Source organism: Pseudomonas sp. P1_A1 (assembly GCF_056406935.1).
In genome coordinates this window covers 172304-228661 of the sequence record NZ_JBFTZE010000003.1, presented here as the reverse complement: position 1 = coordinate 228661, position 56358 = coordinate 172304, and the positions used below count along the sequence as shown (strand labels likewise).

At 55.6% G+C, this 56358-nt stretch carries 52 protein-coding genes and 3 pseudogenes (1 of these 55 running past the window's edge); 22 read left to right on the top strand and 33 right to left on the bottom strand.

Annotated elements, in window-relative coordinates; genetic code table 11:
* Positions 1 to 194: 194 nt before the first annotated feature.
* Both AC1D2Q_RS06225 and AC1D2Q_RS06220 read right to left on the bottom strand, forming a co-directional pair.
* Positions 195 to 317 (bottom strand): annotated as a pseudogene (locus AC1D2Q_RS06225) (sterol desaturase family protein); the annotation flags it as partial.
* 90 nt (positions 318 to 407) lie between these two features.
* On the bottom strand, positions 408 to 782 hold the full coding sequence (locus AC1D2Q_RS06220; RefSeq protein WP_477812607.1) for a winged helix-turn-helix transcriptional regulator: 375 nt from the start codon (positions 780 to 782) through the stop codon (positions 408 to 410).
* A 102-nt stretch (positions 783 to 884) separates the two neighbouring features.
* On the opposite strand from AC1D2Q_RS06220, the gene AC1D2Q_RS06215 reads away from it, so the two are divergent.
* Complete coding sequence (locus tag AC1D2Q_RS06215) at positions 885 to 2003, top strand: NADH:flavin oxidoreductase (protein WP_477812606.1); 1119 nt, start codon at positions 885 to 887, stop codon at positions 2001 to 2003.
* Positions 2004 to 2503: 500 nt separating this feature from the next.
* Here the strand turns inward: AC1D2Q_RS06215 and AC1D2Q_RS06210 are convergent, their stop codons facing one another.
* Positions 2504 to 3085: a helix-turn-helix domain-containing protein gene (locus AC1D2Q_RS06210; protein ID WP_477812605.1), complete on the bottom strand. Its 582-nt coding sequence runs from the start codon at positions 3083 to 3085 to the stop codon at positions 2504 to 2506.
* A gap of 154 nt (positions 3086 to 3239) precedes the next feature.
* Here AC1D2Q_RS06210 and AC1D2Q_RS06205 point away from each other — a divergent pair, with 154 nt between their 5' ends.
* The 4 genes and pseudogenes from AC1D2Q_RS06205 to AC1D2Q_RS06190 form a co-directional block, all read left to right on the top strand.
* Positions 3240 to 4133 carry a DMT family transporter gene (locus AC1D2Q_RS06205; RefSeq protein WP_477812713.1) on the top strand — a complete coding sequence of 298 codons (894 nt, stop codon included), beginning with the start codon at positions 3240 to 3242 and terminating at the stop codon, positions 4131 to 4133.
* 96 nt (positions 4134 to 4229) lie between these two features.
* On the top strand, positions 4230 to 4451 hold the full coding sequence (locus tag AC1D2Q_RS06200; RefSeq protein ID WP_477812604.1) for a hypothetical protein: 222 nt from the start codon (positions 4230 to 4232) through the stop codon (positions 4449 to 4451).
* A gap of 28 nt (positions 4452 to 4479) precedes the next feature.
* On the top strand, positions 4480 to 4620 hold the full coding sequence (locus AC1D2Q_RS06195) for a hypothetical protein (RefSeq protein ID WP_477812603.1): 141 nt from the start codon (positions 4480 to 4482) through the stop codon (positions 4618 to 4620).
* 168 nt (positions 4621 to 4788) lie between these two features.
* Positions 4789 to 5013, top strand: a pseudogene (locus AC1D2Q_RS06190) (MFS transporter); the annotation flags it as partial.
* Between the two features lie 109 nt (positions 5014 to 5122).
* On the opposite strand, the gene AC1D2Q_RS06185 reads toward AC1D2Q_RS06190, so the two are convergent.
* A complete protein-coding gene (locus AC1D2Q_RS06185) occupies positions 5123 to 5953 on the bottom strand; it encodes an oxidoreductase (RefSeq protein ID WP_477812602.1) in 831 nt (276 codons plus the stop codon).
* A gap of 537 nt (positions 5954 to 6490) precedes the next feature.
* Here AC1D2Q_RS06185 and AC1D2Q_RS06180 point away from each other — a divergent pair.
* The 4 genes from AC1D2Q_RS06180 to AC1D2Q_RS06165 all read left to right on the top strand — a co-directional run bounded on the left by AC1D2Q_RS06180 (position 6491) and on the right by AC1D2Q_RS06165 (position 10367).
* The gene (locus tag AC1D2Q_RS06180) at positions 6491 to 7660 is read left to right on the top strand and encodes an aldo/keto reductase (RefSeq protein WP_477812601.1); all 1170 of its coding nucleotides are present in this window, start codon (positions 6491 to 6493) and stop codon (positions 7658 to 7660) included.
* Positions 7661 to 7750: 90 nt separating this feature from the next.
* Positions 7751 to 8209 carry a DUF2255 family protein gene (locus AC1D2Q_RS06175; protein WP_477812600.1) on the top strand — a complete coding sequence of 153 codons (459 nt, stop codon included), beginning with the start codon at positions 7751 to 7753 and terminating at the stop codon, positions 8207 to 8209.
* 256 nt (positions 8210 to 8465) lie between these two features.
* Positions 8466 to 9434, top strand: coding sequence for an XdhC family protein (locus AC1D2Q_RS06170; protein ID WP_477812599.1), 969 nt, complete (start codon positions 8466 to 8468; stop codon positions 9432 to 9434).
* Positions 9435 to 9488: 54 nt separating this feature from the next.
* A complete protein-coding gene (locus AC1D2Q_RS06165; protein ID WP_477812598.1) occupies positions 9489 to 10367 on the top strand; it encodes an AraC family transcriptional regulator in 879 nt (292 codons plus the stop codon).
* Positions 10368 to 10535: 168 nt separating this feature from the next.
* Here AC1D2Q_RS06165 and AC1D2Q_RS06160 read toward each other — a convergent pair whose 3' ends face one another.
* The 3 genes from AC1D2Q_RS06160 to AC1D2Q_RS06150 form a co-directional block, all read right to left on the bottom strand.
* On the bottom strand, positions 10536 to 12776 hold the full coding sequence (locus tag AC1D2Q_RS06160; RefSeq protein ID WP_477812597.1) for a xanthine dehydrogenase family protein molybdopterin-binding subunit: 2241 nt from the start codon (positions 12774 to 12776) through the stop codon (positions 10536 to 10538).
* Positions 12777 to 12788: 12 nt separating this feature from the next.
* Positions 12789 to 13262, bottom strand: coding sequence for a (2Fe-2S)-binding protein (locus AC1D2Q_RS06155; RefSeq protein WP_064677641.1), 474 nt, complete (start codon positions 13260 to 13262; stop codon positions 12789 to 12791).
* A gap of 110 nt (positions 13263 to 13372) precedes the next feature.
* The gene (locus AC1D2Q_RS06150) at positions 13373 to 13756 is read right to left on the bottom strand and encodes a putative quinol monooxygenase (protein ID WP_477812596.1); all 384 of its coding nucleotides are present in this window, start codon (positions 13754 to 13756) and stop codon (positions 13373 to 13375) included.
* Positions 13757 to 14454: 698 nt separating this feature from the next.
* On the opposite strand from AC1D2Q_RS06150, the pseudogene AC1D2Q_RS06145 reads away from it, so the two are divergent.
* Together AC1D2Q_RS06145 and AC1D2Q_RS06140 are read left to right on the top strand one after the other, a co-directional pair.
* Positions 14455 to 14862, top strand: a pseudogene (locus AC1D2Q_RS06145) (TraB/TrbI/VirB10 family type IV secretion system protein); the annotation flags it as partial.
* Positions 14859 to 15080 (top strand): DUF2274 domain-containing protein, encoded by a 222-nt coding sequence (locus AC1D2Q_RS06140; RefSeq protein ID WP_477812595.1) that lies wholly within the window; start codon positions 14859 to 14861, stop codon positions 15078 to 15080. The pseudogene AC1D2Q_RS06145 and the gene AC1D2Q_RS06140, both read left to right, overlap by 4 nt.
* A gap of 122 nt (positions 15081 to 15202) precedes the next feature.
* Here AC1D2Q_RS06140 and AC1D2Q_RS06135 read toward each other — a convergent pair whose 3' ends face one another.
* From AC1D2Q_RS06135 to AC1D2Q_RS06115, 5 genes are all read right to left on the bottom strand, one after another.
* The gene (locus AC1D2Q_RS06135; protein ID WP_477812594.1) at positions 15203 to 15721 is read right to left on the bottom strand and encodes a hypothetical protein; all 519 of its coding nucleotides are present in this window, start codon (positions 15719 to 15721) and stop codon (positions 15203 to 15205) included.
* Positions 15722 to 15724: 3 nt separating this feature from the next.
* Positions 15725 to 16096, bottom strand: coding sequence for a GIY-YIG nuclease family protein (locus AC1D2Q_RS06130; protein WP_477812712.1), 372 nt, complete (start codon positions 16094 to 16096; stop codon positions 15725 to 15727).
* Between the two features lie 150 nt (positions 16097 to 16246).
* Positions 16247 to 17170, bottom strand: coding sequence for a phage exclusion protein Lit family protein (locus AC1D2Q_RS06125; protein WP_477812593.1), 924 nt, complete (start codon positions 17168 to 17170; stop codon positions 16247 to 16249).
* Complete coding sequence (locus tag AC1D2Q_RS06120) at positions 17160 to 18614, bottom strand: hypothetical protein (RefSeq protein ID WP_477812592.1); 1455 nt, start codon at positions 18612 to 18614, stop codon at positions 17160 to 17162. Before AC1D2Q_RS06120 ends, AC1D2Q_RS06125 begins: the two co-directional genes overlap by 11 nt.
* Positions 18615 to 18665: 51 nt before the next feature.
* A complete protein-coding gene (locus AC1D2Q_RS06115; protein ID WP_076954081.1) occupies positions 18666 to 19583 on the bottom strand; it encodes a hypothetical protein in 918 nt (305 codons plus the stop codon).
* 529 nt (positions 19584 to 20112) lie between these two features.
* Here AC1D2Q_RS06115 and AC1D2Q_RS06110 point away from each other — a divergent pair.
* The 3 genes from AC1D2Q_RS06110 (at position 20113) to AC1D2Q_RS06100 (ending at position 23049) form a co-directional block, all read left to right on the top strand.
* Positions 20113 to 20418, top strand: a complete 306-nt coding sequence (locus AC1D2Q_RS06110; protein ID WP_477812591.1) for a hypothetical protein — start codon at positions 20113 to 20115, stop codon at positions 20416 to 20418.
* 155 nt (positions 20419 to 20573) lie between these two features.
* A complete protein-coding gene (locus AC1D2Q_RS06105) occupies positions 20574 to 21671 on the top strand; it encodes a hypothetical protein (RefSeq protein WP_477812590.1) in 1098 nt (365 codons plus the stop codon).
* A 286-nt stretch (positions 21672 to 21957) separates the two neighbouring features.
* Positions 21958 to 23049, top strand: coding sequence for a DUF3800 domain-containing protein (locus tag AC1D2Q_RS06100; RefSeq protein ID WP_477812589.1), 1092 nt, complete (start codon positions 21958 to 21960; stop codon positions 23047 to 23049).
* Between the two features lie 72 nt (positions 23050 to 23121).
* On the opposite strand, the gene AC1D2Q_RS06095 is transcribed toward AC1D2Q_RS06100, so the two are convergent.
* Positions 23122 to 24723, bottom strand: a complete 1602-nt coding sequence (locus AC1D2Q_RS06095) for a hypothetical protein (RefSeq protein WP_477812588.1) — start codon at positions 24721 to 24723, stop codon at positions 23122 to 23124.
* A 274-nt stretch (positions 24724 to 24997) separates the two neighbouring features.
* Here AC1D2Q_RS06095 and AC1D2Q_RS06090 point away from each other — a divergent pair, with 274 nt between their 5' ends.
* Positions 24998 to 25552, top strand: coding sequence for a hypothetical protein (locus tag AC1D2Q_RS06090; protein WP_477812587.1), 555 nt, complete (start codon positions 24998 to 25000; stop codon positions 25550 to 25552).
* 281 nt (positions 25553 to 25833) lie between these two features.
* Here AC1D2Q_RS06090 and AC1D2Q_RS06085 read toward each other — a convergent pair whose 3' ends face one another.
* Positions 25834 to 29640 carry a hypothetical protein gene (locus AC1D2Q_RS06085; protein WP_477812586.1) on the bottom strand — a complete coding sequence of 1269 codons (3807 nt, stop codon included), beginning with the start codon at positions 29638 to 29640 and terminating at the stop codon, positions 25834 to 25836.
* A gap of 901 nt (positions 29641 to 30541) precedes the next feature.
* Here AC1D2Q_RS06085 and AC1D2Q_RS06080 point away from each other — a divergent pair.
* The 3 genes from AC1D2Q_RS06080 to AC1D2Q_RS06070 all read left to right on the top strand — a co-directional run bounded on the left by AC1D2Q_RS06080 (position 30542) and on the right by AC1D2Q_RS06070 (position 35702).
* Entirely contained in the window at positions 30542 to 32452 is a 1911-nt protein-coding gene (locus tag AC1D2Q_RS06080; protein WP_477812585.1) for an ATP-dependent nuclease, read from the top strand.
* Entirely contained in the window at positions 32445 to 34160 is a 1716-nt protein-coding gene (locus tag AC1D2Q_RS06075) for a UvrD-helicase domain-containing protein (RefSeq protein WP_477812584.1), read from the top strand. The genes AC1D2Q_RS06080 and AC1D2Q_RS06075 overlap by 8 nt, the downstream gene beginning before the upstream one ends.
* 249 nt (positions 34161 to 34409) lie before the next feature.
* On the top strand, positions 34410 to 35702 hold the full coding sequence (locus AC1D2Q_RS06070) for a HEPN/Toprim-associated domain-containing protein (RefSeq protein WP_477812583.1): 1293 nt from the start codon (positions 34410 to 34412) through the stop codon (positions 35700 to 35702).
* 17 nt (positions 35703 to 35719) lie between these two features.
* On the opposite strand, the gene mobH is transcribed toward AC1D2Q_RS06070, so the two are convergent.
* Positions 35720 to 37444, bottom strand: a complete 1725-nt coding sequence (gene mobH, locus AC1D2Q_RS06065; RefSeq protein ID WP_477812582.1) for a MobH family relaxase — start codon at positions 37442 to 37444, stop codon at positions 35720 to 35722.
* Positions 37445 to 37666: 222 nt separating this feature from the next.
* Here mobH and AC1D2Q_RS06060 point away from each other — a divergent pair, with 222 nt between their 5' ends.
* Entirely contained in the window at positions 37667 to 37864 is a 198-nt protein-coding gene (locus AC1D2Q_RS06060) for a DUF7740 domain-containing protein (RefSeq protein ID WP_477812581.1), read from the top strand.
* A 132-nt stretch (positions 37865 to 37996) separates the two neighbouring features.
* On the opposite strand, the gene AC1D2Q_RS06055 is transcribed toward AC1D2Q_RS06060, so the two are convergent.
* Positions 37997 to 38959 (bottom strand): ArdC family protein, encoded by a 963-nt coding sequence (locus AC1D2Q_RS06055; RefSeq protein ID WP_477812580.1) that lies wholly within the window; start codon positions 38957 to 38959, stop codon positions 37997 to 37999.
* A 126-nt stretch (positions 38960 to 39085) separates the two neighbouring features.
* Positions 39086 to 39424 (bottom strand): hypothetical protein, encoded by a 339-nt coding sequence (locus tag AC1D2Q_RS06050; RefSeq protein ID WP_477812579.1) that lies wholly within the window; start codon positions 39422 to 39424, stop codon positions 39086 to 39088.
* A gap of 455 nt (positions 39425 to 39879) precedes the next feature.
* Here AC1D2Q_RS06050 and AC1D2Q_RS06045 point away from each other — a divergent pair, with 455 nt between their 5' ends.
* Positions 39880 to 40278, top strand: a complete 399-nt coding sequence (locus tag AC1D2Q_RS06045) for a DUF3742 family protein (protein ID WP_046035948.1) — start codon at positions 39880 to 39882, stop codon at positions 40276 to 40278.
* On the opposite strand, the gene AC1D2Q_RS06040 is transcribed toward AC1D2Q_RS06045, so the two are convergent.
* From AC1D2Q_RS06040 to AC1D2Q_RS06020, 5 genes are all read right to left on the bottom strand, one after another.
* On the bottom strand, positions 40267 to 41808 hold the full coding sequence (locus AC1D2Q_RS06040; protein WP_046035949.1) for a conjugal transfer protein TraG N-terminal domain-containing protein: 1542 nt from the start codon (positions 41806 to 41808) through the stop codon (positions 40267 to 40269). The two genes, AC1D2Q_RS06045 and AC1D2Q_RS06040, sit on opposite strands and share 12 nt — an antisense overlap.
* 10 nt (positions 41809 to 41818) lie before the next feature.
* On the bottom strand, positions 41819 to 42127 hold the full coding sequence (locus tag AC1D2Q_RS06035) for a hypothetical protein (protein WP_477812578.1): 309 nt from the start codon (positions 42125 to 42127) through the stop codon (positions 41819 to 41821).
* 3 nt (positions 42128 to 42130) lie between these two features.
* Positions 42131 to 43513, bottom strand: a complete 1383-nt coding sequence (locus AC1D2Q_RS06030) for an integrating conjugative element protein (RefSeq protein WP_477812577.1) — start codon at positions 43511 to 43513, stop codon at positions 42131 to 42133.
* Positions 43510 to 44466, bottom strand: coding sequence for a TIGR03756 family integrating conjugative element protein (locus AC1D2Q_RS06025; RefSeq protein WP_477812576.1), 957 nt, complete (start codon positions 44464 to 44466; stop codon positions 43510 to 43512). Before AC1D2Q_RS06025 ends, AC1D2Q_RS06030 begins: the two co-directional genes overlap by 4 nt.
* Positions 44467 to 44571: 105 nt before the next feature.
* Positions 44572 to 44826 carry a helix-turn-helix domain-containing protein gene (locus tag AC1D2Q_RS06020; protein WP_046035953.1) on the bottom strand — a complete coding sequence of 85 codons (255 nt, stop codon included), beginning with the start codon at positions 44824 to 44826 and terminating at the stop codon, positions 44572 to 44574.
* Between the two features lie 157 nt (positions 44827 to 44983).
* Here AC1D2Q_RS06020 and AC1D2Q_RS06015 point away from each other — a divergent pair, with 157 nt between their 5' ends.
* On the top strand, positions 44984 to 45241 hold the full coding sequence (locus AC1D2Q_RS06015; RefSeq protein WP_082630499.1) for a LasR-specific antiactivator QslA: 258 nt from the start codon (positions 44984 to 44986) through the stop codon (positions 45239 to 45241).
* Between the two features lie 35 nt (positions 45242 to 45276).
* Here the strand turns inward: AC1D2Q_RS06015 and AC1D2Q_RS06010 are convergent, their stop codons facing one another.
* Genes AC1D2Q_RS06010 through AC1D2Q_RS05970 form a run of 9 tightly spaced genes read right to left on the bottom strand, consistent with a single transcriptional unit; the run spans position 45277 to position 52744 of the window.
* Entirely contained in the window at positions 45277 to 48030 is a 2754-nt protein-coding gene (locus tag AC1D2Q_RS06010) for a conjugative transfer ATPase (protein WP_477812575.1), read from the bottom strand.
* Positions 48030 to 48446 carry a TIGR03751 family conjugal transfer lipoprotein gene (locus AC1D2Q_RS06005; protein ID WP_122555014.1) on the bottom strand — a complete coding sequence of 139 codons (417 nt, stop codon included), beginning with the start codon at positions 48444 to 48446 and terminating at the stop codon, positions 48030 to 48032. The genes AC1D2Q_RS06010 and AC1D2Q_RS06005 overlap by 1 nt, the downstream gene beginning before the upstream one ends.
* Positions 48409 to 49926, bottom strand: coding sequence for a TIGR03752 family integrating conjugative element protein (locus tag AC1D2Q_RS06000; RefSeq protein WP_122555013.1), 1518 nt, complete (start codon positions 49924 to 49926; stop codon positions 48409 to 48411). Before AC1D2Q_RS06000 ends, AC1D2Q_RS06005 begins: the two co-directional genes overlap by 38 nt.
* The gene (locus tag AC1D2Q_RS05995) at positions 49916 to 50728 is read right to left on the bottom strand and encodes a TIGR03749 family integrating conjugative element protein (protein WP_122555012.1); all 813 of its coding nucleotides are present in this window, start codon (positions 50726 to 50728) and stop codon (positions 49916 to 49918) included. Before AC1D2Q_RS05995 ends, AC1D2Q_RS06000 begins: the two co-directional genes overlap by 11 nt.
* Complete coding sequence (locus AC1D2Q_RS05990; RefSeq protein ID WP_477812574.1) at positions 50725 to 51366, bottom strand: PFL_4703 family integrating conjugative element protein; 642 nt, start codon at positions 51364 to 51366, stop codon at positions 50725 to 50727. Before AC1D2Q_RS05990 ends, AC1D2Q_RS05995 begins: the two co-directional genes overlap by 4 nt.
* Complete coding sequence (locus AC1D2Q_RS05985) at positions 51363 to 51776, bottom strand: TIGR03750 family conjugal transfer protein (RefSeq protein WP_477812573.1); 414 nt, start codon at positions 51774 to 51776, stop codon at positions 51363 to 51365. The genes AC1D2Q_RS05990 and AC1D2Q_RS05985 overlap by 4 nt, the downstream gene beginning before the upstream one ends.
* A gap of 7 nt (positions 51777 to 51783) precedes the next feature.
* Positions 51784 to 52155 (bottom strand): TIGR03745 family integrating conjugative element membrane protein, encoded by a 372-nt coding sequence (locus AC1D2Q_RS05980; protein ID WP_477812572.1) that lies wholly within the window; start codon positions 52153 to 52155, stop codon positions 51784 to 51786.
* 17 nt (positions 52156 to 52172) lie between these two features.
* Positions 52173 to 52412 (bottom strand): TIGR03758 family integrating conjugative element protein, encoded by a 240-nt coding sequence (locus tag AC1D2Q_RS05975; protein WP_122765578.1) that lies wholly within the window; start codon positions 52410 to 52412, stop codon positions 52173 to 52175.
* The gene (locus tag AC1D2Q_RS05970; RefSeq protein ID WP_477812571.1) at positions 52409 to 52744 is read right to left on the bottom strand and encodes an integrative conjugative element protein, RAQPRD family; all 336 of its coding nucleotides are present in this window, start codon (positions 52742 to 52744) and stop codon (positions 52409 to 52411) included. Before AC1D2Q_RS05970 ends, AC1D2Q_RS05975 begins: the two co-directional genes overlap by 4 nt.
* Positions 52745 to 52997: 253 nt before the next feature.
* On the opposite strand from AC1D2Q_RS05970, the gene AC1D2Q_RS05965 reads away from it, so the two are divergent.
* Positions 52998 to 54986 (top strand): hypothetical protein, encoded by a 1989-nt coding sequence (locus tag AC1D2Q_RS05965; RefSeq protein ID WP_477812570.1) that lies wholly within the window; start codon positions 52998 to 53000, stop codon positions 54984 to 54986.
* Between the two features lie 134 nt (positions 54987 to 55120).
* On the opposite strand, the gene AC1D2Q_RS05960 is transcribed toward AC1D2Q_RS05965, so the two are convergent.
* Positions 55121 to 55852 carry a TIGR03747 family integrating conjugative element membrane protein gene (locus AC1D2Q_RS05960; RefSeq protein ID WP_122765581.1) on the bottom strand — a complete coding sequence of 244 codons (732 nt, stop codon included), beginning with the start codon at positions 55850 to 55852 and terminating at the stop codon, positions 55121 to 55123.
* Positions 55853 to 55939: 87 nt separating this feature from the next.
* Positions 55940 to 56358, bottom strand: partial view of a type IV conjugative transfer system coupling protein TraD gene (gene traD, locus AC1D2Q_RS05955; RefSeq protein WP_477812569.1) — the 3' end only. 1687 nt of this gene lie beyond the right edge of the window; the window shows 419 of its 2106 coding nt (coding positions 1688–2106); its start codon lies off the right edge, out of view; the stop codon is at positions 55940 to 55942.

Here is a 56358-nt window from a genome sequence, read left to right as displayed (position 1 = left end):
TCAGGCAGATACATCCGGCAATTCTTGTAACTCGACGCACGTAACTCGGCGATTGGGTACGCGCCTCCAAGCCCTGCCGAAACGCTGGAGTCGCACAGTTTCAGGTCCATCATTCGTTGGCGGCAGATACCGGGCGACTTTGGCCGATTGACTGTCTGATCGATTGGAGCCCGAGAGTGCAACGATGTGGCTGTTCATAGGGGCACCTTCTGCGGTGCGCTGACCTTGGGGGCGACACGGTGTGAGCGCACGACGGGCCAGAACAACTCTTCTTTCCAGCTGATCGGTGACAAGTGTTCGATTCCGTAGGCGGGTGGGAGTGAAACCTGGTGGATGACCTCGCCCGTGGAAGGGAAGAGACAGGTAAATGATCCAGTGGCGGCGAGTCGATAAAAAGAATCACACCGTCAGTTTACCTCCGCGGCCTCGTCAAATTTCAACCGGGCCGCTTCAACTTCAGGCAATTTGTCGAGCGTCCATTTATGCAATTCGCGAAATGGCTGCTGCAGTGTTCGACCAAGTGGGGTGATCTCATACTGCACTGCCACGGGCGAGAACGAGATGATCTGGCGCGAGACGAGACCATTTCGTTCCAGCCGCCGCAGGCATTGTGTCAGTGCCTTCTGAGTTACGCCCTCCAGGCGACGTCTGATGGCATTAAAACGATGCGGCCCGTCATCAAGCACCGCCAGAACCATCATTGACCACTTATCTGCGATTTGGTCGAACAGCRCCCGGCTTGGGCACTCTGACGAAAAACATTGCGGCTTTAATTCCAGCATCGAAGTTTCCTCATGTATACCTAGGCGACTCTAGGTGCCCAATTGACATTTGGTTTACAAAATATACTTATATGGCTTCCAAAAGCAAATGGAGTCCATCCAATGTCAAACCCTGATACCAGCATTTTATTTCGTTCTTTTTCCATCCGGTCGCTTGAACTGAAAAACCGGATTGTCATGGCGCCGATGACGAGGCAATTTTCGCCGCAGGGCATTCCCGGAGAAGGGAGCACTGCTTACTACCGGCGACGGGCAGAGGGTCAGGTCGGGTTGATCTTGTCGGAAGGTACCGTCGTTGATCGTCCCGCTTCACGTAATGGTTCCAGCATTCCTTTTTTCCACGGTGAGGCAGCGTTAGCCGGATGGAAGAACGTGATCGATTCTGTTCACAATGCGGGTGGCCGGATGGGGCCGCAACTCTGGCACACCGGTGCAGTGCGTGACGTCAGCGGCTGGGAGCCTGATGCGCCAGTTGAAAGCCCATCTGGCCTTGACTCGCCAAACGACCCTCGCGGTGTGGCGATGAGCGAAGAGGATATTGCAGACACAGTTGCTGCTTTCGCCAAGGCAGCGGCGGATGCGAAACGATTGGGTTTCGACACCGTTGAGATCCATGGGGCTCATGGCTATTTGATCGATCAGTTCTTCTGGGCCGGCACCAATCAGCGCACCGATCGTTATGGCGGACCGACGATCAAAGAGCGCTCCCGTTTTGCCGCTGAGATCGTGTCTGCAGTTCGTCATGCGGTCGGGTCCGAATTCCCTATCATCATGCGCGTTAGCCAGTGGAAGCAGCAGGACTTTGGCGTGCGCCTCGCCGAGACCCCTGCATTAATGGAAGACTGGCTGCTGCCGTTGGTTGAGGCTGGTGTTGATGTTCTGCATTGCTCGCAGCGACGCTTCTGGGAACCTGAGTTTCCCGAAATTGACGGGGAGAACGGACTGAACTGCGCGGGCTGGGCGAAGAAAGTCACTGGAGCCACAACCATTAGCGTCGGTTCGGTCGGGCTGGATAATGATGTTACTCACGCCTTCGCCGGAAAGGGATCAATCCCTGCGAGCCTGGATCGGCTCATTGAACGCATGGAGCGCGAAGAGTTTGATCTGATCGCCGTAGGGCGTGTTCTGCTGAGTGACAAGGATTGGGCCGCCAAAGTGGAAAAAGGCGACTACGCAGATCTGAAGGGATTCAATCCGGCATCTTTAGCCGAATTGGCTTGAACCTTACTGCGGAGTGGAGAGTGTGAGGCCACAAAGGTTTTAGTCTGAAGGAATCAGAGCTCTAGCCTCGGATTTTGCGAGGTCGAGATCGTAATCCGTTGTTGAGTGCGCCATGACTGTTTCAATTGAGCAAACATGTCAAGGCCACTCAACATCCGCGCAAACAGGATTGCGTTGCAGTGTGGCCCAGGCATTTACGCGCAGGCTACACAGTGTCGCCAGGTAATGTAGTTAGATTTTTCATGGCGCGGGAATCCACCGATTGAGCAGCAAGGCTGCGGCGAAGCGCGATAAAAAAACTGATGATACCCCCCCCACTTTTACCCCAAGTCGCTCGCGATACACGAGCGAACGAAAATGGCGAGTGCTGGCAGAATTCCATTAGGGTTCTAATGGTTACTGTTTAACTCCACATTGGAGTCAGGGGCATCGTGAGTCGCTGTCAGGGCGTCCAGAAAATTCAGGGCGATTCAACATTTGGCGTGTCCATGGCACCTACCTCAGGAATGCTCTATCACCATCACCGCAGTAGTGTCCGCCTCGAGTGCTTCGAACACGTGAGGCACATTCGCCAGGTAGCTGATGTAGTCGCCAGCGTTCAGCAACACAGGTCCGCTCGCCGGGCCAATATGGGCGCTGCCGCTGCACAACACCACGTGCTCTACGGTTCCCGGTGGGTGAGGCTGAGACAGCCGAACTTCGCCGGGCTGCACTTTGAGCCGGTAGATATCACGTTGTACTCCCGCCGGGCAATCGGCAAGCAGTGTCGCTGCATAATTGGCAGTCTCGGCATAGGTCGTCATACCCTCGTTGCCGCGAATCACCCGCAGGGTCTGCTGGGGTTGCTCGAAGAACCGGGTGACTTGCAAGCCCATTGCCATCGCCAGCGACCACAAGGTTTCGATGCTGGGGTTACCGATTCCAGACTCCAATTGAGACAAGGTCGACTTCGCCACCCCGGCGCGCTTCGCCAACTCGGTCAAGGAAAGCCCGGCGGCCAAGCGTTCGCGTTTGATTGAAAGCGCCAGCAGATCGATTCGGCTCGGATTATTTTTCAGTAGGGAGTTCGTTATATCGGTCATTTGTTTTATAAATCATCCTTAAATGGGTTGACGCTCTTGGGTGCCTTGTTCATTATAGTGGTCACTAGTTCATTATAAAGTTCGATTTTGCCGAACCAACCCGCGAACGGCGGCTTAGGTTACGGCAATGTCGACGGCAAGGAAGCAGTGAGTGATGAAGTCGCAAACCCGTGGGACGCTCGAAATGATTTCGGCCATGGTGATCTCCGGCACGGTGGGCTGGTTCGTCATCATGTCGGGGCAGAGCCCGGAGGCCGTGGTGTTCTGGCGTTGCTTGTTCGGCGCCATGGCGATGCTGGTCGCGTGCCTGGTGCTCGGGGTGCTGGGCCGCTCCCGGATCAACGCCCGGCAGTTCATTCTGGTGTGCCTGGGCGGGGTGGCGCTGATCCTCAACTGGGTGCTGCTGTTCAGTGCCTACAAACATTCCTCTATCGCCATTGCCACGGTGGTCTACCACGTTCAGCCGTTCATGCTGGTCGGTCTGGGTGTGCTGTTTTTCGCTGAGCGCCTCAGCGCCGCCAAGGTTGGCTGGCTGCTGTTGGCCTTCGCCGGGCTGATGCTGATCGTGTCCGCCAAGGGCAGCGGGCAGGCCACCGGCGCCGACTACTTGCTCGGCGTCTGCCTGGCCCTGGCTTCGGCCTTTTTCTACGCCGTGGCGGCGGCGATCACCAAGCGCCTCAAGGACCTGCCCGCGCACCTGATCGTGCTGATCCAGATGGTGGTAGGCGTGCTGGTCCTGGCACCGTTCGTGGATTTCAGCAGGGTCGATACGGTCGAGGGCGCCTGGACATACCTGATCATTATCGGCGTGGTCCATACCGGGCTCATGTCGACCCTGCTGTACAGCGCCATCCAGAAAATCCCCACGGCGCTGGTCGGCGCACTGTCGTTCATCTATCCGATCGTCGCCATCCTGGTCGACTGGGTTGCCTTCGCCCACCCGCTCGGCGCCCTGCAAGTGATTGGTGCGAGCGCGATCCTGCTGGCGGCGGCGGGCATGAATTTTGGTTGGTCGCTGGGCCGTGCCCCGCGTCAGGAAGTGACCTAAGGCCGGGCGCGACACCACACGCCATCTGAACCATCGTTAAATCAAGGGAGTTGATCGTGACTGTGATCTTGTGTGGCCTGGACGACATTGCCACCTATGACATCGCCTCTGCCTGCAGCGGCTACGTGTACGGGCTGGCCACCGCTTCCCGGGCTGATTGCCGCGGATATCGCCGACAGTGTCCTGCTGATCGGAGCGGAAGCCTTTACCACCTTCGTCAACCCGCAAGACCGTGCCACTCGGCCGATCTTCGGTGACGGTGCCGGCGCTGCTACGGCCCGTCGCACCATGGACGGTACGGATAATCGCCATGCTTGACCGCCGTGGATAGCCAGGATTGACCTGGGTGGCGTTCCAACTCAGCTACCTGTGGCTGTGGCTGGTGTGGCAGGTGCTGTCATATGACCTTGAAGGTTGGCGTACCCTGCTGGTCGCCACCCATTTGGCTCAGCAGCAGTGCCTGCGGCTCTTTTGTGGGCCGTTGTGAACGACCGGTCGCCAGCGATCAGGCGCTGCGCCGGTTTGATTCAAAGGCTCTCAGGGGCCCCAAAGAACATTTTGACTGGGCTCTAGGGCGGTGGTTTCAGGTTGTAAAAAACTAGTGATACCCCCATTTTTGCCCCCAATGAAACGGAAGGCCTGCGCGGCCCCGGGAAAAAGCTCGGCCCAGGGCCTGATTACCCTGGCCACCTACGGCGTTGGCATGCTGATCGGTTTCTGGGTCGCGGGCCATGTCTGCGACTACTACGCCACCCCTGCGGGTTATCAGTGGCAGAGCATCTGGTTGTTTCCGGCTTTCTTTTCCCTGGGCGTGGTGCTGGTGTTCATGTTTGCCTTTCGCGATGCGTCACGGTCAGAGTTGGCACCTGCCAAGGCTTGAGCGGCTGCGACTTGATAGCAACCCATCAGGAAATGGCGATGCGCGGGGCGGGCAAAAACTGGATGGCGAACCGAATGCCTTTCAGAGCCCCGCGTTGGACATTGCGATATCAGTCGTGAGCAAGTGACACCGAGAGATCACGCCACGCCGCCAGTTCCTCATGACGCTTCTGAAGTTCGTCTTCAAAATAGCCGATAGCGTCGCTGCCAGCGGTGAAGCGCAGTGGAGGCTTTTCCGTGTTGGCCAGGACAATCAGGGCCTGCGCCAGCTTCTTAGGATCATTGGCTTGCTTGCCATGTACCGCCAGGACCGCTTCACGCGAGCTGGCTGGATTCTTTGCGTAATCGTCAATGACCTGCTTCGCGAATCGTACCGAGTTCGTGCTGAGGAACTCGGTTCTGAAATACCCGGGCTCGACAACAGTCACGTGTAAACCCAAGGGTGCAACCTCAAGTGCCAGGCATTCAGTGATGCCCTCGACCGCATATTTAGTCGCACAATAGGCCGAGGCCCCCACACCACCGTGATAGCCAGCCACCGAGGAAATGTTGATCACGTGGCCTCGTCCCTGTGTGCGAAGCACGGGTAATGCCGCCCGGGTCACGTTGAGCAGTCCGAACACGTTCGTGTCGAACTGCTCACGAACCTCGACGTCGGAGAGTTCCTCCAGGGCACCCAGTACGGCGTAGCCCGCGTTATTGACAATAACGTCGACCCTGCCGAAACGTTCAACGGCAGTCCTGATCGCTGCCGCCGCCTGTCTTTCATCCGTCACATCCAGCGCGACTGCAAGCAATTTATCGTGGTGACCTACAGCCTGAATCACGGCGTGCGCATCTCTGCCTGTAGCCACGACCTTATCGCCTGCCGCAAGCGCTGCTTTAGCGATTTCGGTGCCCAGGCCGCGTGTTGTACCTGTGATAAACCATACTTTGCTCATCGGTGGTGCCTCTTTGAACGTGAGGTAGGGCGCAGCGCTCCGGCAATGAGCAGGACACCGTGCGATGTTCCTCATGTCTAACGGCCGAGGACAGTCGGACGTGCGTCTGCTTGCCTCCGGTATGAGGCCTCATTCTCTCTCTATGGTTGTCTGAGGGGTTGCAGACTTCGTTTGAAATACTGCCTAAAGCAACGAATTTAAACGGCTGGTCGACGCACGCCATCGTTGCCGAGGTGGGCCTCAGGCATCCTGTCGCTCGATGATGGTCTTGCCAACTGCGCGGCCGGCAGCTGTAGAGTCATGCTGCTCGTCAATCAGCGGCTTGATCACGCTACGGACTCCCCTCTGTAAACGATCGCGCGGTCCGCTGACTGTCTGAAATGCTCAGAAGAATCCTTGGAATAGGCAGTGATGCCGACAAAACGGGCAAATGATCCCGGCAGGTGCGCCGCATACTGAAACCAGGATTCACCCGGGGTATCGACGGGTTTAACCACCGTCTATCCCATGGCAGCAATTTACAGATAGGACCCGATCATGCAGCAGGATAATAGAGGCACATCAGAAAACGCATTCCAGGATCATCCAGGCTTCAGTCGCCGTACCGTTTTGATTGGCGGGGCGGTCGTTGGGGCCGGTTTGAGTGTTGCACCGCTGTCCTGGGCAGCCTCACCGGATAGCGCAAAAGGCGCTGGCGGCTCAGTGAGCGGAGTGCGAGTCACAAATAAGCGCAAGCTTGGTTCGCTGGAAGTCTCGGAACTCGGTGTCGGGTGCATGAACATCAGCGCCAATTATGGGGCGCCTGCAGACAAAGAGCAGGGCATCAAGGTCATCCGCACGGCCCATGAACAGGGCGTCACTTTTTTTGATACGGCCGAAGTGTATGGGCCGTACACCAATGAAGAATTGGTAGGTGAGGCGCTTTCCCCGTTTCGCAACGAGGTTGTCGTCGCGTCAAAATTCGGTTTCGACATGGATGCCGGCGGCGCACTCAATAGCCGCCCGGAACATATCAGGAAGGTGCTTGAGGGCTCGCTGAAGCGGCTGCGCACCGACCGTATCGATCTTTACTATCAACACCGAGTCGATCCAAACGTACCGATCGAGGATGTTGCGGGTACGGTCCAGGACCTTATAAAAGAGGGCAAGGTGTTGCACTTCGGTCTCTCGGAGGCAAGTGCAAGCACCATTCGCCGAGCGCATGCCGTTCAGCGTGTGACTGCGGTCCAAACCGAATACTCCGTCATGGAGAGAAGCGTCGAGCACAACGGAGTCCTTGATACCTGTGAACAACTGGGTATCGGTTTCGTGTGCTGGGGCCCGCTGGGCATGGGCTTTTTACCCGGCACACTGAATGGCAGTACACGGTTCGACGCCAACACCGATTTACGTTCCGGGTTTGAACGATTCACGCCTGAGAACCTGTCAGCAAACGAGCCGATCATTGCTTTGCTCAGGAAGTTCGCACAGGAAAAGCATGCCACTCCTGCCCAGATATCGCTGGCGTGGTTGCTCGCGCAGAAGCCCTGGATCGTCCCGATTCCAGGCACGCGCAAGCTCGATCACCTTCAAGAGAACCTGGCATCCGTCAAGGTGAAGCTGACGTCCGCCGAACTGGTGGAAATGAATACAGCTCTGGCAAAGCTAAAAGTGCACGGTGGTCGAATGAGCCCAATGCATATGCGTGCCGTCGACGTCACCCAGTGATCGTCAGAATGTGACGCCGCTGAAGGCATCATGATTCTGAAGGCGTCGAGCTTCAAATGGGCAGCAGCAATATTAGTGGCAACAGTGTCCGTGTCTGCGCCGCTTTGGGCCGCGAGTAAGGATGTGGGCGCACAGGCTCAGCGTACCTCGGAGCCCCCGGTCAGCACAGGCACGTGGTCAGCCCAGGACCTGCAGCGCATCATCAAGGCCGACGACCTCAAGGTTTCGCCGTTTCGTGAGGACGGCGTGACCTACGGTACCCCGACCTGGGTATGGTGTGTTGAAGTGGACGGCGCGCTGTATGTACGTGCCTACAGTGGAACCGCCTCACGCTGGTACCAGGCCGCCGTCCGCGAAAAGGCAGGACAGATTATCGCCGCGGGTATGACGCGCAAGGTCAACTTCGAAGTCGTCACCGGTGAAGTTAATCGACGTATCGATGACGCCTACCGTGCCAAGTACAGCGCCAGCCCTTATCTGGAACCCATGATCGGTGAACGGGCACGTGCCGCTACCGTGAGGATCACGCCTTTGGCTGGCGGTGCCTGATACTGACGGGCAGGGCATTTGCGGGTGGTTATTCGTGCACATCACCGAATGCGGCAATGCCCTTCATCAGTTTGAGCAGTTGAAATCGCTGAAACATAGGGTTACAAGCGCGCTACCTCCAAGTCTTTAATCAAAATAGGCAATATTGTCGTTTGATCAGGCAATTATCGCCAGATTCGAAGACCCATACTGAGGTCGATCTTCCGTCCGCCTAAAAGGCGTTGGTCCTCGTTGAAGTATCGGTTTGAGACCCACCATGCAAAATCTTGACGTGCAGGTCATTCAGCAAGCCCTCAAGTGGATCGAGCAAGGCCATCAAGTGTGGTTGTGTACGGTCCTGGCAACCTTTGGCTCTGCGCCGCGTGGCCCTGGGTCTATGTTGGTTTCGTTATCGTCCGGTGCGTTCTGTGGCTCGCTGTCGGGTGGATGCGTGGAAGACGACTTTCTGCAACGGCTTGGTCGACGTGAGTTTGACGACTTCAACCAGATTGTTCGTTATGGCGAGAGTGGACTGCCACCGTCGCGGGCGTTGCCTTGCGGCGGGGTTCTGGATGTCCTGGTAGAAAAATTCGAACCCGATTGCGCTGCGCAGGAGCACTTCGCGGTGTTGCTGCGCGCGCTGCGGGGGCAGCATCTGTTGGTTCGCCATATCGCCCTTGGAACGTGCCGTCGAGACATTGAGGTGGGAGTGAGTGTCGACGCCACTGTCGCTGTAGACGCTGATCACGTGCGCATTCGCGTGGGGGCGGCCCGGCGCTTGCTGGTCGCAGGCCTATCACCGGTGGCCGAGTTCTGTGCCAGTTTTGCATGCTCCCTGGGCTATGAAGTGATCGTGTGTGACCCGCGCGAAGAACTGACTTCAACGTTTGCCATGCCACAAGTAAAGTTAATGAAGGTGATGCCCGCCAGCTATATTTCCCAAGGCGGATGCCATGCAGCGACGGCTATTGTCGCCTTGACTCATGATCCTCGACTTGACGACCTGACCTTGCTCGAAGCCGTCAGGACACCCGCATTTTATATCGGCGCCATGGGCTCCCGGCGCACCAGTGAAAAGCGCTTGGAAAGGGTCAGACGAATCGGCGGGCTGGACGACGATGCGCTTGATCGCATCCATGCGCCGATCGGACTCAAACTGGGAAGCAAGACCCCGGCAGAGATCGCACTTGCGGTCATGGCCGACATTGTTCGGGTGAGTAACGGCGTGAGCCGTGCCCATCTCTAAGTCTGGTTTTTTGGGGAGTTGAATGTGAATACCGATGTGTCAAACGACCAAGTCATGACTGACATCGCGCGTCTCGCCAGATCGGTTAGCCAACTGGTACCGGGCGATGGTGACCGCATTACCGACATTCCCGGTCTGAGCCTGCATCGGCGTAAAGCCGTTACGGCGCCCATGCACTGTATCTACGGCCTGGGAATTGGCGTGACCTTGCAAGGCGGCAAGCAGGTGATCGTCGGCAGTGAAGTACTCCCCTATACGCCCGGCGAGTCGATGGTGACCAGTGTCGATCTCCCGGTCACTTCCCATGTCACTCAAGCCAGCGTGCTCAAGCCATTCCTCGGCATGATGCTGGCACTCGACAGCACCACCGTGACGCAGGTCGCCGAGCGCATGCGGTTATCGCAGCGTATGCGAGATGACACGTTTCGTCCCGTGACCGTACAGCCTTTGGATGCCGGGGTGCTGGATGCGCTGAGGCGCCTAGTGGACCTGCTCAAAGAGCCACACTGGATTGACACCCTTGCTCCGCTGATCAAGGAAGAGATCATTGCCCGACTGCTAAATGGAACCCATGGCCCGCAGTTACTGCATGTGATTGCCGCTGGCTCACCCAGCCAGCAAATTGCCAAGACGTTAGCCTGGCTCAAAGTGAATTTCCGCCAGACGTTGCGCATGGATGACCTGGCGAAACAAGCGCATATGAGTCCTTCCACGTTTCGCCAACACTTTCGGGCCGTGACCGGCATGAGCCCGCTGCAGTATCAGAAGCAGTTACGGCTACAAGCGGCTCGACAGTTGATGCTCAGCCAGAATATCGATGCAAGCAGTGCGGGCGGGCTGGTGGGGTATGAAAGTTCATCGCAGTTCAGCCGCGAATACAGTCGTCTGTTCGGAGAGCCACCTCAGCGCGATATCAAGCGGATTCGTATGTGACGGAATCGGTGACGTGTGAGACGAGCCGGTTACCAGGACGTTTGCATCGTCCCGTTCGGCTCGCACGCACGCATCCACGGGCAGGCGCATAATCTCCCTCATTTCTCCCGGCCAACGCCCCCACCTCGAACCGCTGTATGGCGTTGACGGGGGGCTGGCATCCTCGATTTATCCCAGCTTGAAAGGCAGCTCGCGTATTGGCTTACCCGTCAAACTGGCTATGGCGTTTGCAAAAGCGGGGGCCAGTGCCGGCAAGCCAGGCTCGCCCATACCTGTGGGAGGCTCTGCGCTTGGTACTACATGAACCGCAAACTCGGGCATGTCGGTGATGCGCGGAACGCTGAAGTCTGCAAAGTTGCTTTGTTGCACAACGCCGTCTTTCAGGGTGATTGCACCGCCCGGTAGGCACATCGACAACCCCATAAGCGCAGCGCCTTGCACCTGGGCTTCAACGCGGCGTGGGTTCACGACCAAGTTGCAGTGGACGCCGGCAGTCACGTGGTGCAGCACCGGACGGCCGTCCTGCACCGAAGCTTCGACGACGTAAGCTACTACCGAACTGAACGATTCGTGTACCGCCACGCCCCAGGCACGGCCGGCAGGCAACTGGCGCTTGCCATATTCGCTTTTGTCCACGGCCAGTTGCAGTGCGGCGCGATGGCGCGGACTTTGGTCGGCAAACAGCTTCATCCTGTAAGCTACTGGATCCTGCCTGGTTGTTCGGGCGATCTCGTCAATCAGCGTCTCCATCACGAAGGCCGTATGGGTGGACCCCACGCTGCGCCACCACAACACAGGTACGTTCAGTTCCGGGTGATGAACCGTCAGGCGCATTGGCAGCGGATAAGGGTCGCGCATCCCCTCTGTCGCGGTGGGATCGATACCGTTCTTCACTTGCCCGCCGAACACGGTACCAACGAGGATGGATTGCCCGATCAGGGCGTGATCCCAGGCCAACACCTTACCGCTGTCGTCAAAACCGATGCGTGCCTGGTGCAGGTACACGGGGCGGTAGTAGCCACCTTTGATGTCGTCTTCACGGCTCCAGAGGGTGCGGATAGGAACGGTCAGTCCGACGACACGCGCAGCCTTGGCCACCTCGCAAGCCAGCACAATGAAATCACTGCTCGGCACGCCGCGCCGGCCAAAGCCACCGCCAGCCGTTTGCACGTTGATCTGTATTTGTTCTGGCTTAAGATTCAGCACCTTTGCGGCAGCTGTACTGTCGCCGCCAGGGAACTGAGTGCCGACCCATAGCTGTGCGCGCCCCTCAGAAATCTGGACGGTGCAGTTCAACGGCTCCATGGGGGCGTGGGCGAGGTAGGGGAATACGAATTCTGCCTCCAATTGATGCGGCGCCGAAGCAAGCGGCGTCATGTCGGCATCAAATTGGCGTGGGCCGGGCTGGCGAACCAGTTCCCGGTACTGAGCCAATTGTTTTTCGCTGTCCACTTTTTCTACGGTGGTCGAGTTCCATTCCACTTTCAGTACATCACGAGCCAGCTTTGCCTGCCAGTAACCGTCCGCAACCACCGCAACACCTTCGGCGCCGCCGTCCAGCGGCACGCGCAATACCGCTTTTACGCCTTTAATGGCACGGGCTGCGCTGTCATCCAGCGCGGAAATTTTGCTACCAAACACCGGTGGCCGCGCGACAACAGCGGTGAGCTGTCCGGCCAAGTGCATGTCAATGCCGAAATCCTGCTGCCCACTGCTCTTGGCCTTGGCATCGATGCGCGTAGTGGCTTGGCCAATGATTCGGAAGTCTTTGGGATCCTTGAGCGTGACCTTTTCGGGCACGGGCAACGCCATCGCAGCCTCTGCCAGTTCCCCGTAACTCGCTTTAAGGCCTGCCGGGCCAAGCACCATGCCCGCTTGAGTGCTAAGGCGCGTGACCTCCACGTTCCAGCGTGCGGCCGCTGCCGCGAGCAGCATGGCCCGAGCGCGCGCACCCAGTTCGCGGTACTGGGTGTAGCTGTTTTTGATCGAATTGGAGCCGCCGGTGAGGTGCATGCCGAAGACCGGGTCCTGGTAGGCCGTGTTGTTATTGCCGTTGCGGCTACGCACGAGACTCCAGTCGGCATCGAGTTCCTCAGCGAGAATCATCGGCAGTCCGGTCTGAACGCCCTGACCGAACTCCAGCCGGTTGATCGTTACAGTGACCTGTCCGCTGGAGTCGATCTGCACGAATGCAGAGGGCTGCTGACTCGGTTTGAGCGGCGCAACGTCCCCGCCGGTAGCCTCCTGCGCCAGCGCCAGGTGAGGAAATGCACCCAGAGCCAGCCCGCCAATGCCGACGATCTTGAGGAAGCTGCGGCGTGGGAGTGTGAAGGCACCGTCGGCTTGGTCGCGTTCGAGTAGGTGTTGCAGGGAACGCGGAAGCTCTTGGGAAAAAATGTCGTTCAGCATGGTGAGCTCCGGTCAGGCAAGGACTTTAGCGGCATCCGCCACCGCCGCGCGAATACGGGCGTAGGTACCGCAGCGGCAAATATTGCCCGCCATGGCTGAATCGATCTCGGCAGCGGTGGGTTGCTTGCCTTTGGGTTGGACTTTTAGAAAAGCCGTCGCGCTCATGATTTGACCGCTCTGGCAGTAGCCACATTGCGCCACGTCGTGCTTGACCCAAGCCTCATGCACGGCAGCACCGACCGGGTCGCTGCCATTTGTCGCCGCTTCGATGGTGGTGATCTTGCGACCCTCGGCCGCTGCTATTGGCGTCACACAGGATCGAATGGCCTGACCATCCAGGTGAACAGTGCAGGCGCCGCACAGCGCCGCGCCGCAGCCGAACTTAGTGCCAGTCATCCCCAAGGTGTCACGCAGGGTCCAGAGAATGGGGGTGCTGGGATCTACGTCAACCGTGTATTCACGGCCATTGATGGTGAGGACGCTCATGATAGGACAGCTCTCCGGAATGTGTGAGCAGCAGCTTGCTCTTAATAACGGCTAACTATAGAGCTGTGCCTGCGGGCCTGATTGCACAATCCGAGCAAATAATTGCCCAATCATTGACCTTGCTGTGCGCTGAGTTGCACCGGGGCGGTTTCGATAAGCGTTCTGGACACGATCATCGACTTTGTCGTATTCACGTATTTCTGAAAGTGGGCAGATGCGATGTGGCTTTTGTAGGCCGCTTCGTTTGCATAGATTTCGAAGAAGTGAAGGCGGTTCGGGTGGTCCTTTTCCGCCACCGAATAAATCGCGAGCACGCCTGGCTCAAGGCGAACAGAGTCAGCCATTTCCTCCTTGACCGCCGTTTGGTAAGCCGCCAATTGAGCAGGGTCTATCACGAGTTGTGCAATCCGCACGACTTTTTCGGTCGGCTCCGCTGCCAACACCGAACCTACCCAAATGCATCCAACTACAACAGCTATACGCAGGACCGACATGTGCATTTATTCCAGATAGCTACTAATGTGGCATTTTCGGGACGTTGAGCAAGCCCTGGGGGCATCCTTTTCAAACCATCCAATGCATGCCCTCAGATGTGCCCCCAATGTAGCAATCCACTGGAAGTGAATGGAGCTCCATGGTTTGTGGAAAGACAGAAATGATCAGCCGAACAGCCTGCCAGACGACGCCTAAAGACTCTCAGGGTCCCCAAAAAACATTTTGACTTAGCTCTAGGACGGCGGTTTCAGGATGGAATTTTGACGCTATGCCCCCAATTTTGCCCCCGGTCGCAGCGGGTGCGCCGGCGATCGCGACTGGCGATTTCTGACACGGACCAGGGTGGCCGTCAGCGGCCTTCAGTGTACGCCAGTCTCGGCTTGTTCGGAGCATGCCTGATGATTGGTTGCCCAGGGCAGGGCGTCAAGCGCACTTTAGGACCGTACAGCGTCCTTGCGCATCTATCATTTTCAACTTGATCGCTGCTCGGCAAACCCAGGCGGCTGGTCTACGTGAGCCGTAGCTAGGCGCGCTGTGCGTCGCGTTCGTGACAGTGATGGCACCGGCTACGACTGCCACGACAGCCATGCCGGTTGAGTGAGAATGAATCAGGCCATGCTTGGACTACGGCTCGTCACGCGGATGGCCACGGCCTTGGTGATCGTGCCTTCTGACTCGCTACATTCCGAGTTGGTCGAGCCGCGTGCAGATGGTATGGAGTCGCATCATTTTGCCGGACACCCCTTCGCTCGCGCTCGACAACCTAGCGGGCACTGATCCGGCTGGTTACGCTGGCCTTGAGGATGGTGTCGATTGGCACTGGGATCGCATCTTTGCAGGTGCCGCGTTGACGACATTGCTGGGTGTCGGCGCGGAGTTGGCCGCACCGGAGAATCGCCAAAACGGTGATCGCGTCATCATCGCAGGGCGTGACAGCATGCAGGACAGCGTGAATGAGGTCGGGCAGGAGATGACCCGACGCAACCTCAACATCCAGCCAACGCTAACTGAGCGTCCCAGATTGCCGGTCCGCGTCATCGTCAATCGCGATCTGATTCTGGGGCCGTATCAGCCTCTGTTCTTCGATCGGGGGATATCAAGATGAGCACATCGCGCAAGCTGCGGCTGGGGCCGCTCCCCAAGACCGAGAGCGTCAAGCCGACCATCATGTGCCCAGCGAGATTGAAAGCCGACTTGGACCGCTATGCGGCATTACACGGTCAAGCGTATGGCGAGACCGTCGATGCAGCGACTCTCATTCCGTACATGCTGGAGGCCTTTATGGCAGGGGACAGAGGATTTAAGAAGGGCGACCCGAAATAGCCGCGTAGGACACACTAGGCTTACGGTCCCACACTGCGCATTCTGGGATCCTGAAGCCTGGATCGAGCGCGAGGGACCGGTTCAACTTGGCTAGGGAACGGTCCTCAAGGGCGGCTGGACTGTTAGCCGAGCCGGCCATGGCGTTCGAGTATTCGCATCAAAATGCTGTTCGCATGACTGAAGTTCTCGCGCTGATCGCGAAGCTCATAGGCCCATTTTTCGCCGTGGAAGAGATTGTTGCGTAGGCGCCAGACGATCATCAGGAGAGCTAACATTCGGTCGCGTGGGGTGTCGTTCACCCCTTCAACAACCTCATGAACGAGACTAAGGTGGTCTGAGGGCCGGAGTTTCAGGTGAGGGAAATGGTGAGTCAATTCACCGTCGGCATAGTAACGATTCCGAAAATAGGCAAGCTCCCCCTCGTAGAGCTCAGCTCCTAGCGTTCCGTCCAAAGTCCAGGCATCGATTCGATCGCGGATGCGATCAGTCCGGGCGTGGTTGTCCATGATCTGTGCCTCGAAAAGACTCCAAAGAAAGGCGAAGTCGAATATGACGCGGCGATCAAGATCTGGTAGGCGCCGAAAGCCGGGGGCTCGGGCTTCAAGCCATTGTTCACTTGCACTAAGTTCCTTGTCAGTCATGGCTCAGTCGTCCAAGTATTCGTTGCGTGGGTCCAAGTCCGAAAAGTCCGTTAGCGTGTCGCAGTTCAGATAGTGGTACATCTGTGATGCATCTTGAAAGTGCATGCCGCACAGGCAGCCGCAGTAGGGGCAGCATTCATAGATCTCAAGGTCGCCCCATTCCCATACCCCAAGATACTCCGGCACAGCGTCACGGTCATAGCCAATGACCTGGAACGCATCAGCGTTCTTGGCGACAAATCCGTCTAGGCCAGCGCGCATGAGAATGGGCAAGATCTCTGCAGGCTCGATTGCGAACCACTCGCCGCGCACATGGGTCGACTCGAAGTGCTGATGAAGCTGGCGTTCAAGCTGAAAGGCATCGGCTACTTCGATCTATCCGAGCAGTTTCAGATCAAGAGGGTTACCGGTCTGGAGATTGCGCTTACGCTCCTCGATGTTCTTCGCCACCCCGATCTTGATAGGAGAGCATCCGTTTTCATCTTCGCCAATGAAATAGACCGGCAAGTTATTTCCCCTAGGCCTTCAACCGAGCCGGTCGAGCAGCATTTCGACCATTTCTTTGTTCGAGTAGGCGACAATGTCGAGCGGAAGGTTTTCCTGCCGCATAAGCGCGATTAGGACACAGGCCGTGAAGGCCCAGAATGATGAATCGGCTGGCAGAGTGTAGCCACGGATCATTGCTGTCAGCCGTTCGGTGATCGGTGGATATTCGCTATTGCCCCAACGTGCATGGGGCGGCGTCATCGCATGAACGATGACGGCGGCGAGCGTGATGCCCATCGCACGCTTGTTCTGGACCTGGGCGAAATCGTGTCCGTGTACCTTCGCATAGGCGGCGAGCTCGCTTGTCATGAAAGTTCGGGCATAGGTGTCGCAGGCGATTTCCTCTTCAGGTCGCGTAGAGGGCGCGCGTTTATCGGCGCAGAACATGACGTGCTGGAATTCGTGTAGCAGGGCGAAGGCCAAGGCGAGCGCAACAAGGTCGAATGCCGCCATGTGCTGAATGTTGCCCAGGCCATCATGGTCGGCGCTCGGCAGGGGGATGTCCACCGGCCAGGATACGTCTGAGGTCTGTTCGGCTGTGATGAGCGACCGGGCGGCGGCGATGCGCTGCTTGTAGTCGAATTCATATTGGCCGCGTTCTTCATCGACACTGAGGGCTTGGTCGAGCGGTAACCCGTTGGATGTCGCGACAACTAGGGCTGGTGCGTACACTTCGATGGCCCGCCACGAGCTGAAGCCAAGCAGCCAGAACAAGTCGATCGTCTTAGTGTCGAACTGGATACGTTTCCCGTTGGCATTCATCGTCACGCCCTTTCTACTTGGCGCGACCTCGACGGCATGGCCGTATTGGCTCCAAAGACCGCTGATTTCATCGGCTCGTTCGGGCACGGCGCCGCGGAGGAGATGTAGGATGATCGTCCGATCAGATGGCTCATTCGTCATTGTCGTTGTCTATTCTGTGCTCGTGGGGGGCAGGTGGTTGGCGACGGTCACGCGGCTTGCTCGTCACAGCGGGTTTGCCGTCCATCTGTAGATGAGTGATCGATGAGATGACTGAGTTCGCCCAAATCGTGCTGCATTCGATGTCGCCATCGCGTTCAAACCAGTGGGTCGCGCCGGGGATGAGATCAAACGGGATGGGATGTGTTGCCAATGGGTTGTGAAACACTTCCAGTTCCTGACACCAAGCTTCGCCCCACGGCCAGAGTGCTTGGTATTCGGCACTGTCGACGGCAAGGTTGAAATCGATAGGCTCTAATGCGCCCGGAGTTCGGTCGAAGAGAATGCCGCGCCTGATCATCGTCAGCCCGGGCGGTCGCCATCCTGCCAACAAACCCATGCGGTTGAATTTGGCGAGCGTTGCAGAATTACTGAAGATGACGACCGAGAGGTGTGCGAAATTTGGGTCGCGGAAGAGCCCAGCAGGAATGCTGTGTTGGCCCGTCAGATTTGCGATCGGCACTCCAATCGCGCGACGATCAGTGCCATCTCCGGTGACGTCCGCGCGTAAGCCGTAAAGGTAGGTGGGAAGAGCCTCGCGGCTCCAAACCATGGAGCCGAAATCATGGAAGTCGGCGATCGCTAAGGCGAACGGCTGTCCTTTTACATGGTCCAGTTCATGATAGTTGCGCTGGAGCTTGCCGCGCAGCGTCTTTGCGAATCGTTCCGCCGGGTTGCCTGTGAGCCGTTCAATGCGATCCTTTGGGGCATGAACCCATTTCCCGATGCCGCCGGCGCGTGGAAGCTCGGAGTTTGCTGTAACTGCCTCAATCCAGCATGCGTTACCTTCTTTCTCGATCAAGAAGTCGGGAGAGACATGGTCTTGTCGGACGTTCAAACCCTGCTCACGAAAGCTGCTGAAAAGGTAGAGCTCAAACAGACGGGACGCTAAGTTGTTGGTTTGAAAATCCGAGACGAAATTGGCGTCGGGGTTGGGAAGCGCGAGGTAGCATTCGCCGACCGCCATGAGCGCCGGCAGATGGTTGATCGTGGTTGTCAGCAGCTGGAACTCTGGAGACGTCCCACGCGGCCCCGATTTCAGCAAATGCGGGCGACGCCTGACTCCTGGCGGCAATGGTTCCGGTGGATCACTGGCACGCATAGCGACGGTGAGTCTGTCTAGTGCAGCCTCGGGTGTGGAGTAGGGCCCGCTTTCATCTACTTTGATCCAACAGTGGTCGATGCGGCGGCGCATGGCCAGATATGTGAAAGCTCCTGTGTCCGGATCAAGAAGAATGCGGCCGGTTACGCCACCAGTTCCGGCCTGATAGGCACTGAAAATATGTGCGGGGTCGAAATTGGGACCGTGCTCGAGCGACAGGGCATAGAGCTCGAATTGGCGCTGGCTGATTAAGGTGAAAAGTCGAGTTTCGCCGGTTGCGGACATGGTCGGCCTCTTAGCCCTGTATGTAGCAGATGCGCGAATTCAAGTTCCTCTTCACAAGGACTCCGTTGCGGCAAGGATGTCGGTGGACTCCCAGTTGTCGATCTGGCGGATGGTCACGAACTCACGGTCCCAGACGCCCCAATTCACGGTCAATGGTGCCTGTGCCAGGGGATTGTGAACATAGGTGATTGGCCGAACCTGACGCGAGAGGTTGCCAAGGCCCACCCGTGACCAGATCACGCCAGAGATATCTGCGAAGCGCTCGTCAAGAAATGCCGAGCGCGGGATCGGATTCCGTTCTCGGTGGATCAAGGGAGAGACGTGAAAGCCTTCTTCGATGACATCGCCTGTATCGCGATCGATAGTGAGAAAAGCATCGCCGATGGGGAACAGCGTCGTCATGATGAGTGGTAAGGGATGTTCGGGGACATAGATGCCGAAGCGGCTGGCGCTGATCGCGACGATGCGAGCGTCTTCCGGGGCGATCACGCCCTGTTCGATATAGCGGCTGATCTTCCTTGCTTTGGTCCAGAATGCCCCGGAGGTCCGAAGTTGCGCTTGACGGATCGGCGCAGCAATAAGGCCACCGCCCTCATTGATCGGCACAGGACGCACAATCCGTTCTGGTCCCGCAGCGCCTCCGTCTGGAGCTATAGCTTCGATCCAGATACGGCGATTCTCTTCAAGCACGCATAGGTCGGGCTGGCCGCCTTTGCGCTGACGGTCGGCGACGGGCAACAATGTGCGCCCCGCCTCAAGAAGTGTGCAACCCAGATACATCTCCCAGAAACGTCCATCCACGTCACGTGCGAATCCCTGGCGGAAGTCTGGATCGGCATAGGGCTCGTAGTGGGTCCACATCTCTTGCAGTGTGACGCGAAGCTGCTGCTCAACCGGGCTTTCGGCGGCCTTCAGGTTCTCGAACCCCAGATCGAGATTGGAACCGTCGACATCGAATAGGTCGCTCATTGTCTGATTGTTTCCATATGCAAAATATTCTTTTCTCGTGAGAGTATTATTAGGTATGTGTGCGTCTCAAGGACGACGCTAATGGCCACAGTGGTCAGGCGTCGATCCAAGAGAGACAGCGCGCTCTGGATTGTCCTGCGCCTGATATCCTAGTAACAGTTTGGCTGGTCCGGTTGAACCTAGCAGAACATGTGGTCGCTAAGGTACAGCGGTTGCTTGAGGTGCTTTTACGATAGGGTGACGGGCTGGCTGCACTGGGTGCAACCGTAGGACTGAACAAATCGATTGTCGAGCTGACCGGCTTTGATCCTGCCGAGGTAGCAGCCGACGGTTGGCTGGCCTATCCGGCGCTCGATCAGTTGGCTCAGGTGGCATCGTTGAACATGGCTCAGCAGATGTTCCTCGCCCGCTGCAAAGGCTTGCACGAGGTGTGGCAGCGCATTCCCAACGGATACTATTGTTGGAGCGGGCTGGATGTCCGACGGGGACCGTCAGGGACCTGGGATGCCTTCGGCTGTTGCAGGCACTCTTGAACATTCCAGAAGGACTGAATGCTCAGGATGAGGCAAACGATACCTTCGCCTCAGCCAGGGAGCCTGTGGATTGGAGCGATCGCAATGAGTCCATGGCCTCCTTGTTCTTGAATAACGATCTCAGAATCGCCGATGCGCACGAGGACGTTGATCGCTGCTTGGCGACACTGCAAGAGCTTGGATTCGATACCGTAAACGTCCATGCAGGCTACGGACGAGCACTTGATTTCATCTTAGATGGTGTTATCAATGCTTTGGGGGTAATGGCCTCGGCTATCGAGAAGCTGTTTAGGGGCAGCTGAGGGGACTGATGGAGCAGGGGGGGGCGGCTTAAGCTGTCTCCTGTATGCACGTAAGACGGCCAGATCGTTTCAGCAGCGATGCTGAAGGACATCTGACAAATGACATGGAAAGACTGGCTTGCTCAGCAAAGCCAATTAACGCGAGGACAGCAAAGATGTTCGATAACGCCGAATTCTTCAAGAAAGAAGAACAGCAGTCGCACTCTTTCATATTTTTTGATCAAGGCCCACCCTATTGCGAGCTAGGATGGAAAAAATATAGACAATTCAATAGCCTGATAAATGAGTGGCTCCAGGAATTTGGGAAAGTACATGGCGTAAAGGTCTATGTATATGAGTACGAGTTAATTTTCGTTGAGGGTGCATTTTTATGGGGCTTCAGCTTTCTTGAGTCGGACTGTAAAAAAAGAGACGAATTAACCAATCTCCTATTAAGTGGGGTGATGAAAATTATAGACTCATTCCCCAGCATGAAAGGAAGGGGCATACTAAATAATCATAGCAAAAACTTTTCACTACACCCCGACCTGGCGATGCACTATACCGGCTTGGTTTTAAATGCTGAGTATTCACTAGAAGCTTCATACCGGCCACCAAAAGAAAAATCATATGAAAAAGACGACATCGATCTTGATATATTCAAGAGGCCGATATCTGTAGTTGAATTCAAGAGATTAATACAGGAGCACCTGTCTATAAGTTCAAGTAGCGATTTGAGCTACATTCATGCGCCAGATGGGTTTTTCTCAAACAAATATCGGGCAAATAAATACCTAAGAGAAGAGTTTTTGCCTATCAATTATTTTTTGATGAAGAGGTCGATACCAGATCATGCCATTCTTGAACTTGGCACAGAAAAAGAGAATTTCGATGCTAAAATCACTGATGATGAAAATAACCAAGAAATAATAATAGAGATCACTCTGGGGTGCCCGAAAAACGATTATCTTTTGCACTCGCTAGCTAGCCAGACGCACGACGGCACATTTCCACTAAAGACAATGGCGTACCTGAAGCAGGAAACCGATACTCTTGCCGCCAGAGTTACAAAAGCTATCGAAGATAAACACGATAAAAACTATCAAGACAAACGCATCTTAATGGTAGTTGTGCCAAGCGAATACACCTACCAGGGCGAGGAGTACATAATCGAAGAAGTCTTTGATGAAGTGCGCGATTCTGTAAAATTAAAGAAAGGAAATTTTACGGAGATAATCATGCTGTGCGGAAAGAAATTCTTCACCCTTTTCTGAAATTAATTCATGAAAACCCTGGAGAAAATTTCTAGCATTGGCAGCGCACCGACCTCATGGTCAAAGACAGTCGAATCAACAGATCAGCAGGCTCTTTGGCGCACTTTGATCAAAGAGTCGTTCTTCCAACTGCAACGGGACATTGACGTTCTGCAGAGGTGGCAGGAAGGCACCAAAAGCCGCCAGCTCAAAGAAAGGCGCAAACGCGCCCGATCCTTAACACTAGGTCGAGCGCGCGCTCAGAATGCGCTATACATCCGAAGGCGAATCATTTCAGGGACAGAACATGACTACCGTCTATATTGATGAAAGCGGCCACAGCGGGGACATGATCAACAGCGGCAATGCTTACGACTTCAAGGGCCAGCCCTACTTTGCCCTGGCCGGCATTGGTCTTGAGGACGGTCATGACTGGGACGATCGCATCAATGAGCTGCGAAGCCGTCACCGCATTTCTGCCGGCGAACTCAAGTCCAAGTCGCTGACAGCCAAGCCAAGATTTTCGGCCGAAGTCATCCATGGATTGCTTGATCAGCGCGCTCCGCTTTTCATCGAGGTGGTCGACAAGCGTTTTTTTATCTGCACCAGCATCACCTCGTTCCAACTCTTGCCAGCATGCCTTGGCTATACCGAGTCGGTAAAGCTCCACTTCATCAAGAACACGGTGGCAGACTTCCTGTACTTTCACGCGTCCGAACGTGCCCTCGATACATTCGTCGCCTCGTGCCTGGCGCCGGGTGACGCGACGCTCCGCGCCTCATTCGCCGTGCTGCGCGACATGGCTACAAATCTGGGCTATACCGGATCGGCCGTGCAAATCGCGGAAGGCATTGCCCACATGGTGCAGGAGGCTGAAGCCGAATACAGCGAGCAACGTGATAACGGTGGCGAGGCTTGGTCGCGGTTTCTTCCGCCCCCCGATCTCAACAAGCATGCGAAACAGGTCTGGATGTTGCCGAACCTGACGTCATTCACGAGTATCTACGCTAGGATGAATCGCTATTACAGCAGGCGCTTGGCCGGCATCCGCTTGGTACACGACCAGCAATTGGAGGTGGAGAACATTCTGCGCCAGGGAAAAATGACGGCCGAAAACCTGAGCCGCTCCGTGGATCTGCCCTACACCCCGCAGTCTGACTACCGCTTCGAGGAAGAAGCCAGCATCGAGTTTGCGCAATCGCATGAGGCCATCGGCGTGCAGCTGGCCGACATCGTTGCGGGCACCGTGATGCGCTACTTTCGCGACACGGACGCCGGCACACCCGTGTCGAGCGAACTGCGCGAGGCCATGATGCGACTCATTGACGAGGGCGATGAGCGAAGAGGCTATGGCCTCAATCAAGTAGTAGCCACAGTCAACGTCCGACATGCCGAATGAGTGATTCAACTCTGGTGTCATCCATCATCACGGCTCACCCCCGTGCGGCGGACACCTGAGCGCAGTAGAGGGTCAAGGCAGTGAGGCATCCAGCGCTGTTTCAAAGGCAGATGCGTTGTCCCTCAGAACGTGATCTAAACTTCCGAATACATTCCGAAGCTCTTGCCGGTAGGCGACCTTCGTTGGCAAGTTGGCCCCCTGGATCACGGCGGTCAGGAATGACGCTGCAACATCCGCCATCTTCGGATCGCCCTGGAGTTGCACATGGCTGCGAATGGCGATTTCTAGCAGATACGTCTTGAAGGAAGCAGATAGTTTCTCACTCGGAATGATGTCTTGCAGCATTGCGCCAAGCACCTTAGTAGTTTCCTTGGAGATGTAGTGGCGATCAAAATTACCGGCAGAACGCGTTGCCTGCGGGATTTCAGAGTCATCCATCCGCACGCACTGCTCAGCCCAATCCGTGGCGATGCTGACGAGGCGATAGAGGATATAGTGAAAGGGCGTCGGCCACTCCTGATAGGCATCTTCGTCGGGTGGTCCGGACATTTGCTTGAGGATCTTTTCGGCGAAGTCGTCAAAGTAGTGCAGCCACATATGGTCTTGGAGTCCCTGATGGATGCCTTCGTGCACCATGATCTCAAAGAGCGTGATGCCGGAATTGATTGGACAGCGAAACCGCCCACTCTCCTGGTAGGAGCCCAGCGGCTGGTTAAGCTTCTCGGCCAAATTCCGGTCTTCATCCAAGCGGCGGCATACTGAGTCACCTATTGCCGCCTCCAAGCCGTTCTTCACCGCCATGGCTGCATCAGCGAAAAAAAAACGAAGTAACCGATTGCTTTCCGGCAGATACAAGCGGCTTCCACCATTTAGATTTTGATTGTTTTTCAGCTCGACATAGAGACGGCTTCCCGGCGCGTCCAGCAATGCTTCGATGTAATGCGCTATGAAGTCGGAGCGTATTGCTTCGTCAGTCTCCAGCAGTTTGAGGCAGAAATGTGGGTGCGCCTGCGCCAAGTGAACGATCAAGTCAGGTGAGGTGAGCAGATTCAACAGGATCTCCCGGGCTTGTAGGCTGGCCTGGTCTCGCTCCGCGCATCTTGATTTCAATGTTTGCAACACGCGGCGCCACTGTTTGCGCCAGGCTGAAGGGGACTTAGGGGCTTCCCCACGCAGGAGCGCAGCCAGTTCATTCTTGGAATTGCCCCGGTTTTCGATCCAGCGCACCAGCCAAGACTGTTGCTGGGTCAGGGAAATGAGTGTCGGCAGTTGGGGTTCGACCAGCAGCACCAGCTCGTCGTAGCGTTTCGTCAGGTGCAGATTTTCGATCAGCTCACGAAAGACGTGAACTCGCCCTCGGGCCAGTGTCGGAAAGCGGGTTCGCCAAAAGAAGTAGAGCGCCACCGAGAGCAGCAGCAGATACACCGCACTGGAACTGTCGAGCCCCCATTTCCAAGGCCCCAAGCTGTAGTACAACCCAAGTTGCACCAAGGCCGGGGCGAACACCAAGTAGTGGACAAGAAAAAGCACTGATCCACCCACGACCCAATCCACCCAGGTCGTGCAGAAGCGAAGCCGGAGTCGGTTAGTGGGAGAGATGAGCGCCCACACGGCGGCGATGACTCCCAATATGGTGAGCAGGCCCGTAGTGTCTATAGGAGCGGAGGCCGTCATTGGAGCTGTTGCATCCTTCCGTTGGTCGATGGGGTCACACCCAGGTGCAATTTGCGTCCGTACCGGTGCAAAGCATCAAGGTGAGGAAAACCGATGTTTGTTCCCAAACATCGGACAATCAATCTATGCATCGAGAGCTCAATGCTGCAGCCGTTAGCGATCCAGCCTAATCCTCAATCGACGTGCGCGTTCGCGGAAGGCCTCTTCGCCGCCCTCCAGAATGTCGCAAACCGCCTTGCGAATAGCAGTGTTCTCAAGACCGCCAGAAGTGTATTTGAATGGGGGCAACCCGTCGATTGGCTTCCTGGAACTCGTCAACTCACTGCATTCGCGAGCAGATGGGTTCCTCGAGCAGCTTGAGTCAGCAACTGCCGATTTTGTTCCTTGGGCCCCAGATTTCACGTTCTTCAGCCCTGATCTTATCGCTGGTGAGGTCAATCTATCGAAACTCTATGCCCAGAGTCTTCCCGCTCCAACCAAGCTCTCGTTCCGCCAGACCGACCAGGTGGATGACCACGCTGAGCAAGTGCACGAGTTTCTGCTGCGCAACGCCGATCTGATAGTCGGTTCGTTGAAGGCCGGTCCCAAACCGCTCGAGGAGCTGCTGCGGCTTGAGGGACTGGTCTACGAGGGGGCGGAAGGGCTTGCCGACTTCACGGGTGTCTACTCCTACCCCGAGGTCTTCGAGGTGGGCGAGCAAAGTATTCGCGTCGTGCATCAGGACGAGCTGATCGAAGTATCTCCGGACAGCTCTGTTCTGGTCACCAGCAATCCGATTCTGTCTCTGGAGGTAGCTGATGTCCCTATAGGCTGCGGCCGCTCAAGATGAGGGCTTCTGCCATGTAGATTGTACCGAGCGCGTGCTGGAGCAAGATCAACCCTGACGCTGGGTATCTGAACCCTCTTTTTTTAAGCGGTCCGGAGCCCTCAATAAAATCAGTAACTTACGAAGAGGGCGAAAAAGGGCCCTGTGCTCCCCCAATGGGCGTCGACCAAAGCGCAGAGCCGAGCAAACCTCGCTCTGCAGCTGCTGCAATAGGACACGGTCGCCGACTCAAATTTTTTCGCAGCCTTGTGCTGTGATGGAGTTCTCATTCCAAATCCTTCAAATCAACCCTCATCACTGTCCATGGGTGGTTTGAGATGTAACAAGTGGTGGTAGATGTTTACATCACTCTGATTGATTTTACGTGTTTCCTTATAGTATCTGGCGTTAAAGCTATTTCCCTGTGTTGTTATGAGTTGTAATCCGCTTTTGTAATCATCGTCAAAGTCTCTGTAGTCGCATTTCTCAACATGTCTAACATAGGATTCGCACAGCCGTGAGAAGTTTTCCGTAGCGACATAGATCACTACAAATACCGTACTCATACCCATGGAGTTATATCTGCCGATCTTGTTCAGGTGCTCATCAATTTGTGTAGTGTCGATGTAGTTCCCAAGCCTAAAACCTTCAAATAGGAAAACCGGGTTTCCCCTTCCATCCCGTACCCAACCATCAGTCTCGCCGACACCCTTACCGCTGCCTGAGCGCCCAGTACGTGACTGATCCGGCATCGTCCAATTAAGAAAACTCATGCGTTGACATACGAGCGATACAAACCAGTCGTTAATCATGTCTTCCTCATCGAGCATGATCGTGCTCGCGGACGCTGGAGCCAATTTTTTACGCTGGAGATTTCCATTACGTTTCAGTAACTCCCGACCCACATGCTCTACCAATTCGAACAGGTACTTATCAATATTTGTTGTGGCATTCATAAATATTTGACTTTGATCGTATGCGTTCATGTCCTTGATTGTAAGCCATGCAAGACGCAGCTTGTCATGAGAGGAGTCAATCTCAGCATTGAGGATTGGCTGAGGCTTAGAGAGGCCCACGGTGCCGGTGCTCCTGAGGCTATTCTCAATGGCAGCGATTTTCTCTTCTACATCGAGTGGGAAAGATCGATGAGTAATACGTATCTGTTGGAGATAAGACAGTGCTTCTTCGGCGCTTCTCATACGCTTGAGATACTCTGCCCTCAGTGGAGCTAATTCATAGGCCTTCTGCTGCTGGGGCGATGCCACATTCCAGAATCGTTTGAAATCGTCGAAATTTTCCGTTTCCAAGCAGAGCTGAAGAATGTAATTTAGCTCAACATCGCTGAGTTTGGCGTCGAGATCCGTCTTGAAAGTTTTTTGATAGGTGTCCAACCAGCGCTTTAAATAAAACTCAAGTGGTTCGGGTCGAGCAATGTCAGTGGGCCAAGAGAGCGCTACTTTGATCAAACCCGTCGCGTTCTGTAGTGTCTGTTCTACATCGAGCACACTGCTGAACATGTCCAGTGCTTTGGCATGATCCACAAACATTGTGAGGGAAGCAATCAGGTATCGCTTGAAGCTTTGAACTTCATTGGTGATCTGTTGTTCTTCGCTGGATATTTTATATAAGCATAGTCTATTGATTTTTTCCTGGTCTGGCAGCTTCTTGTTGTCAAATATGTCTTTAAGGTCTAGTTTGGCAGATATTTCAGCAATCTTGTTTTTGAAAGTTTTGTGAGAGTATTTCCTGGCGTAGTCTAGATATTCCCTGGCAATTTTCATCTGACCATTGTTAGCGGCTTTCAGGATGATATCGAAGGCTTCGGGGGTCCAGTTGGTTGCCGCGTCTTCTAGATTGCGCTCAGCTATCAGTCCTACTACAAGTTTCTTGTTCTCATATGCAGTAGTACGCTCTAGCATTATAAATAGCGCTCTTAAGGGGGCCTCCCTTCGCCGCAAAATTGCAATTAGCTCTTGAAATTCTATCGGAGTAAAATTGTTAGCTACATTGCAAACTGTTGGCCATAGTTTTATAGGGCTGTAGTCCGAGTTATCATGCAAATAATCGAAAATTCCAGACTGCCACTCTGAATAGAAGCCAAAGCGTTCGATAATACCCATGAGCTTACTTGCAAAAATACGCTTCTCCACTGCGTGCTCTGGAGTGTACTCAGTTTGCGTGAAAAGTTTCAGTAGCAATCGGGTGTGCATGCGAGCAGCGAATACGGTGTCTCTTTTTTCTTTGGCGGGGTCACCTGAATCGATCGCAGGTTGATCATCAAGAGCACTGATCCAGCGTTCGCGCTGCTCGGCTAATGCGTTTATATAGACGTTGAGCCATTCAAGCTCATCAAATGCGAGCGGGTCATCAACTGCATTCGTGTCACCATTCAGGCGGTCATACAGCAGTCCTAGGTAGCTATCGATCAATGCCCCGCATGCATCAAGTGCATGGGTACTCGAATTATGGTGTGACTTGGATGAGGCCAAATCCCAGTCAAGGCACCAGAATAAAATCAGCCACCCTCCGAGGGGTAGATATCGGTCCCCTATACGAGCCTTCTGAAGGTGTTCGTGCGCACGATTGATGAGTATTTGGCGGTGATCCTCTATGAGGTACCTAACTTGTCTTGAATCATCCAAGTACCTCACGGTACTTATGGTCTTTTGGAGGCTAGGCAGGCGAGTGTCTGCTATTAACTTGTGACGAGAGTTGTAGTTGATCTCGTGGTTGGCGAACCAGGCGATCATTTCGCAAAGCTGATCTATAGCTTCGGGTAGGGCTGGTAGGCGAACATACTGCTCGTAGCTGTTGTAAAATAGTTCAAGAGCTTGAGCCCATACTAAGTCACTCCAGTTCCTCTCATAAGAGGCATATTCTGATATGGGGCGCATGTTCCGCTCTATATTTTCATAAACACCGATCAAGCCAAATTGGTTTGTCTTCGGGTTCGAGAGTAAGAAGCAAAGATAGGGAGGGTGATAGATATCACTGAACAGGGCTCCGACCAATTTAGGGGAGCGATGGGCTAAATCGATTAGTTTCCGGGTGAGAGGGAAGCTGTCTCTGGGGGAATAAAGGTTATGCTCGCGCTGGAGGATTAAGTGAACTAAGTGCTCGCTAATGCCTCCGATCCCTTGGAATCGATAATGTGTTACATCTTTCCACCATTTTGCACCCTCTATGAGCGTGGTGGGGGGGCTGCTTGCTAGATTGTAGATCATACTTTCAAGCTGAGAGAAATCAAGAGCCTCACAATAAGATTCCGCTTCTTGGCTGACTTCGTCAGGTTGTCCCGGTCTTTTCCGCACCACTAAAGGAGATGGCTTCTTGATGATGTTGTTAACACTATTGTGACTGATAGCGACATTGGCTGCGCAGTCTGCCCAGCTATCAAAGAGTGTCTTATCTGCAGCGATATAGTTGAAGGCGCAGTCAAGGAACTGTTTAACGTCGATATCTAGATCGAAATCGATTTGGAAGATAGCAATACTGCCAGCGGCCAGTCGCATCCTGGTGATGTAATTGGAAAAAGCGGTATCTGGGTCGACTGAGCCGTCTATCAGTCGTTTCCATAGGAAAGTGCCTACGCCTTTCAGGTCTTCGCGCTTTACCTTCAGCCGATAACCTTCGGCTCGGGATTCAAAGGTATCGCGCAGGAAGGCCAGGTCGATCGAGGTAACGTCTTCTTGGCAAAGTCTTAACTGCGGGGGTTCCCAGACATCGTTGAGGTACCGCAGCTCGTACAGAAGGGTGTGTGCATCTAGCTGATGCCGCAGCTTTGGCGGCATGTCGGGGGTTGAGGGCACTTTGGGCTGTACGGCCAGATAGTCATCCGGGAATGCGATAACGCGGGCCTGTTCAAGCTCCGAGACGTCCACCGGGTAGGCTAGACAAAACTCTGCTCCTGCCACTGTTGGCCAGGAATCTCGCCCCTCTAGCAGGGCTGTCACGTTCTCTCGGTTTAGAGGTCTCGGGTAGATATGCGCAGCGTGAATGTAATGAGCGATCCGCTCGTGAAGGGAGTTTGGAGAGGCCACACGCGAAGGGTGCGTGTCTTTGTAGAGCGCTAGTTTTCTCTCCAGATCTTTGATCAGATCATACGAACTCATGTTCTTCCGAAATCCTTGGTGGGTCGCTCACTGCGTCGACGCCTGTGCTGGTAGCTTACTGAACGGTCATGGTTTTTTCGATAACGCGAACACCATCATTCGCCCGGCTAGTTGAGCGGGACGCGATTTGGTTCAGGAGATTATCCTTGCGTGTGTTTTACGAAGCCTTTGACGCTGTTACGCAGAATGCCTTGGCAGTCGTCAGCTTGGCCGTTACCGGGTTAACGCATGGACGGCAAAGCCTCACTCAGTCTTGAGGTGCGCGAGCTCGGCGCCAGGCCGGGCCTTAATCGCAACACTCGATTGCGTTATATACGGTCGGGAATATGCCCCACAGGGACGGGCGATCCCAGGCGCCGCCATCCAGGCAACGCACAAAGAACTTGGTACCGCCTGGGTTAAAAGCGTGAAAAGCGGCTTTTCGGGCTTCGATTTCAGCTTCAGCCTCCGCCGTACTAGGGGCGCCAACTCGTGCCTGTTGAGCTCGACGAGGGTCTGACTGCGGATTCCACGCTATCCGGACACTCAGCCCACGAGCATCTAGATGTTCATTCCACGTTCATCCGGACAGGAATTCGGAGCGCACTGACGCAGGTTGACATTCCTACTCTGAAGTGATCGCCGTCTTCAATTTCGTCATGCGTTTGCGCATCGATTCGCTCTGTAGCTCGATGCGATAAGCGTTATGTGGCAGCCGGTCGATGATGGCATCGCCTTGGGGGCGGTCGCCGATCAGCGCACTGATCGATTCTGGGTCAGCGCGCCGTCAGCCACTGGGTCAATTCGACGTCAGTTTACCTTGCTCCAGCTTGAGGCAATTGAGGCAGCATCCATCACATATCCGTTATTGCACGCTTCAGCTCAATAGGATTTGATCTGCAAAACAAGGATGGAGTCGTTCATGTACCTCGCTGAGCTAACGATCAAGAACTTCCGCAAATTGCGTGACGCCAAGCTGAAGTTTCAGCCGGGACTGAACGTGTTGGTAGGCCCAAACAATGTGGGCAAAAGCGCCGTAGTCGACGCGCTTCGAACCCTTCTCGCCGGTCATGATGAACCGTACCCCCGTCTTGATACTTCTGACCGACACCGTCCCAAGGAAGGCGAGCCGGCAGGCGACATCACGTTCCATTTTGTCTTTAAAGGACTCAGCCATGAGGATGAAGCAGACTTCATTGCGGCGCTAACACCTTGTGAAGACAACGCTATGGAGGCGCACATCCATGTACGGTACACCGATGCGGATCAGACGGGACGATTCAAAGTAAAAAGATGGTGCGGCGATCATCAGGAGGTCGCGCTCACCTCCGATATGATGGAGAACCTTCGAGGCGTCTATTTGCAGCCTCTGCGTGATGCGGCCCAGGGGCTTCGTCCTAGCCGAAACAGCCAATTGGCCCGCTTGCTTCATCTTTTGACCGATGATGATGGCCGCAAGACGATTAATGATGCGCTGAAGAAGCTGGATGACGAGCTTCAATTGAACGAATCAATCAAGAGCACTCATGCCGCAATTTCCTCCCGTCACGGCTTGATGATGGGTGAGCAGTTGGCGCAGGCGCTTGCTATTGGCCTAACTGCCACGGACTTCCAGCGTCTTTCGGCAAGGCTCTCCATCACTGCAGAGGCGTTGGAGATTGAGCAAAACGGCCTTGGTTTCAACAACCTGATCTTCATGGCTGTGGTGCTGAGCGAGCTGGCTAAAAATCCCGATGCTGCCTATCGGAGTTTGATTGTAGAAGAGCCTGAGGCGCACCTGCATCCACAATTGCAGCGGGTTTTACTTCGCTACCTCGCTAGCGTGCCTAAAAGTGAGGGCGAAAAATCAGTTCAACTCTTCGTCACAAGCCATTCCCCCAATTTTGCCAGTAACTCAGAGCTTGAGGCGTTGGTCTGTCTGGTTGAGAACGAGGCAGGTGTGCAGACGTTCTTCCCCCGTGACATAACCTTTGAGAAGGGGAAGCGCGAAAAGCTCGAACGCTATCTGGATGTAACCAGAGCCGAGCTGTTTTTTGCTCGTCGAGTGATCTTCGTCGAAGGGGCAGCCGAGCTCATGCTGGTCGATGCACTCGCAAAACTCATAAATCTCGATCTGCGTGAGTACGGTGTCAGCCTTATCAGCGTGGAGGGGCTCAATTTCGATTCCTTCCTGCCATTGTTCGGCGAAAAAGGTTTGCGGATTCCGGTTTCTGTAATCACTGACGCCGACCCCTTCGAAGAGGTAGAGATTCAGGGCAAGGCACAGTGTGAATTGAGTGATGAAGTGATCGAAGATCTTCTTGCTGAGGCTAGCTACCAGGAAGAGGCTGGTGAGCCAGAGGAGGGGGAACAGCCAGAGGACGAAGAGCCAGCTGAAGCCGAAGTCGGAGGGAAAAAGAAAAAGGTCAAGCGTGTTGAGGTCTTTCCTTCCCTTGGGGATGAGGTGCGGATCTCCAGCAATGCAACCAAGATGAAGGGTATGGAAGATGCATTTGTGAAGATCTTCCATGGTTTAAAAACTCTGGAATATGACTTGGCGCTTCTTGAGGAGAATCGTAAGGCCATGCTGGCGGCTCTCGGCGATCCCCATCCACGAATTGCCAAGGCGCTGGGCAAGATCGTCAACGCTCAGCCAGACAACACGGCGAAAGCCAAGGCACTGTTTTGCGGCATGTTCGAGCGCAAAGATAGTAGCAGCAATGTGCAGAAAGGCCGTTACGCCCAGGCACTCGCCGAGCACATTGCTAAGCATCCTGGCTGTAAGGTACCCGAGTACCTGGAGCAAGCAATCCGGCACGTCTGCAAGGGAGTGAACAAGCATGAGGATGTCTGATGAACAGAAAAATGTCATCGGCGCCGAGTTGGGTCCGATTTCAGTAACGGCGTGTGCTGGAAGCGGAAAAACTGCTACCGCAATCAGGCGTCTGATCGCAGTTCGGCAGAAGATGGAAAAAAGCCGAGGTCGTGTCGTGCTGTTGTCGTTCTCCAATGTGGCCGTCAACACGTTCAACAAGGGATATCAACAGCTCGCGTCGGCGCTGCCGGATGATGCCAATCRCAAGCTAGTAGAGGTCAACACGCTGGATGGTTTTTTTACGCAGCACGTACTTCGACCTCATGCCTATCGGACCATGGCAGCGACCAAGGCTGCCTACCTCGTAGCAGGTTCTGAGCCGTTCCTAAGTAACTATCAGTATTGGCCAGGGGGAGATGACCGCCCGCTCACGGTCAAGGAACTAAAGGTAGGAATGGAAGACGGGAGTCCGTTTTTCTTCGTCGATACCCACGCAGGGCCAGCACACCTTGTCACCTGGAAGGCGCTAGATTCTGTCACACGGCTAGGCAGCACAGGCGCTTACACCCATGACCTCGGACGCTACTGGGTTTATCGAACCTTGGTAGAGCAGCCGGCTGTGCTTCGAGCTTTAGTAGCCCGTTACCCGCAAATCATCGTTGATGAGTCTCAGGATCTGGGCACGCTGCATCAGGCTATCTTGGAACTCCTGATAAAGGCCGGTGCAACCGTGTCCCTCATCGGGGACGTCAATCAAGGCATCTACGCTTTCGCGGGCGCTGACGGCATGTTTCTGCACACCTACGAGGCGCGGGCCGGTGTCACCCCATACAAGCTGACTCGAAATTATCGTTCGTTACCACCGATCATCGACATTGCGAACCGACTTTGTGGCAGGAATGACAAACCAGATCGAGATCCCGAGGCGGGGGGAGCTTATTTCATTGGGTACAAAGATTCGGAGCTCCCCAGGCTATTTGACTCCTTCAAAGCTCGAATCGACGAGTTGAAAATTCAGCACGACGATGCGGCAATTATCTGCAGATCGGCTGATCGAGCGGTGGTGCTGGCTGGAAAGGTCGTCCCTCCGGGACAAGGCACCGTTGCCATGTTCAGTGAAGCGGCGTTGCTACGAGATCAGCAAGGGCGCTATCAGGAATGCTTTAAATGTGTATGCAGGGCTGTCGTCGGTTTGCTGGATGATCCTCCCCACGGACTCAGTACCGAGTTACAAGGTGCCCCGCATGAGGGATGGATGCTGCGGTTGAGGCGACTGCTATGGGCCTTTATTCGCAATGAAAACGCTGGTTTGCCGTCCTCAACTCTCATTGCCAAAACCGATTGGCATCCCAGGCTTGTGAAGAATCTTAAAATCCTGCTTGCGACGATCGAAAAACAGTTTGGATTGAAGGCAGTTGGCACCCTTGGTAACAGGTTGGCAAAGACCAAGCTTCTGGAACTCCCTCTTGCTGGTGAAGGTGCRGATGCCAAACAGGGGCCGGGTATCAGGGTAGAAACGGTCCATCAGGTAAAAGGTGAGTCCATCGGCGCAGTGCTGTATGTGGCGAAGAAGCCTAATGTTCAAGCATTATTGGCAGGCACCGATGGCGAAGAGGGTCGTATCGGTTATGTGGCGGTAACCAGAGCAAGAAATCTGTTCTGGTTGGCAGTGCCCATTTCCTGCATCAAAGAGTTGCGACACGAGTTAGGTGCAGCTGGTTTTGAGGAGCTTCCTGCTTTGAAGTAGATACGCACGAGGAGCGCAGCAGCAGAGATTCGACAGGCTGCGTTAATGACACGGTACGGAAGTCTAGTAATAGTTTTTGCGTACCAAAATGGTGTCCGTCTTCAGGGGCTTGCGTATCGCCGCTTTGGGAAGGTGTTTGGTATCGACGGGCGCGTTCTCGGTTCTAAAGTTGAAGAATGTCTGGTGTACCGCCATTGCGGCCAGCATCGGGATATGAATAGCAGATCAACGCTAGGTGGTGAGATTTTCATGAGCACTCCAATCACACTGTCTGTGGGCGATATTGATCTCACTTATAATACGGGCTACATGGGTATGGACCACGGTATGCTCTATCAGGAGAGCGACCGCCGGTTCCGTCGTCACGGCAATATTGATTACAACTACGCCCATAGCCCTGAAGGCATTCTCCAAATGGAGTTATGTTTTTGCCGAACTCTTGGTTCCATGGTGTCACGGCTGGAGCTACTCGGGTACACAATGGGATCAGTCAAATCGGAGTATGAAAAGCAGGTCGTGCTCGACCGCGACCAGTTCGCCGAGTATGAGCCCACCGAAGTGCGGCCCGAGCGTTTGACGTTCGAACAGTTTGTTGACTTCATCAAGGCGCATGCTTTGAGGGACCTTAAAAATGAGTATGTAGACGGCTATGATGCCGAACATGCGCATGGACAAGGCCGCTTCGCCGCTGATCCAGCGGTTTCGCTATTGCCGAGCGGGGTTTTTGACCGCGACATCGGAGGTTATTCCGAGCGCAGCCACTTCGGTACTCTGATCGGCTTCTTGAGCCCGTACTCAACCCTTCGGATCCTTGCTGAAAATCCTGCCAACCTGAACGAAGATGTTGTTTGGGATTACGGCAACTTCGTTGATGCCGGCTGGGCAAAAAACGAGGATTTCGTCGACAGCGCGCGTCGAACCCAGACTTATTTAATCGCGACTGAAGGCACATCTGATACTCACATTTTGAAGCGCGGCCTATCGCTGCTAAGGCCAGATATCAAGGATTTTTTTCGCTTCATCGATACCGAAGAGCGTCACCCTTTCTCCGGTACCGGTAATCTCTCCAAATTCGCGGAAGGGCTGGTAAAAATTGATGTTCACAATCGCGTAATCTTCCTTTTAGACAACGATGCCGAAGGCATTGATACCTACCGGAACCTCCTTCAACGCTTTAAATTCCCTGTGAACATGAGAGTGATGACGCTCCCTGATTTGGATGAGTTGCGCGATTTCCCGGCTAAAGGGCCGAGTGGGGTTGCGAATGCTGATATCAACGGCTGCGCGGCGGCTATCGAATGTTACCTCGACCTCAGGCTGGAGGGCCGGCCATCCCCACAGGTCACTTGGACGAATTACAAGGAGTCGCTGGGTATATACCAAGGTTCGCTCGACTACAAAGATTGCTATGCGAAGGCGTTTTATAAGGCGACCCCTGAAGCCATTGAATCAGGTGCGTATGATGCGAGTAAGCTACAAATTGTGATAGCGGCGCTTCTTGAACAGTGCAGTGGTATAGCTGCAGAGATGCTCGATTCTTAGACGCAGGTGCCCATCGCTCATACCTCGTCAAGTGCGAGAAATGGGTTGTCTGGCGGTATTGATTCTAGAAGTGACGTCGGCTCGGCAATCAGATACCCCTTCAAGGTCGTTTTCTTTCTGGGGCCGTGCACTTGGCTCGTCCAGATATTCAAACCGTTGCCTCGCTTCCTGTGGACCTTCAGTTTTTCGAACTGCTTCTGCACCCAACGCCATTCTTCAATCTCTTGATCGGAAGCCTGTGAGATACCTGGAAATTCCTGGACATAACGTTGGAACAGACCGGGCGTGACCAGAAATACGCAACCACTCACCGTGTGGATTTTGGCCTTGCTGTCATTGATGATCAGCTTGTGGCTTTGGATGCCTTCCTTGAGCCAATTCAAGAATGCCTGGCCAGGGTTATCCGAAGGGAGGGTTGAAGTTTCGAGAGCGCTTTCTGACGGTGCATCACTGGCCTCAGGCTTTTCCAACTCGAACATGTCCAGCAGCGTGCCGAGGTAGTCGGCATCCTCCAGCGCCATGGGATTTATTAGCGAAGGGCTTTGACGCGATCCTGTATTGGCAGACTTGGGCGCTGCTGGAGATGCCGGAACGCCAGTCGGGTGGTCATCGACTGCCACGCTCACCGTTCCGCTGAAGGCTTTGGGGCGGTCTGCGCTTCCCCAAATCAATGCCGGCTGAAGGCGCAGAAAGGTGAAGGTCTGCTGCCAGTTTCCCTGAGCCACAAGCGCGGTCCAGATGGCTTTACCTTCCGGGGTGGACTCGACCAGCCCATGCGATTGCAGCTCGTCGAACACCGCTGGGTTGGACGAAGGAATGCCTTCAATCGATTGCGACAGCAGATAGGCTCGCAGCTTGTCCGTGACCGTCTTGCTGACCAGCCAGAGGGCGTCCTGGGTCAGCCATCCCGCGGCACCCGGCTGGTTGAGTTTCAGCTCGTGCTGAACCAGATGACATAGTCCGGTGATCAAGTGATGTTGCAGCGAATGCGTCGGGGCCTGCAGTGCCTTCTTCGGGTTGCCACCGATGTTCTGCGCGGTGGAAACACGGTCGGCCTGCATCACCAACTCACCGAGAACGCCGGCACGTTCGTACTGGCCCGCCAGGACATACAGCAGACTGGCCCACAGTGGCGGAAATCCACTGAGCCAATCGAGGATTGGGCGGTCGAGAATGTGGGTGTAGAGCAAGCCTGCGGCGGCGCCGTGCAGGTGGTAGTCACGACCCTTGATGTAACGAAAACGGTAGGGCTGATCCAGGGAGCCCTGCCAAGGATGCCAAACACGGCCATCCTGGCGTTCGACCAGCAGGTCCACGGCAATCTTGCCTATATCATGCAGCAGGGCGCCATAGGCGATGCCCGCGGACCAGGCGTCAGTCTGGGCGGCTTGGTCTTCGGGCGCAGCACCGGTGGGAAGCAGATACGACTGACGCAGTTTCAAGCTACAGGCGACCAGCTCCAGTCCATGGTCGAGCATGCCGCCGAGATAAGCATGGTGGTGCGTCTCGCTGGCCGGGAGTTGCTGGACTTGTTCGGCGTAGCGATGGATCGGATTTAAATAGAGCTGGGTGAATTGGACGTGGGAGAGGGCGGTGTATTGCCAGATGCGATCGAGCAACTGACGGCGGTGCTCCACTGCTAAGAGGGTATGGGCTGACTCGACGGACAGGTAACCTGCGGCGACGTTGACGGTCGGTGGCGGAGAAGGCTTCTGCCTTTTGCGGCGAAACAGACTGAGCATCGTGACCCCCGGGAGGTGGCTGGGTCAGTGGCCTTTTAGCCTTTTCGGATAGAGCTCTTACCCTTGAGTCCCCATTCCCTTCCAACCCTTACCCGTCCTTTTTGGCTCGTGTCCCTTTGCGCGGCAATCGGGATATCGATACTGCTACACATCGTTTTGTTGGGGCTGGTACGAAAAAGAAAAGAGTCGGTACACTGCGGTGCATATTTTTTGGGTCTTGCCATGAACCTTACTGACGCCACGCTCGTGCTGCTGCTCGCGGCACGTATCCATGGGACCGACGAAGCCGTCAGGGCTTCAGCGAAGAGCGTGGTCAAGAAGTTACCGCGCAGTAAACGCGATCTGATCTACAAGGTGATCGACAGCCGGAGTCCGCTCGAGCTGGTGGGTTTTCTGGCGCAGAACCTGGATGCGGATTGACATGCTGCGGGTGTGCGCTCCTCTCTGATTTTTTGCGTCAGAGTCCTGCGGCATGGGGCTTTTTCTGGGCGCAGAAAAAAGGGCTCAACTGGCGTTGGGCCCTGCGAAGCGTTTGCAGCGGTGAGGTAACGATTAAGCTCCATCGTTCATGCACAGCGAGTCATCCAAGACTACTTGCCTCAGTTGCTGCTCCAGGTTGAGTACATACTCCGAGGCGCTTCGGGCGTGACCACTGGCGCGAAAGATAGCGCGTTTGTCAGCCTTGAGCAGGCTGAGCCAGGAGTCGATGTAGCCCTCGTGCCGCAGCTCCCCCTTTATACCGGCGTAGGCACATAAAAACGCAGCGCCCATCTCGGCGATCAACTCCTCAAAGGCATAGCCTGGCGAGCCGAACGGACAGGGTGACGTCACGCCTTCGCGCTGCAACCGAGCGTGATGCCCGGTCCAGTGCGTCAGCTCGTGCAGTGCGGTGGCGTAGTACCCACTTTCATCGTGAAATTGTGCCTTTGTCGGCAGTTGGATGAGATCCCTGATCGGGTGGTAAAAGGCTTCGTCGGCAGGCCGATGAACGATGCGTGCACCTGAACTTAACAGCAGATTTTCCGCGGCGCTGTTGGGCTGGAAGGGATCACTCTGTTCCGTCTCGAGCAGGGTGTCACTAAGCATTTCGAGCCCCTCCGTTTGCTCGATGTTGAACAGAAAATGTGTCCTAACAATGCCAAAGTGAGCGACCTTGGGTTGACCGTTTTCATCGGGTACGGGTTGGCCTGACTCGGTCTGTTCCTCGCGTTCCATCGGCTTGTATAGGACTGCCAGAGTGCTGTGTTCCCCCTTACGGATGTGCCCACCCGCCTTTCGGGCTTGATTGAAGGTCAGCCACCGATCTTGAGTGAACCCCTGCAACCTGGCCTCGGCCCAGAGCAATGGTAAATTGATGCCCGAGTAGGGACGACGCGTGATGGCATTGATGGGGAAGGGTTGATGACGACTGACGTCAACTGAGCCACTTGAGGACCAGGGTTTGATCCAGGGGACAACGCCTTGGTCCAAAGCAGTAACGATCTTGTCAGTCACGTCTTGGTAGATATCGCGCATGGCATTTTCCTCGAGAGAAAGCGGAGGAACGCCTTGCCCGTCGGGGAGGGTTCCCCGGTTGGGTGATGGGTGAATTGATGCAGGTCTTGCATGCTGTCCGAATGTGGATTTGAGCGCCGAGTACGGTTATGTGCGTTTAGCGTTGGCGTCTCCTGCAAGCGCTATCAGCAAGGCACCAGGCTGACCCGGTTCTTGGAGTATGCTGAGACTCAATTGAAGCAACGGGTCGTGGTCTAAGTGATCTGTTGATTGAATGTGGACTACCTCGAACAGCACATAGGGCTCGTGTGGAGAGGCCAAGTGAGCCTCGAAGGCTGCGCGCAATACGTGGCTCAGGCGATCGACCTGCAGCTTCTCAGAGTGATCGGAGCGCTCGAGCAGAACTGCGTGTTGCCACGCGCCAGGAGTGAACACAATGGGCAACCGAAGGGTGTTCAGTGCTTCCGGTGTAAGTGAATCGGACATGGTGTGCCTCCGTTGAAAGCGCGAAGAAACCTGTCCCGTGGGGGAAAGAACTTCCCCGCGGTGGGTTGCAGAAAAACAAGAAGGTTCGCCTGGCGAGCAGCGCTCGAAAGGCGCTCAGGAGAGCAGTAGGCGTTCATCACCATAGAAACGGTGACCGTGCGAGCTACCGAACGCTAATCGCACTTTGGGGGAACCATCATCGAAGTGACGTAGCCTTGAAGGTTCTGGCTACCTGGGAAAGTGCTGTCGATAACAGCGATCCGCACCTTGTATTTAGCCGGACGATTTATCTGGGTCAATCGCTGTAGATACGATGTTTCGCGGAGCTTGTCTTCTGGCTTCCAATGAGGATTTTTCGACCGGGGAAACTGATAAACGGTCAGGCATGGGCCGTTTTCAGTAGTAGCCTATTCCTCCAGGCTCAACCATGAAAACGCTCAGAAGAGGGCGACACCATGCCGACTCAACAACCTGTTCAGAATTCACGTGCCCACCGCCGGGCGTATTCCTGTGGTCTGTCGGTGAAGCGTGGTTACCGTAGGTTGAAAGCTTTTGAATCCCATGTGGTTGAGCGTGCGGAGACCGCAGGTGGGCCCGCAGGTAAATTTCTTGTTCGCGGGAGTTTTCTGATTGCCAAACTGGCATTGATCGGAGGATTACTGTTTGTCAGTGTTTGGCTGGTTACTTTCATTGTGATGATGCTGGCTGTCATCACTTTGCTATGGCTCAGGACTTTTATTGGTGCCGATCGCGAAGATAAAAATCCAGGGCCAGACCACCTAGGAGCTGATCTCTACATCGGCGACTTCGACGACAATGGGCATTATATAGGCGACAGCAAGTCATCTAATTGAGCGCTTAGCAGCACCCAATATTTGATCCGTACCTTTGCTCGCTGAATCACTGGCAGCTTTGCTACCGTTCGCCAACATGCCTTGAATCCCGTTGCCGACTGAATATCCTGCCCAGCTCATGGCGCCTAGAAATAGCATCGGTAGCACGATGAACATCGCCCCCATTACATACTCGATCACCTGCGCCGTGACTGTTCCATCCATGAGGCCTGATGTGGGCAGCGACAACAGCACCTGATTTGACGCTGACACCTGGTTGTACAACGTATCGAGCATGCTGGAGTCGACCCAGCGCGCCAGTTCCCACCAGAAGCTCAGCATGTGTAAGGTGAACAGCGCAAACGTCACCGTCATGACGGTCTTCAGCTGGTAGGTACTGACCAGCAGGATCAGCGGCAAGCTGATGATGACGCCCATGATCAGGAACGCCTGCACCATCGGCAAGGCTGCGCGTAGTGCATTCATTGCCGGGAAGTTGCTGAAGGAACCGAGGGCCAACCCGGTATTGGTGGCCAGGTTATTGAGCCCCTGATTGATCGAACCGCCACGAGCGCTGGAGCCGTAGTCCTGATACACCTGTCCGGGCGACATGGACATCGATTGCTGGCGCGGGCTGACCAGCTCACGCAGGGTGGCATCTTCGATCTCGTTGCTCGAACGGCCAGTCAACCAACCTTTCAGCTGAGTCAGCAGCGAAGGATCGACCTGCTCGATCAAGCGCTTGCGTAGCCCGACACCACTGTCGCTCCACCACTGCTTGCAGGTGGGGTAGCCTGCACCATTTTCTAACCGCGGCAAGGATACATCGCGGCTTTCGTCATACGGCCAGTTGGCGCGCGGGGTACGGGAACGATCCGTATCGTAGTAGCCGGGTGTGTCGAGCAAATAGCTTGAACCGATCCACGCTGCGTCGTGACTTTGGGCTTTGTCCAACTGCGGACGGTTGGTGAACAGCCGAGAACGGGAATAGCCGTAGCAGTCGCGAGTGAAGTCGGCGACTTCCTGCAGCAGGACCTGATTGTCGATGCGTGAGCTGTCGATTTCCATGCGCATTTGTCGGATATCCGGTGCGCAAGGGATGGAGGCGGTGGCCGCCGCAGTCACGCCTTTGCTCAAGGCATGCACCAGAAACCACCAGATCGGCACATTGGCAGAGCGTTCGCCAATGGTATTGAAGGTCGTCCCCCAGGCGGTTTCTGCTGGTTTGGCCACACTCACGCCGCAGCGCTGACTCGCCGCATCATCGAACGTCATTGACGAGAGGCTCAACGGAAAGACCGGCGCGCAGCCGAACAACACGACGATGTAGGCCAGCCACAACCGGTTCTCGATCCGCGGCACCGAGAGCAGTCCCTTGTTGCCCTCATCCGCGCCTTGCTGACGTGCAGACAACCATTCCTGCAAGATGATTGCACCAAAGGGTGCGGCGAATAGCCCGGTGTCGGACAGAACACTCCAAAGGCCGTTGTTGATGATCCAGGCGAGCAGAGAGAGGTAAAACTCCAGGTAGCTGTTTGTGCTCATGAGCATGGTGGTGACCTCACAGTCGGGTGAGTTCGACGCAGGTAAAGAGCACGAGCCCTAATGCTCCGATGCGTTTCACGCGCTGTCGATCCTGTGGTCGATGTCGGTAGCGCCGAAGCAGGTCCCACCAGAGCGCAAATAGGGCGGCGTAGAGCAGGGAGCGCCACCACAGCAGGTAAGGTCGTGCGGATTCGAATGCCTGGTGCCAGACTTCGAAACTACCCAGTGCAGCGCGGCCGATCCAGGCGACCAGTGCGGCGGTCAGGATCATCAGCGCGGCAATCCCCAGACCTGAAAGCAGAGTGAATAGCGTTGAGCATTTCATGGCTCACTTGCGCCTGGCGTCAGCATCATTAAGTCGACCTGGCTCAGGGTCGCCTTGCTCGACGGTGCGCGAAGCGTCGGCGCCACCAGCATGCCGGTCGAGCACCAAGCTGGCGGTATTGGTCGTCAGCATCTGCCTGACCTGCATCTCGGTCTGCAGCAGGCGAATTTCGCGCTCCAGGGCGTCGATGTTTCTCGTCAGGGCGATTTGGGCCGGCTCGGCTGAGGCGATGTTCGGTTCGTGACTGCCCGCCAGCAGCGTACGCAGTAGCAGGAGCGCCTTGTCGAGTACGCTGGACAAGGCTGTCTCGCTGGCTAGGCGCCGCGCCAGCAGATCCTGGTCGGGATCGTCGCGGAGGGCTTCAACCGCGCGACGGGTCACCGGCAGCATCGGGCTGGAGGCTTTCGCCAGGTTGTCAGGGATAGGGGGCAGAGAGCCAGACAACAGCCCTTGCAGGGCCTTAAGTCGCTCGTTATAGGCCTCCTGGATCAGCGGCGTCAGTCCACTGCCTGCGGTCGCACGCAGGGTTTCGCAGCTATCGCAGGTCGCGACTTCGCTCTCACCCAACACTCGAACGGCCCATTCGGATTCCTCCTGCGGTGAGGCCCAGGTCTGACAAATGGCCCCACCCAGGCAATCATTGTTACTGACTGAGGTACTGTCAGTAACCGACCGGTTATGCAGCAGGTTATAGCCCGCGCGCACCATGTCGGCGGTCACCCGAATGGGCGTTTGCCCATCACCTCCGGCCTTTGAACCGCCGACCCAGGCCACTCCATTGTTGCCGTTATGGGCCTCGGTGTTTTGCACCGCGGCCACCGCATCACCGCCGGTTTGCTCCAGGTTGCCTTGCATTTCTTGGTTCTTGGCCAGCGCGCCCCAGCCGGCTTGACCGACCTTGTCCGCCATTTTCTCGGCCATGGCTTGGCAGGTCAGCTTGGAGCGGTCGAAGTCGATGCGCCCCTGCATCACCCCATTACTAAGCAACTCATAGAGGCCTGGGTTGGCGCGCTGAATGATCAACGCCGGCAGCGACATCACCGCTTGGGTCGCGTTCTGCACGATGCTGCCCATGATTTGCTGGAAACCATCGGTGACGCCGTTCAGTTGGTTTTGCAGGGTGTTGGTGAGGCTCATGTTTCCGCACATCATGTTCGCTCGCCATGACCCGCCGACACCGAGACCACTGGGTCGGTAGAGCGAACTCGGTGAGCCGACTGCCGAGCCGCCACCAATGGTGTACATCACGCGGTCATCGAGCACTTCACCTTGAGTGCCCAGGCGGTAATCGCCTTCGGCGGCGTGGGCGTGCGTGGCCATGGCAAGCAGTCCACAGAACAACAGACTCATCGCGCCCAACCATGGTCGTGCGAGAAGCCGACTCATGAAGCACCTCCTTCGAAGTCGATGCTGAATAGAAACGTCTGTCCCTCACGTTTGCAGCAGCTATAGGGACGCCAAAGCGACCAGGCGTAGCCGCCATCCGCGCTCTGGACTGGATTGCTGGGGAAAATGGCGCACGTGGGCTGAATTTGGGGGGAGAGCAATTGCCATTTGTGGGTCGAAGCGTCGTTTTCGACGATCGGGCCAGGCGGCCAGTAGCCGTCGTGTCTGGCTGGTGTGAGTGGTAAATACACATGCGGCTGCCAGTTTCGGGTAACCACATCACCTGCCCGTTGCGCCATGACTGCGGCTGCCTTGAAATCGTCGGGCTGTACCAGAAAACCCTGCCTGGGATAAACGTTGCCCCACATGTTTCCTAAAACTTGACTACCGACTTCGCGGACTCCGGGCACAAGTGACTCTGGGTAGAAATTTTCCGGGATGCCATGGCGCCAAGCCAGTGAGTCCAGGGTACTCAGGTAGTAAGGTATGAATGCTGTTGCACCGCTGGCGCAGGCATAGCCGGATTGCGAAGCCAGTTGCGTTGCGATCCAGCCGCCGGGGTGGCCGATGCCATCGACGTTCTTGAAGCGGGTCAGGTTGTCGCGGTGGGTGTTCGGGGTGATCAGGTTGCCGCCACCTTCCGAACCGCTGATGGGAGAGGAGAGGGTGGCCATCTCGGTCCATGGGTTATTGCCCGTGGTGGTGTAGCTTGAGACCACCAGTTCAGGAATGAAATGACGAACCTTGGTCGAGGTTTTGATTGTGCAGCCGAATGGCGTGCAGAGCAGCCAGAAACAAATGCCGACGACCCTGTATTCGACACAGTCTGGCGAAAGCACGGAGGAAGTGATGCTTCCGGTGTCCAGCGCCACGCTTGGGCCGCATGCCAGCAGGATGCTCAGCGCCAAAGGGCGTAGCCTTGCGGGCGATATTGACGAATAGACGGCAGTCATAATCCAGGCTCAATATGTATGGCCTGGGCAGAATCGGTGAGGGACTGGAGATTGTCAGCGGAAATTATGAAGGCCAATCTATCGGCTTTGTGATACGTAAGACTATTATTTGACGTGAAGGGAGCTACGCAGTACCTCGGGTTCCACAAGTAACTGATCTGCGGTAATTTCGAAAACGCTCGCGAGCTTAAAAAGAACTAACAACGACGGATTGCCCGTGCATCGTTCAATTTGACTGACGTAGGTGCGATCGACCTCGGCCATGAGCGCGAGCTGCTCTTGGGAAAGGTTTTTCACGCGTCGCATCAAGCGGATGTTTTCCGCCAGTTGCAGACGCAGCTGTTCGTAGTCGTGAGTCATGCGCGCAAATTGCGCCTTGAGGGACTCTCAATCCACGGGATATAGTCTGCATTAGCGCTGATCTATGCCATTTGAATGCTTATGGCTGTTACCTAGAGCCTAAATGTTTTCGAAGCTGGACTTTGCGTCTGAAAATAAATCAGAAATCTAGGTGTGTATGGACGAAAACTACGTTTCAATTCCAGCGGCGGATGGTTGTCCAAGTCTTCTGACTCCGTGGGGTAGCGAATTTTCCTCAATGATTGAGCGTGGCGTGCAATGCGCCCAGGCTTGGCTTGATGCGCCTGGCGAAATTCCGCTGTGGTGGGAGCTGGCGCAAACACGCAAGACTTTTCCTCTCGGTGATTGTCAGGATGCCTTCGAAGCCGGATTTTTGTTGAGGATTCAGCAGCGTCTCCGGGGGGGACGGCAATAACCGTTATCTCGTTTTAGAGCGCTGAATAGATTTACCTATACAGGGTCTATTCCTCGCGCTCTATCGATTCGCTCCGCTACTCGATATGCCGCTTCCAGCTCAGAGCAGCCAGTGTTTTGCATCAGTGTCCAGCGTTCGGCTTTCTCCTCTGGCTCAGTCATGGCAAGGGCGAGATAAAGACTAGGCGGCACGGCCCGAAACAGTGTTTCGAGTTTTTTCGATAGTACGACTCCCTCAGTGTACTTCCCAGGCTCCTTGCTGGCGGAGAGCAGCAAGGCTTTCTGTGCCGGCGTGAGTTTCTTGAACCGCGCGATTTCCTCAATCTCCGCGGGCGGCATATTCAAGCAAATCCACCATTCGATCATGTTGAGCATGGTCTGCGCAGCCGTGGGAAAGTCTGCAAGGTTCTGCGTGGCGAGCCAGAACCAAGCGCCGAGCTTGCGCCACATCTTCGTACCCTTGACCACGAAGGGCGCCAGCAGGGGGTTCTTGGTAATGATATGCCCCTCGTCGGTGACCATGATGATTGGTCGGCCCAAGTACTGGTCGCGCTCGGCGAGGTTGTTTACGGTGTTCATCAGGCTGATATAGCTGATGGACATCTGAGCCTCATAGCCTTCGCGAGCATAAGTGGCGAGATCGACAACGGTCACATCACTTTCCGGCCACGGCGTGCCTTCACGGTCGAAGAGCTCGCCCTCGAAGCCCTGGCAAAACAAGTCGATGGACTCGCCCATTTCCTGGGCACGCTCACGCCGCTTCTCCGGCAAGTGCGTGTCGGTGGCGACGCGCAGCAACGCGTCGCGTACGTCGTGGGTCAATACCTGGCGACCCGACGCGACACAGGTCTGTGCCGCATCGAGAATGCACTCGCGGATCAAGCTGCGATCGGCTCGACTCAGGCGAGCTTCTTCCTTGGCCTCGCCGCCGGTGATCATCAGTCGGGCGGTGATTTCTAATTCACCGAGAATGTCGCGCTGGTCTTCGCGACTAGTTACCACTTCATCGTCCAGCTCATCGATCGACAGACTCGCCATCTGATCCGACTGCTCTACCAGGCGCCTAGCATCGGCAAACGGGGCGAGACTGACCGGCGCACCAGGTTTCAATTGGACCTTGTTGATCGACAAGCCCTGTGTRGCGAAGTAGTCACCCTGCAGGCCGAACGAGTTGCCAGCCTCTACGATAAATAGGCGAGGGCGGTATATAGCCATGATCTGCATCAACAAGGTGACTAAAGTCGCCGACTTGCCGGCGCCGGTGGGGCCGAATAACAGCAGATGGCCGTTCATTGCCCTGTCTAAACGTGACAATGGATCAAAGCTCAAAGGCGAACCACCGCGATTAAACAGCGTTATACCCGGGTGGCCGGTGCCAATGCTGCGGCCCCAGACTGGAACGAGGTTTGCCACGTGTTGGGTGAACATCAGGCGTGTGTACCAGTTACGTGTGTCGCGGGCTGGGTTGTAAACCATCGGTAACCAACGCAGGTAGCTGTTGCAGGCGGCGACTTCATCGCCCTCACGCACCGGTTGTAGCCCCGCGCCCAATAGCGCGTTCGTCAGGCCGACTGAGCGTTGGTGCAATTGCTGTTCATCGTGACCGCGCACGTAAAATGCCAGGGTGCCGCGGTACAGCTTGTGCTGTCGGCCAATGATCGCACGAGCCTCTTCAACATCCTGACGGGCCTGAGTCGAAGCCAAGTTTTCACCAATGGCTTTGCGGGCTAGGCGGTTCAACTGATCTTCGAGGACATCTTGTGGTTTGACCACCAGGGTCAGACTCATCACCGTGCCTTCGGGTAACTGGTCGAACAGGGCATTCACCGCGTCTCCCTTGCGGATTTCGCCAGTGAGTTGACCAATCAATGGCGCCCGGCGCAGCTTGTCCACCACCATGACCCGGTGGGGCTGACCATCAAAAAACCAGAGTCCATGCTGCACGTCCGAACTCGGTTCGTTGAAGAACAAGCGTTCGGCAAAGTCATGATCGAAGGGCAGCTCCAGCGATGCGCCTTCGCCGGACTCCGGATATGCTACCCGGCGGTAGAAGCCCTCGGGCGCTTCATTAGTGAGACTGGGTGCCGGATTGAACCAGGGCAACAACCAGGCATACAAACCTCGGCCATCGACTCGCGTCGATTGCACCCCGCACGCCTGCAACGAAACAGCGATACGTTCGCAAGTTTGTTGCAGCGAATGCACTGGGTTGAGTCCCGCCTCCTCACCGACAGACTCAAGCCAGCGATAGATCACCAATCGCACCCGACGGTTGTTTCCTCGCCAAGGCAGGCGCGTGACTGCCTTATCCTCGAACAGGCCGCCGGGCTTGGAGATGGCTTTCAAATGTCGGCGAATAAGTTCCAGGTACGCTTCGGTGAAAACCGTGCCTCGGGCGCCGTCCTGAATATAGTCGGTGAGCCGGGTCAGGTAGGGGGTGAAGTCGTTGTCGTCCTGGCAGAAAAATTGCGCCACCCAAGGCGCTTGATCCAGCTCGTCAAAGCTATCCTGCAGGGCATCTTCTATGGCATCGCGGGCTGCCATTAGCCAATCGGGTTCGCGCCCTTCGGTGCCTATGGGCAGTAACTCGAATATCGCACCCACAGAGCGATTGTCATCTAGTAGAAAACACTGCTCGCTGTCGAGGTATTCGACCCACGGCAGATGATCGGTGAAGCTGGGGTTGTGCGCATAGAGCGCTGCTTCGTCAGCCAATGTGGCGCGTGGGCGCAGTGGGTTGCGCCAGGCTTTCCAGGCATAAGTGCGGTTGCCCGCATCGTTGCTACACATTACAGATCTTCCTGACGCTCACCCGGCAGTGCGTACTGCACCCGTTGGTAGAATGGAAAGACGGTCGAGTACCCCGGCACTGGTGCCTGCTCGGTACCACTCAGATGCGGATACACGTACATCACCAAATCAGGATTGGGCAGGCGCGGGAACAGGTTGCGAATTTCATTCTCTGCTGTACGCGTATACGGTTCCTGGAGCGCAGCGGAGAGATCTGTTTGAGCCAACGGGCGGCGCAACTTCTGCCGAGCATCCAACAGTTGCTGTTGAGTACCCTGTGAGCCGGCGCCGTTCCAGATGTCCAGCATGGTTTGCTCGCCATGCGGCAACAGTGTGTCCTTGTCGGTGGAACACCCTGTCAGGACCCAGCAGAGCAAGCTAATCCAGATCAGATAGGGAGGTAGGGTCTTTTTCATGGCGAACGCTCCGGCCCTTGGGCTCGTAGTCGATGGTGATCTCATGGTCGAGGTGTAGGGCGACCAGTGCTGCAGGTGGTACATAAACGGCAGCAAAGGCTTCGCCATACAGTTTGTTAACCCACTCGCGAATGTCGCTGACCCCACCACTGAGAATTGAATTCAGTGCGCTATTGCCACTGTTGCTGGTGACCCCGAAGGCACTGCCGCCCGAGCTGATCACGCTGCTGTTGTTTTGCTCATTCCCGAGCAGGGCGGCGACGCCCGCGCCGGCAGCAGTGATTAGGCTCTGGCTACCGAGGTACTGCTGGGCGTTCGAGCGGCGGTCGCCGGCAATGCATGGAATGCCATACGGATCGGACAGGTAACCAAGTCCACCGCGGATCTTGTCGGTGTTTGAGCTCTGGGTGGTGGAGGCATTGCGGCTGGATACCGCTTTCGGCTGAGGCACCGTGCGGATGGTGCCATCGGTAAACACAAAAGTGATCGACTCGACCTGTCCGCGTACGCATGACAGGGTCCAGTCACCGGACGCCGTGCCGCTCATCACAGCACCCGCGACGTCTGGCAGGTCGATGCCGTTGGCCGTCAGGTTTTCCGGACCGACCAGCACCTTGAAGGGATAGGGATCATTCACGGTGCCATCCACCGGGACTCGGCCAATCAGCGCGGTCATGGCGACCGAGCCCATCAATGTCGCATTTTCGGGAATGGTGTAGACCGGCTTCGCACCTTCGGTACGATCACCGGATCGCGTCAGGTCACGCTCACCCTTGGTGACCTCGCGTAACTGCTTTTGGCTGCGGTCGATGGCATTGTCCTTCAATCCCTCGAGCGAGTTGAAGGCATTAGGTAGACTCGGTGCGGAGGAGGTCTTGGTTTTGCCTCGGGCTTCGGTGGAGGGAGTATCCGAGGGTTCAATCCACTGCAGCGCATCGTTGGCAGAATGCCGCCCTTCGAACTGGTCCCCATCGCCCGGTTCAAGACCCAGTCCGATCGGCATATCCTTGCCTTTGCCGGTCAGCCCCGACAACTGTTCCTGCAATTGCGTCAGCAGACCGCGAGCCTGACGACTGTCTTGTTCCGCTTTGAGGCGTGCTTCATTGGCTTGTCGGCGGCCTTCGTCTACCTGCTGGGTCACACTGCCAAGTGCCGTCTGAATACGCGAGTCGACGCTGTTTTCCCGCTCACGTAGACGGTTGTTTTCCGTTTGCAGTGAATCATTGTGTTTCTTCAAACCGAGCATGTCGCTGCGCATGGCCTTCACTTGGCCTACCAAGGTGGCGACCGTGTCGCGTGGGGTATCGCCCGCAATGCCGAGCGACTTGGCTTGCTCGGCAGATAATTGAATATCGCCCTGATCAAATGGGTGCTCTGGAGAAGGCGTACTGCCTCCCGCGACCCAGCTTTTCATGATGATCAGCACTACGCCCAGCAGCGCAGCTGGTACTAGCCATTTGAGCAAGGCGTTAGCCTTCATCGTCAGCACCTCGCGCAACGGGCGGAAGCATCAGGGCGTGTTCGAGGCCGGCACCGCGCGTGATGAGGTAGGCAATAGTGGTGTCTTCCGCACTGCCGACCGGCCCGAGGAAAGCATGCTGGAAGGTCGCGGCGAACAGCTTTGCCTGAAGCTGACGCGGATCTAGTTGCACCGTCGCTGTACCTCGATTGCGCAACTTCACGGCCGTCACCCAATAGTCACCGAGCCGCCAGGCGGCGATGGGTGTGCTGGAAGCGTTTTCGCTCGGCAGCAGGGGCCGCAGTTCGGTGCGCAGCTTGAGCGGGACGCGGCGTACGCCGGGCAGGGACTCCACGGTGCGCAGCGGGCCGTACAGGCTTTGCGCGGCGTAGCGCGTCAAAGCGGCCGGGATGGGCGTACGTTCTGGAACAGGGACGGTGCTCGATTCAGACTCGATAGCTTGCACCGGAGCATTCTTGAGAATACGCACGGGCTCCAGCGGTTGATCGCCAGGCGTGGCCGCGATATCCAGGAGGATGATCTCGCCCGTCTTGACCGATTGCAGTTGCAGTCGTGTCGGTGCAATGGCTTGCGACGCGCGCAAGTACAGCGTGCCTCCGGTTGATTGCACGCGCAGTTTATCCTTCAGAGTGGAAGGCACGCCGACACGAACAGCTTCATCGACAAAGACCACTCGTTCCTGATTGATCACCAGTGGGACCGCGAGCGGTAGGCGTTCCCAGTGCATCAGTTCGACGGCCTGCGCTGTAGCGCCCCATAGCATCAGTGTGAGGGTGAGTCCCAGGGTAGAAATCCGCTTCATGGCTCACCTCCAGGCGGGGAGATTTTTTGCGGCGTACCCTGATAGCAATCCAGTGCAAGGCCCCACTTATTGCGTTCGGGGTCCAGATCGAAACGCACCACCCGTAACGGATAACGCACGACCACCCGTTTCACCGGTTCGGCGGCGTAATACTCATCAGCGTTGAGGTCGAGAGTGACCAACCAGCTGTCGCGATCAAGTTGCTTGACCCGCAGTTCCGGATCTTCACTGTAGCCTCGGCCTAGAATTTCGTAGACGCCACGCACCCGTTGACGCAGTTCGCCGGCGGCCTTGCGATACTCGTAGTCGCCGTCGAGGAAGGCCTTGCAGGCGGGTGTCAGGTAGGACTGCAAGCCATAGATGGAGCGGCGATAATCCTGCTCCCCATCCGAGGGCCAGCGGTTGAGTTGGCCAAAGATGTACAGGGCAAAGGCATATACATTCTCTGGGGGAACATCCCACCACTTGCGCGTGCTGCCGGAGCGCAGATCAGGGGGGACATGCACGGTCAGATCGGTCGGTGCTGAGCGCCAGCCATACCAGAGTCCGGCGCTAAGCAGGGCGAGCATCACTATCGCCAGACGCAGGCTGAAGATATGGGCCTGTTGGGCATCGACCTTGTTTCGAAATCGACTCATGGCTGCCACCGGTACAGAGCGGGGCGCAGTCGACGCGAACGGCGAACTGTCCAGGCGCCAGAGTGGAGAATCAAACTACCACGCCCCAGGCGCCAACGGCTGGCCAGTATCCATTCGAGCTTGCGGTACAACCAGGTCTCCGGACGAGCGCGTTTTGCCCGACGCAGTAGCGTGCCCCCGATCAATAAGACCACTGTCATGCCTGCGATCATGCTGGCAGGCGCCACGGCAATCGAGGCGGTGATGATCGCCAGAGGAATGCCCACCAGCAGGCCAATGACGGCGCCGGCGCCTAGGGCCACCCACATTTCATCATTGGTTAAACCGCGCAATACGGCTGGATCACGATTGAGTCGCTCTGGCAGAAAGACCAAAGTGCCGTCGGCAAGACGTTCGATAGTGTCGTTCATGCCAACCTCACAAAATCGCGGCAGCCTTGGTGAGAAACCAGATGATGATCACCACCAACAGGGCGCCGATACCGACTACCGCGCCGAGGTCTTTCCAGGTCTTGCGCTGGTTTTGGACGTCGGCAAATACGGTCAGAGAATGCCAAGCCACGCCGAGAAACGCGAGAAGGGCAATCAGCAGGCCTAGTAGAATTCCGGCGTCGTAGGCGTAGTTTTTGATCGTCTCGATCAGTCCGGAACCTTCGCCTCGGGAAGGCGCCTCCATGGTCGGTAGCTCGGCAAAAGCTAGGCCTGGACCAAGGACCAGCAGCAGACCTATTAAGCGTTGGCTTGCACGATCACGCAGGTTGTTTTTAAGGGGGATAAGGCACTTGAGCATGATGGCGATCTCCGGTGTTAGGACAGGGTGAAGAACATCAAAATCAGCAAGGTAAGCAGTACGCGCGCAGCGCTTCCGCCGAAGGCACCAAAGCGCACGCTTCCTGTCGCCCAGCCCCGGTAAGCCGTCCACATCACCCAGGCACACCACAGCAAAGCAAGGACGAGAACCAGGGACAGCCACAGTGTTGAGCTGCTCTGTGCCGAAAAGCCGGAGGCGTTTTGGAAGGCCGCGATCTGAGCGTCAGTCATGCTCATGGCGAAGGCTCCGAAGACGGAGTGTCGAGGCGGTAATCGCCGACCAGCTCACTGGGATCGCGGGGTTGAGCGCGGGAGGGAGAGAGGTAGTCATGCACACCAAGACGAATGCGCTGTATGTCTCGAATAAGTCGGGGGTAGTCGAAGCGATAGCGTTCACCTGGCTCAACCGTAATGGCCGTTTCAGCTCGTGTCGAAACGTGTTCGATAGTATCGAGCTGATGCTGGACCAGGCTGAGCTGTTCCTGCTCATAAGCCGAGGCGGCATAGCTGCTGCCATGGATGATGGTCAGTACAATAAGTAAGGAGCTGCGAGAGGCTGTAGTCGGCATGATGCTGGCTCATATGGGGCTGAGGACAGAATCAGGTCAGAGGTCGAATTATTCAGTAGGGAATATGAGCTGTGTTGAATCGCTTTTTCTGGGGAAGCGCTAGAGACATCTAATTACAGAATTGTGGCGAGGGCTCCCACTTTCAGCGTGTAGCGGTGGTTCAAATAAATAATCGAAGCGTCCACGCAAAGCCATAGAACCACTGCTATAGATAATCTACAGTTCGTTAGATAGCTGGAGGGGAGGGATGTTTATGCGCAGGTACATCGCGTTTGCCACTTTGCTGGCGATGCCAATAGTAGCTGAAGCAGGGGAAATAACCTGGGCAGTTGCAAATGGCTTTCAGCAGTTCAAAAATGATTCGGATTTCCAGAAGATCAAGCAGGTCTGGAAGCCCGGTATGTCGGCGGAGGATTTTCTAGCTACACAGAATGCGGCCTCCCTCAGGGCGCTGCTGCCTATCAATCAAACTTGGTGGGATAAAACCAAAGGGGTTTACAACAACCAAGGGCTCTTTAACTCTGCTCATAACGTCCTACTGAAATACGAGGGAGCAACGGAGGGGCAAGCCTGCCAATGGAGTATCAATGGGGGTTCTAGTGGTCCAGCAGTGCCATGCGAAGGATCAGCCATTGCATCGCAGGTAGGTGAGGACAAGCCGTTCACCATTTTGGTATCAATTGATGGTGCGCCAGCACAGGAGCTTAAAGATCAGCGCATATCGACCAAGCTGATTATTGCGGTCGGTGATTCTTTCGGATCTGGGGAGGGCAACCCGGACCATGCTGCAATCACTAGTACGCTCCCTGAACAAGGCTCCGGAAAGCCGAACACCACCAGTGTTGAAGGGTTGTCTTGGTTCCTTGCTGGGAACATGTCAAATCGAAGGTTCACAGCACCAGCGGACTGGTGGGATACCACCTGCCACCGTTCATTTTTGTCATGGCAATCTCTCTACGCACTTCGGACAGCTGTTGCCGATGATCATCTGGTGGTGAGGTTTGCGTCGTTTTCATGCTCTGGCGCCGAAGTTTACGATGGTTTTTTCAGGGCCCAGATTAATCCCCCTGTGAACTTGGGAGAGGGTAGGGTTAAAAAGGGGTGGATGCGGGATGGCGGAAACGTTCTTGTCGCTCAAACGACCAAGGAAGAGAAACGGTCCGGAAAAACTGTGTTTGTTGAAGACAAAAGCACGAAGGAGGTCCTCAATAAGTCTCAACTCAACGCCGCCATCGCGCTGCTCTGTGATGGAAATACAGAGCCAGGACTTTCAAAGTCATTCCGCCCACAGCTAAAGGGTTTACGTTCAAGCCCTTACTACGGCGAGTTTAAATATGATAGGTGCCAAGGGAGCCTTAGACAGCCAGACGAGCTTCTGACATCGTTTGGAGGTAATGATTTTGGTTTTTCGGGAGTGGTTATGTGGGGGCTGGTCCCCGCGACAGCGGTAGGTAGCGTGATGAGTCCTAGGAAAGTACTGGCCACTGTTGGAGTTACATTTTTCCGAGGGATGCTGAAAGTCCAGGAGCCAGCACCGGCCGGTAAAATGGCGACTAAAGAAACCAAGTACGTGTACTCTGATCTGGCCTGGGCCTTCAATAGCGTCTTGAACACTAAACCGGCAGTAGTGAAGGAGCTTGTCTATCCTAACCCTTTGCCAGATAAGCTGACAGAGGTTTGCTCAAGTCGAATGTCGCAGGGTAATGAATCCCTGAGTGAGTTTACTAACAGTACGGCAGATAAGTTTGTAATCACCAAGGGATGGTTCAAGAACTTTATCTATCGAATAGAGGATAAGGACGCGAAAGTCATCACTGAGACGTTTATTAAACCTCTTCAAAAAGCGCAGAGGGATGCCATTGCGAATGTCGGATGGACAACCATTGAATCACAGAAGGGGTTTGAGTCTCCACTTGGTGACCGGACCATGTGTGCTGTAACAAGTGCCTGTGACAAGCTAAACGGCAGGTGCGATGTTGCTGATCTGCCTGGGTGGCGTAAGCCTAAGAATGATAAACATCCCTCGTTGCAGCCTATCAATAACGTCACAGAATGGGAGGCCTATGCACCGACCAGGATGAGAGGGCTTCGAATGTCGAATGATTCTGTGCTCACACAAGCCAGATTCAAAAACGGTGTAATTCAGGACGACTGGATGAATGGCAGCGTTCACCCGGTTGCTCAGGTCCATGCCGGAATCGCTGATTCGGTAGAGGGTAAGGCAAGCGTTGCTTCGAAATAGCCCACATCAGGCGGACGACCAGTTGCTATATTCCGAAGCTGGTCGTCTTTATCGATCTTTTTCGGGTTTTCTGTCTGATGAAGAGCTCTTTGATCAACGTGTGTCTTTCAAGTTTAGAAAGCCCCATTGCACTGTCATATATATTTTTTGAACGTCGCTGCGGTGATCGCTGTTGTTACCCCAACCATCGCGGCGCACGGCACAAAGATAATAAGCGGGTTGAGTGAAAATGGCAGTGATAGATAAATAATCCAGGGCACTACTAGCGATGGTAGTACTGCCCGCTTAGCTCGGTGGTAAACAAAACTACTTTCGCGACCTGCCCCGAACTTGCGTAGGTCGCGTCGCATCAAGCCATCGACAAAACCGGTTAGCGCAGCCATTAGAAACATTGGTGTGGCCAGGATCAGAATGGTCAGGCGCACAACAAATGTGAAGGTCATATACACCGCCGCCAGCGCGAAATCTTCAATGCTCACGTAGAGCTGGTTGGTCCAGCTCCAGAAGCTGTTGCCCTGGCTCGACACCCGCGACTGCCGGGCAAAATCCGCAAAGCCAGTCTCGACCAACAACCATTGGTTGAGGAAGTCCAGCAACTGGACAATCGTTCGCCCAGGCTGTCGGAGGATGAGTGACACTTTGAAGTGCTCATTGAGCCAGCCCAGTTCGCTACTCAGCATGGTTTCGCTGTGATGCCAACCCTGATCACCCCAGACCAGTAGCAAACCGGTGAACTCGATGAGGATCGAGAACAGCAACGACGCGATTAGCACACCGATGATGCGCAGGACTAGGCTGATTGCCGAGATAATCAATCCCGGGCGCTGGATCGGTTGTGGCGACGTGTTCTGGGCGGAAATCGCCATCGTTCACTCCATATTGCGAGTTGCAGAGTTGATGTGGGCACGACGCCATCTGAACCATGTGCTGTTAAATCGAACAACTATGTTGGGCTATCCGACCTGATCCAAATCGAAGTTTGTAGTCGGGCCGCCACCGCTTGCACTCCACCATTGACCCGCCTGCTCGTTGTAAGCCGCCCGCATCATCTGGGTAAGCTCCTGCAGGTCCTTGGGCATGGCATCGTCGTTGGAGGGTTTTGGCAACGGCATGCGGACTTTCCAGAGCTGGCCCCCGGCCTGGAAGGAGAACATTTGCCCCTTGGGCAAACTGACGATGTGAGCAGGCTCGATCAGCGGCACGCTGGTGCTGCTGACACGGTCCTGTGAGGACGAGGTGAAGTCTGTGTTGGCCTCCGGATCGGAGGTGTCGGTCGCGCCCGAGACCAGGGTCTTGGTCAGCACATTAACCTTGGGCAACTGCTGGGTGAGCAGTTCCGCGGTCGCGGTTTCGCGCACCCGCAGCATCTGTA

Excerpts from the sequence above, each read along its gene's own strand:
- AC1D2Q_RS06215 (WP_477812606.1), top strand. The coding sequence starts at position 885 with ATGTCAAACCCTGATACCAGCATTTTATTTCGTTCTTTTTCCATCCGG.
- AC1D2Q_RS06210 (WP_477812605.1), bottom strand. The coding sequence starts at position 3,085 with ATGACCGATATAACGAACTCCCTACTGAAAAATAATCCGAGCCGAATC.
- AC1D2Q_RS06205 (WP_477812713.1), top strand. The coding sequence starts at position 3,240 with ATGAAGTCGCAAACCCGTGGGACGCTCGAAATGATTTCGGCCATGGTG.
- AC1D2Q_RS06200 (WP_477812604.1), top strand. The coding sequence starts at position 4,230 with ATGACATCGCCTCTGCCTGCAGCGGCTACGTGTACGGGCTGGCCACCG.
- AC1D2Q_RS06185 (WP_477812602.1), bottom strand. The coding sequence starts at position 5,953 with ATGAGCAAAGTATGGTTTATCACAGGTACAACACGCGGCCTGGGCACC.
- AC1D2Q_RS06180 (WP_477812601.1), top strand. The coding sequence starts at position 6,491 with ATGCAGCAGGATAATAGAGGCACATCAGAAAACGCATTCCAGGATCAT.
- AC1D2Q_RS06170 (WP_477812599.1), top strand. The coding sequence starts at position 8,466 with ATGCAAAATCTTGACGTGCAGGTCATTCAGCAAGCCCTCAAGTGGATC.
- AC1D2Q_RS06165 (WP_477812598.1), top strand. The coding sequence starts at position 9,489 with ATGACTGACATCGCGCGTCTCGCCAGATCGGTTAGCCAACTGGTACCG.
- AC1D2Q_RS06160 (WP_477812597.1), bottom strand. The coding sequence starts at position 12,776 with ATGCTGAACGACATTTTTTCCCAAGAGCTTCCGCGTTCCCTGCAACAC.
- AC1D2Q_RS06155 (WP_064677641.1), bottom strand. The coding sequence starts at position 13,262 with ATGAGCGTCCTCACCATCAATGGCCGTGAATACACGGTTGACGTAGAT.
- AC1D2Q_RS06150 (WP_477812596.1), bottom strand. The coding sequence starts at position 13,756 with ATGTCGGTCCTGCGTATAGCTGTTGTAGTTGGATGCATTTGGGTAGGT.
- AC1D2Q_RS06140 (WP_477812595.1), top strand. The coding sequence starts at position 14,859 with ATGAGCACATCGCGCAAGCTGCGGCTGGGGCCGCTCCCCAAGACCGAG.
- AC1D2Q_RS06135 (WP_477812594.1), bottom strand. The coding sequence starts at position 15,721 with ATGACTGACAAGGAACTTAGTGCAAGTGAACAATGGCTTGAAGCCCGA.
- AC1D2Q_RS06125 (WP_477812593.1), bottom strand. The coding sequence starts at position 17,170 with ATGACGAATGAGCCATCTGATCGGACGATCATCCTACATCTCCTCCGC.
- AC1D2Q_RS06120 (WP_477812592.1), bottom strand. The coding sequence starts at position 18,614 with ATGTCCGCAACCGGCGAAACTCGACTTTTCACCTTAATCAGCCAGCGC.
- AC1D2Q_RS06115 (WP_076954081.1), bottom strand. The coding sequence starts at position 19,583 with ATGAGCGACCTATTCGATGTCGACGGTTCCAATCTCGATCTGGGGTTC.
- AC1D2Q_RS06105 (WP_477812590.1), top strand. The coding sequence starts at position 20,574 with ATGTTCGATAACGCCGAATTCTTCAAGAAAGAAGAACAGCAGTCGCAC.
- AC1D2Q_RS06100 (WP_477812589.1), top strand. The coding sequence starts at position 21,958 with ATGACTACCGTCTATATTGATGAAAGCGGCCACAGCGGGGACATGATC.
- AC1D2Q_RS06095 (WP_477812588.1), bottom strand. The coding sequence starts at position 24,723 with ATGACGGCCTCCGCTCCTATAGACACTACGGGCCTGCTCACCATATTG.
- AC1D2Q_RS06085 (WP_477812586.1), bottom strand. The coding sequence starts at position 29,640 with ATGAGTTCGTATGATCTGATCAAAGATCTGGAGAGAAAACTAGCGCTC.
- AC1D2Q_RS06080 (WP_477812585.1), top strand. The coding sequence starts at position 30,542 with ATGTACCTCGCTGAGCTAACGATCAAGAACTTCCGCAAATTGCGTGAC.
- AC1D2Q_RS06070 (WP_477812583.1), top strand. The coding sequence starts at position 34,410 with ATGAGCACTCCAATCACACTGTCTGTGGGCGATATTGATCTCACTTAT.
- mobH (WP_477812582.1), bottom strand. The coding sequence starts at position 37,444 with ATGCTCAGTCTGTTTCGCCGCAAAAGGCAGAAGCCTTCTCCGCCACCG.
- AC1D2Q_RS06060 (WP_477812581.1), top strand. The coding sequence starts at position 37,667 with ATGAACCTTACTGACGCCACGCTCGTGCTGCTGCTCGCGGCACGTATC.
- AC1D2Q_RS06055 (WP_477812580.1), bottom strand. The coding sequence starts at position 38,959 with ATGCGCGATATCTACCAAGACGTGACTGACAAGATCGTTACTGCTTTG.
- AC1D2Q_RS06050 (WP_477812579.1), bottom strand. The coding sequence starts at position 39,424 with ATGTCCGATTCACTTACACCGGAAGCACTGAACACCCTTCGGTTGCCC.
- AC1D2Q_RS06045 (WP_046035948.1), top strand. The coding sequence starts at position 39,880 with ATGCCGACTCAACAACCTGTTCAGAATTCACGTGCCCACCGCCGGGCG.
- AC1D2Q_RS06040 (WP_046035949.1), bottom strand. The coding sequence starts at position 41,808 with ATGCTCATGAGCACAAACAGCTACCTGGAGTTTTACCTCTCTCTGCTC.
- AC1D2Q_RS06035 (WP_477812578.1), bottom strand. The coding sequence starts at position 42,127 with ATGAAATGCTCAACGCTATTCACTCTGCTTTCAGGTCTGGGGATTGCC.
- AC1D2Q_RS06030 (WP_477812577.1), bottom strand. The coding sequence starts at position 43,513 with ATGAGTCGGCTTCTCGCACGACCATGGTTGGGCGCGATGAGTCTGTTG.
- AC1D2Q_RS06025 (WP_477812576.1), bottom strand. The coding sequence starts at position 44,466 with ATGACTGCCGTCTATTCGTCAATATCGCCCGCAAGGCTACGCCCTTTG.
- AC1D2Q_RS06020 (WP_046035953.1), bottom strand. The coding sequence starts at position 44,826 with ATGACTCACGACTACGAACAGCTGCGTCTGCAACTGGCGGAAAACATC.
- AC1D2Q_RS06015 (WP_082630499.1), top strand. The coding sequence starts at position 44,984 with ATGGACGAAAACTACGTTTCAATTCCAGCGGCGGATGGTTGTCCAAGT.
- AC1D2Q_RS06005 (WP_122555014.1), bottom strand. The coding sequence starts at position 48,446 with ATGAAAAAGACCCTACCTCCCTATCTGATCTGGATTAGCTTGCTCTGC.
- AC1D2Q_RS06000 (WP_122555013.1), bottom strand. The coding sequence starts at position 49,926 with ATGAAGGCTAACGCCTTGCTCAAATGGCTAGTACCAGCTGCGCTGCTG.
- AC1D2Q_RS05995 (WP_122555012.1), bottom strand. The coding sequence starts at position 50,728 with ATGAAGCGGATTTCTACCCTGGGACTCACCCTCACACTGATGCTATGG.
- AC1D2Q_RS05990 (WP_477812574.1), bottom strand. The coding sequence starts at position 51,366 with ATGAGTCGATTTCGAAACAAGGTCGATGCCCAACAGGCCCATATCTTC.
- AC1D2Q_RS05985 (WP_477812573.1), bottom strand. The coding sequence starts at position 51,776 with ATGAACGACACTATCGAACGTCTTGCCGACGGCACTTTGGTCTTTCTG.
- AC1D2Q_RS05980 (WP_477812572.1), bottom strand. The coding sequence starts at position 52,155 with ATGCTCAAGTGCCTTATCCCCCTTAAAAACAACCTGCGTGATCGTGCA.
- AC1D2Q_RS05975 (WP_122765578.1), bottom strand. The coding sequence starts at position 52,412 with ATGAGCATGACTGACGCTCAGATCGCGGCCTTCCAAAACGCCTCCGGC.
- AC1D2Q_RS05970 (WP_477812571.1), bottom strand. The coding sequence starts at position 52,744 with ATGCCGACTACAGCCTCTCGCAGCTCCTTACTTATTGTACTGACCATC.
- AC1D2Q_RS05965 (WP_477812570.1), top strand. The coding sequence starts at position 52,998 with ATGCGCAGGTACATCGCGTTTGCCACTTTGCTGGCGATGCCAATAGTA.
- AC1D2Q_RS05960 (WP_122765581.1), bottom strand. The coding sequence starts at position 55,852 with ATGGCGATTTCCGCCCAGAACACGTCGCCACAACCGATCCAGCGCCCG.